This window comes from Alkalicoccus luteus, assembly GCF_012034335.1.
Taxonomy (GTDB): Bacteria; Bacillota; Bacilli; order Bacillales; family Salisediminibacteriaceae; genus Alkalicoccus; species Alkalicoccus luteus_A.
The window spans coordinates 1-55695 of record NZ_JAATHJ010000021.1; the positions used below are offsets into that span (position 1 = coordinate 1).

Genomic DNA, 55695 nt, shown 5'->3' on the forward strand with positions numbered 1-55695 from the left:
TATATTCTGGCGATACATGATAGCTCAATCTATTCACGTCCTTCCCAGATTTTGAACTCCGTGATCGTGCGTTACCTTTGAGTCTACCTGTCACGCCTATCATCGTCCACTTTAGAGACTAACACCACCAGCGCCATTTATTTCTCCATATTTCTTAAGTTTATTTGACATTGAATATATAAAATAACTATCGAGTATTCCCTTTTTAGGTACAATCGATTGAAAACCTTGATTGGTTGAAGCGGGATCGGCCAAAATAGCTGTATTTCCTATCCCTGCTCTAGATGTGAATAAAACCGTTCCGACGGGCAAAAGTTTAGCTGAACTTTTTTCTAAGCCTATATTCGTTATCTTTTTACGGCTCGTTCTCACAAATCGTTGTTTTCCTATTTCAGCAGGTGAAAACCAATTAACATCACCATTCCAATATTCATCTATAGTTGTATCAGGAGTGCCACCACCAACAATATCAGCAACATCCCCAAACATTAATAAAGCCCATTCCTCACTAAACCCATCAAACCGAACCTCCGGCACACGTTCGCCATCCTTCGGAAACATCTTCTGCAAAAAGCCTTGTTTGGTTTCTTTTAATAATGTGATGTGTTGTTGCTGAAGGGCGATTCGGTCGTCCAGGTTCTTGAAGAATTCGCCTATTTTTTTTTGTTCTTGTATTTTCGGCATAAATACTTTAACTTCCTTTAGATCTGAATTGTGTAAATGAACAACAGATTTTCCTTGAGCTCTTTTCATTAATTCTTTCTGTTCAGTGCCATTTGAAATCGTTAATGCTAAAAAAACAGGTGATAATAAATTTTGATCGGTTCTAATTACATTTAAATCCCCACCCAATATTACACCATCTAAATATACGACTGATGCTCTCGATATTTCTTCTGAATTTTCTCCTGAACTAGGTACTATTACATCTCCACATTGACTAACAACTGAATTATCAACACTTTCGACATAAGTTTCAACTTCAGAAATGACTGTTTGGTAATTCGTATATAACTGTCCATATAGAATTATTTTTGAACCATTCTCCGTTAAATCTTTTTTTGTATAACCTCGTCCCTTCGAAAACTCCGCGATTGAACTGAGCTTATATATTTCCCATTCACCATCTAACCCATTAAAACGAATCTCCGGCATCAGCTTATTTGTCATAACCAAATACCTCTACCGCACCCTGAATCCACTCCGCATCTTCCTCGCTGTAATGAAGGGATGAAATATCCTCAAACAAACTTTTTTGCAGTGTCTGCTTTTTCTCTTGAATCTCTTTCATTTCACACCCAACAGCTTTCATATCGACAGGTACTTCTTCTTCAAACGTATCGACGTATCGTGGGATATTGAGGTTGTAATCGTTTTCTTTAATCTCTTCAAACGTCGCAATATGCGCGTACTTCTCAATGGATTGCCGCTTGTTATACGTATCCACGATCTTCTCAATATTCTCTTTGGATAGCTTATTCTGGTTCTTGCCTTTAATAAACTCACGGCTCGCATCAATAAATAGAACATCACGGATGCTTCGATTCTTTTTTAGTATCAATACCGTTGTCGGAATCGATGTTCCAAAGAACAGGTTTGGTGGCATGCCGATCACCGCATAAATGCTGCCGTCTTCCAACAACTTCTGCCGGATCGTGCCTTCCGCAGCTCCTCTGAAGAGAATCCCGTGTGGCAATACAATTGCCATGGTTCCAGTCTCTTTTAAGTGATAGTAGCCATGCAGTACAAAGGCAAAATCTGCTTTCGATTTCGGAGCAAGCTTGCCGTAGCGGTTAAACCGTGAATCATCGAGAAACGTATCATCCGCCGACCACTTCGCTGAGTATGGTGGGTTCATGACAACTGAATCGAACGTATACGGTTCATCTGTTGGCCAGTCCTTATTGAGCGTATCCCCATTTCGCACACGCATTTCTTCCGGATCAACGCCATGGAGGATGAGGTTCATCTTCGCCAGGTTGAACGTCGTTGTGTTGAGTTCCTGGCCATGGTACTTCATCTTATCCGGGTGGTTGAGATAGTTCCGCACATTTAACATCAACGACCCTGATCCCATCGTCGGGTCAAAGACACTGAACCACTTCTTGTCTTCCTGTCCAATCGCCACAATTTGCGACATCATATCCGATACCATATGTGGCGTATAGAACTCCCCCGCTTTCTTGCCGGCTTCAGAAGCAAACTGACCAATCAGATACTCATATGCATCCCCAATGACGTCACCCTCATAGCCAATGAGATCAACATCATTTAGCTTTTTAATCACATCGGTCACGGTGACATTTCGTTGTTGATCATCTGACCCTAGTTTCTTCGACTGCAGATCCACGTCATCAAACAACCCACTGAACGCATCATACTTCGTTGAAAGCTGGATAAACGCTTTGTTCAAGTCGTTTAATTGAAAGACATTCTTTTTTGCTTGCTCTGCAAGTACGTTGAACAAGTAGCGAGGTTCGATATCGTACCCTAGCGTATCTACTACTGTCGCCACCAAATCTTCGCGCGTATCGTCATCCGTTAATAGCTCTTGATATAATTCCGTTTGTTTTTCAGGTGTATCATATGTATCCAGTGATTCATCTGCCAGTTCGACTACTTTTAACAAAAGTTTGTCGGATAAGTACTTGTAAAAGATCAGTCCCAATAAATAGTTTTTGTACTCTGATGCATCCATTTTACTGCGAAGATTATCCGCAGCACTGAACAGCTTTGAATTTAACTCTGCTCCCATTTCTAAACACTCCTTCAATGAATTCACACAACTATTTTAACACGTTTACGTAAATGAATTGCTACTCATAGGCATTTTGAAATACGATTCGATTTTAAATCCTTCTACTATTTAAATCATCGAATCATGGTTACTATTAACTGCCTTTGTTAAGCCTAACCGTTGAAGTGACGGATAAAACAACTCACTGATCATATGAAACATGGTAAGTTCAAATTTCGCTAATGTTAATATAAACGAGATAGTTATTGTCTCCGATAAAAATGAAAAAGCAGCATGCCGAGTCGACATGCTGCTTTATTCATATATGATTTGCTATAAGCGCTGATGCACCAAAACCGAGCTATACCGGCTGCTCGGCCTGTTCAAACTGCTTCAGCAGTGCCCGTACTTCATCTGTCGACTTCGTCTGCATCAGTTCGTTTCGAAGTGCACTGGCGCCTCGAAATCCTTTTACATATATCTTGAAAAATCGGTGCAGCTTCGTGATCGGGCGCGGCACTTGCTCTGCGTAATAGTCTTGAAGATCAAGCTGCAGCTTCAGCAGATCCAGATACTCCTGGCTGCTGTGCTCTCTTTTTTCTTTTTCGAAAGCGAACGGGTTTTTGAATATCCCTCTCCCGATCATAATGCCGTCTACTCCGTATTTGTCAGCAAGCTCAAGACCGACCTGCCGATCGGGAATATCTCCGTTGATGGTAAGCAAGGTCTCCGGTGCGATGTCATCCCGCAGCTTGGTTATTTCCGGAATCAGCTCCCAGTGGGCATCCACTGCGCTCATTTCCTGCCTCGTGCGGAGATGAATAGACAGGTTTGCCACATTTTGCTTGAGAATGTGCGTAAGCCATCCCTTCCACTCCTCCACTTCAGAAAAGCCGAGACGGGTTTTCACGCTTACCGGCAACCCGCCGGCTTTTGCGGCCTGAACGAGCGCTGCTGCGACATCCGGCCGGCGGATCAGCCCGCTGCCTTTTCCGCTTGATGCCACGTTCGGCACGGGACAGCCCATATTAATGTCGATTCCCTTAAAGCCCATTTCCGCCATCCCTACGCTCATTTGCCGGAAATAATCGGGCTTGTCTCCCCAGATATGCGCCACCATCGGCTGCTCATCTTCAGTGAATAACAGACGCCCGCGCACGCTGTCTCTGCCCTCTGTATGGCAGTAGCTGTCTGAATTCGTGAACTCAGTAAAAAAGACGTCGGGACGCGCAGCTTTACTGACGACGTGCCGAAACACGACATCCGTCACATCTTCCATCGGTGCTAATACAAAAAACGGCCGCGGCAGGTCGCGCCAAAAATTCTCTTTCACAATCAATCAACTCCACTTACTATAAATATCAAAAAGAAATTCGACTTTTTTTCATTTTATCAAGCTAGCTGAACGTTAACAATGCAACGCACTCCACATGTGTCGTATGCGGAAACATATCAACCGGCTGGACTTCTTTTGTTTCGTACCCTTTTTCTGCGAGGATGCTCAGATCACGCGCGAGGGTCGCCGGGTTGCAGGAGACGTAGACGATTCGCTCCGGTGCGAGCTTTGCCATCGTAGTGAGAAGCGATTCGTCGCAGCCTTTTCGAGGCGGGTCGACGACGATAACGTCGGCACGGATTCCCTGCGCCTGCCACCAGGGCATGATGCTTTCTGCTTCCCCGACGAAGAAATCAGCGTTCTCAATATGGTTAATTTCTGCGTTTCGTTTCGCGTCATCGACGGCATCAGGAACGATTTCCACCCCGTATACGCGTCGCGCTCTGCCTGCAAGAAACAAGCTGATCGTGCCGATGCCGCAGTAGGCGTCCATCACCGTTTCTGTGCCGGTTAAAGCTGCATACTCCAGCGCCTTTCCGTAGAGCACATCGGTCTGCTCCGGGTTTACCTGGTAAAACGAGCGGGCGGAAATGGCAAAGCGAACTCCGTTGATTTCATCGTATATGACGCTCTCTCCCCAGACGATGTTTGTTTCCTCGCCAAAAATAACGTTCGTGCGTTTCGGATTTACGTTGTGCATGATCGATTTTAAATTCGGGAAGGTTTCGCACAGCTTTTCGGCCAGCTGTTTTTTATTTGGAAGCCCCTTATCTTTTGTGATCAGCACGATCATCAGTTCATCCGTCGTTTTGGCGTGCCGGATGACGACGTGGCGAAGCTGTCCTTTGTGCTTTTGCGGATCATAGGCGCGAATGCCAAGTTCCGACGCTGCTGCTTTTACGAGATTCATCGCCCGGTCTGCGTCCGAATGCTGAATCAGACACTCGTCGGTATCGACAATGTCTTTGCTCCGCTCGGCATAAAAGCCACTGACGATCTTCCCCTTTTGCTCGCCGATTGGAATTTGCGATTTATTCCGGTAGCGCCACGGATCTGTCATGCCGAGTGTTTCATGCACTGGAACGTCTGTTAACCCGCCGATTCGGGCAAGTGCCTCTTTTACGACGTTCTGTTTATAAGCAAGCTGTCCGCTATACGTGAGGTGCTGCAGCTGACAGCCTCCACACCTCTGAAACACCGGGCACGGCGGATCGGTCCGGTTTTCGCTCGTTTCATGCAGCGTCAGAAGTCTGCCAAAAGCGAAGTTCTTTTTCGTCTGCACGATTTTAATGTCGGCTTCTTCCCGGAGAAGCGCGCCTTTAATGAATACCGGGAAACCGTCTATTTTTGCTACCCCGGCCCCGTCGTGCGTTAAATCCTCGACTAACACCCGGTACTGTTCGTTTTTTTTCACTGGTGCCTGCTGTTTCATGTACGTACGTCCTTTCTCTTTTCAGCTTACCCGATTGTAACACATTCCGGCTGTTTGAAAACGACCTGGAAGCTGTTATGATAGGTTAGGACAATGACGCAAACAGAAAATCAGAGGTGGAATCATGGCAACGTTAAAACGAAACGATCCCTGCCCGTGCGGAAGCGGGAAAAAATACAAAAAATGCTGCTTAAAAAAGCTTGAAACGAAGTCTAAATTTGATATGGCCGATATGCGTGCTTTCAACGAACTGCTGCCAAAGCTTTTTGATTTCAGCAAGAAGTTTGATGAGCAGATAAAAGCCGAGTACGACAGAAAAACAGCTGCGTTTGAATCATTGGCTGTGCCGGATGCACGTGCCTTCTCCCAGCTCCTCTTTCACTGGATGCTGTTTAACTGGAAGCTCGAGGAGAAAACAATTCTGGAGCGGTTTGTCGATGAGCATCACGACGGCTATACGCCCGCATTCCAGGAATTTCTTGAAACGTGGCAAAAGCTTGAGCCGAGCTTTTTTGAAGTCGTCCATGCAGACAGTGAATACATCGCGCTGAAAAACTGCTGGTCGGAAAAGTCGCAGACGATTCAGAAGACGCCTTCCTCCCAGACGATCGAGAGCGGCTCCTATGTCATCGGCTATTTGTATCCGACGCCGGACGGCCCTGCTCTCGGCAGCGATGCGGTTGAGCTGCCGGCTCAGCTTGCCGAGGCGTTTCTCACAGAGTGCCGCCGAATTGATATTTCGAAGCAGAAGCATTTTACGAAGCAGTTTGATCAGCTGCTGCAGCTGCTCGGTGCTGTTCTCGAAACCGGGCCTGTCTTCGATAAACAGGAGGCTTACGAAACGATTCTGTCAGAGCTGTCTGCCAGAAAGCGTGTCCGAGCAGCCTCTGCATCTATACTGCGCCGCTTTCTTTATCAGAAGGCGCCCCGTATTACGAAACCTGCAGCCTATGCAGCGTCCCTGCACTATTGGGCAGCAAGAGAGCTCCCGGATGAAGAAGCTGTTTCCCAGCAGACCTGTGCGGAGCAGTACGGCGTTTCAAAAAGCACGATCTCTGCAAAGGTTAAGCAGCTGTCTGCCTTTGAGCAATCTTAATGGAAGACGAAAAACCATATTGAATCAGCAAAGCCGGCGATCTGTAGCAGATCGCCGGCTTTCCAGGCTGTTGAAAAAATCTTTCAATTTACATGTTTATTGGTTTGATGGTATTTCCCCTCTGCTTACCGAGCCTGCCGTGGGCTAGCCTTCAGCTATTTCTCAGGGGGACCCCTGAGAAAGGATCTTCAGGCTGCGCGGCTTCCACGGGCACGCCGGACACATCGGGGAAACGGCTCTGCTTCTTGGAAAACAACTTCCCACTAGGCAGACTCGACTGTTTTTTTACGTTTATCATGAATTCGATGAAGGACTGGCATCCCTATTTAACATCAAAACGTTTTATTGGGAAGGTTCTATCTGTATGGAAGCCGATCGTGAAGTCCTAACCAGGCACTTGAAACGGACTGCCAGCTGCCAAATCGGAGGACCTCGACTCCAGGAGGATCAGAACGAGGCGAAGATCCATCGCTTCCGACAGCAGGTGGAAGCGGTTAGCTGAGCCCGTTCCCTCCGGAAAGCGAGTGTCCGCAGATACAGGCAGATGCAATCTTATTCAACTAAAATGACTTTATCAACACTCTGCTGTTAAACATCGTTAGACTATGCTTTCTTTCATGAGCCTATTCTTCTCAAGCGCTCGTCTCCTGCTTCTGCTTCCAGGCAAGCAATGCTTCTGCCGTAAACAGGTCGGTAATGAGCACGTTGCAGTAGCCTCCCTGAAGCGATCCGATGATGGCATCGAGCTTCTGAAGTCCGCCTGCTGCCAGGATGGCATATTCCTTTTCTTTCAAATCCTCCAGCTCAATCCCGATCGTGCGATTGTTTAAATCCTCGTCGCAGAGGTTGCCGTTAATATCAAACATACGCGAGCAGATATCTCCTACAGCCTGCTTTTCCTTCAGCACCTTCATATCGTCATCTGTCAGGTAATCTGCTTTATAAAGTGCAGAGTCCTCATAGCGCATTCCCACCGTAAAGACTGCAATATTCGCTTTTTGGCCGAGTTCAAGCACGTGGCGGATGTGACGGTCGGATACAATGGCCTGCTTTACAACAATATGGTCCACAATCGCCGGAAGTGGCAGAAAATATGGAGATGTGTGAAACGCCCGACCGAGATAGTGAATGATTTCTGACGCATACGTGTTTGCCTCTGAGTAGCTCACTCCGCCATTCAGCTGGGTCACAACGACATCGTGCACGCTTTTTTGCTGCAGCTGTCTGGCAACTTCGTACATGGTCGAGCCCCACGTCGTACCGATGATGTCATGGTCCTTTACGATTTGCTGTAAATAAGAGGCCGTCTGTCTGCCGATCTCTTCTTTAATAATATAATCATCGTGCACCGGAGCATCAACGACAATACAGTCCTTGAGACCGAAATGTTCCTCTATCACCGCACCGATTTGCTGCAAATCCTGATAAGGATCCACGATGCGGATCTGAACGATGCCTTGTTCCTTCGCCTCACGCAGCAGCCTCGACACGGAGGGCCTGGATATACCGAGCTCTTCAGCCACTGCCTGCTGGCTGTAATCCAGCTGATAATACATTTTGGCCGCTTTTACGACCCGGGATAATTTATCTTTTGCCATGCTGCTTCCCCCTGCACCCAAACTAACGTTATTCCATCTATGAACATTATTTCACGCAATTTCGTAAAATGCAATCGCTTTCTAACAGAATGCGGCTAATTCTTTCTTCGCATTTTAAGCAGAAAGAAGGCCCCGGAATGAACGTCATTCCAAGGCCTTCTGCTTTGTCTGTCTAGTAATCAGATTCGCTCTTTTCGCCTTTTACAATCGCGACTCCGGCACTGGCACCGATCCGCGTTGCGCCTGCTTCAATCATCGCTTTCGCATCTTCGAGAGAGCGGACACCGCCGGATGCTTTTACCCCTGCGCTCTCACCAACGGTTCTGCGCATCAGGGCGACGTCTGCCACCGTGGCAGAGCCAGTGGAAAAACCGGTGGACGTCTTTACAAAATCAAGCCCGACCTTCACTGCAATTTTGCATGCTGCTGTTTTCTCTTCATCTGTTAACAGGCAGGTTTCTAAAATTACTTTCGTCAGTGCCTTGCCTTCTGCTGCTTCCTGGACAGCACGCATGTCGCGTTCCACAAGCTCCAGGTTGCCCTGCTTGAGTGCACCGATATTGAGAACCATATCAATTTCATCTGCTCCGTTTTCGATTGCATTTGTCGTTTCAAATGCTTTCACTTCCGGCGTGTTGGCGCCGAGCGGGAAACCGACAACCGTGCACACCTTTGCTTCTGCATTCTTCAATAGCTCCGCCGCTTTCTCCACCCATACAGGCTGCACGCAGACAGAAGCAAATTTGTACTCATCTGCCTCCTGGCAAAGTGTAACGATTTGGTCTTCTACTGTTTCCGGCTTTAATAGCGTGTGGTCGATCATCGATGCAACTGATTTAGTCATGATACATTACCCCTTTTTATAGTAGATTGGTTTAAAAGAACATACCTGCAATCGATGCGTTCAGGAGAGAAGCGAGCATCCCTGCAAAAATAGCTTTGACACCGAGCTGAGCAATGTCACCGCGCCGGCTTGGTGCAAGCTTTCCGAGACCGCCGAGCAGAATACCGAGAGACGATACGTTTGCGAATCCGCAAAGCGCAAAGCTGATAACGAGCACGGTTTTCGGATCGAGATTTTCGATTTCCGGTGCAAAGGAAGCGTAGGCAACAAATTCGTTCAGAACGAGCTTCTGTCCGATAAAGTTACCGGCCTGGAACGCTTCAGCCCATGGAACGCCGATCGCAAAGGCGAGCGGTGCAAAGATCACACCGAAAATGTTTTCAAGTGTTAACCCTTCCAGCTGGAACGTTGTAAAGAAATCAAGCACCCAGTTAATACCAACCTGTACAACGCCGAGACCTCCGTTGACGAGGGCCACAAGCGCAATAAACGCGAGCAGCATCGCAGCAATATTCAAGGCGAGCTGCAGACCTGTGCTTGCCCCTCTTGCGGCCGCATCGATGACGTTATACGATTCCTTATCATCTTCCATATCGATTTCCTGCTTATCAGAGGCCTTTTCCGGTTCGGTTTCCGGCATAATGATCTTCGCGAGAACAAGTCCGGAAGGTGCTGCCATGAAGCTTGCTGCAAGAAGGTATTCAAGCGGTACACCAAGCTGTGAATACCCGATCAGCACAGAACCGGCTACAGATGCGAGTCCACCGGTCATGACAGCAAAAAGCTCGGAGCGCGTCATCTGCGGCAGGAACGGTTTAACGACGAGCGGTGCTTCTGTCTGGCCGACAAAGATGTTAGCAGAAGCAGACAGCGATTCTGTCCGGCTTGTTCCCAAAAGCCATGCGAGGGCACCGCCGATAATCTTGATAACAAACTGCATGATTCCCAGGTAGTAAAGGATGGAAATCAGTGAAGAAAAGAAAATAATGATCGTAAGTACTTCAAACGCAAAAATCATGCCGACGCCTTCAGCCTCAAACAATCCGCCGAAAAGGAAATCAATTCCCTCGCCTGTAAAACCGACGATCGCGTTGACTACTTCCGTAAAAGCAAACAGCGCCTGCTGTCCGACTGTGGAATAGAGCACAATAAAAGCAAATAAGATCTGGATGGCTAATCCGCCGAAAATGGTCCGCGGATTAATCGCTTTCCGGTTGGATGACAGCAGCAGTGCAATACCAAGCACCGTTGCAATTCCGGCAATTCCCCACAAAATGTTCATCTGTGAATCCCCCGTTATGTTAGCGTTTTCTTCTGACTTTGCCACTATACCACTAATCTTGAACATATGTAAATATTACTTTAATCACAAGTTCATTTTCACTGATCGTGATGTACCCCACCGATCGCCCTTTTTTCTGCCTGTTGTTTACATATGGCGCATACAGGGAATAAAAACAGCAGTCCGTATTCAATCATCAGATGCAGCAGAGGAGGGTTGACTAGATGCCGCTTTCGAAGGAGCAGGAAAAACGAAAAGTCCCGTCCAAAACCCGCGGGGACGAGAAGCGCCAGGAAGAGAATCAGCGGTTTGAACAGCTGCTGGACAAGCTTGAGGACATTACGACGAACGGCCGTTTAAAAGACATGGCGTATCATTTTACGGATACGAAACAGGTCATTAAAACGAACCTGATTGCAGGTGTAGCACGGGGCGTCGGCCTTACCGTCGGTACCGCGATCTTTATCGGTTTACTGATTTTAATTTTATCTCAGCTCGTTTCAGCTCCGCTTGTCGGCGAATATATTGCAAACCTGCTTGATATTGTCGAAGCAAATCGGGATAATGAATAGTAAGAAGTTCAAATTTTTTGAAATGAGGTGCTACATATGGATTGGTTAGGCATTGGAGTTCTCGTATTAGCAATTGCATTTTTTGTCGCCGTACTGTTCCTGCGTCCGGTGCTCAACAATCTGGCCGCCACGCTATCAAACACGGCCGATACGGTGTCAACACTGAACAAAAGTCTCGGGGAAATCACGAGTGAAACGACGCTGATTCTTTATAACACGAACGAAACACTCGTGGATGTTAACGAAAAAATCGGCAAGCTGAACCCGCTGTTTGATATCATTCACGACACCGGCGAAGCTGCTCATCACCTGACAGGCACGCTCGCAAGCTATACGTCCGTAAAGCACGACCGTGCAACAGCCGGCATTAACTACATTGATAAAAAGCACCTTGAAGGTATTCTTCGCGGCGCTGCGTTCGTGTATTACCTGCGCCAGATTAAGAAAGAATCGAACAAAGTAGCGGAAGACGTCACATCAGCTTCCTGATCGAAATGATGCTACAGAGCGGCCCGGTGAAACTGCCGGACCGCTCTTTATTTTTGGTTGCACAAAAAAGCTGTCGCAGGCCAATAGGGCTGGACAGCTCTCTCGCTATTCTATTTCCACCTGTGCTTCATTATCCGCTTGTAAACACGTGTGAATTCTGTCAGGCACCATCATGTTCACGTGACGATAAAGGTTGATAAAGCGCTCCTGCAGCGCGCCGCCATGCTCGCCGTCCAGGTTCAGCTCCAGTTTATCTTCCGATATAATTTCAATATCCCCGGCCTGTACATAGAGCACCCGGTCATCTTTTAAATGCTCGCCGCGCATAGCCGCTCCGGTCAGACGAACCACATCTGCCAGATTCGTTTTTTTCACGATAATCAAGTCGAATTTGCCGTCGTCCAGATGCGCCTCAGGCGCCAGCTTTTCAAAGCCTCCGACAGAATTCGTATTAGAGACGAGAAAGAGCATAATTTCTCCTTCGAACGTTTCTCCATCATAGTGAATCGTAACCTGTGTCGGCTTAATTCGAGGCAGCTTCTCAAACCCTTTTACGTAGTACGCCATTTGCCCCATCATCGTTTTCAGGCGGCTTGGTACTTCATATGTAAGTTCCGTGAGCGTCCCTGCGCCTGCGATATTAATAAAATATTTGTCTCCGACTCGGCCGACGTCAATGGCTCGTTCTTTCCCGGAAACGAGCGTTTCACACGCTTCCTCTATGTTTTTTGGAATATGAAGCGCTCGTGCAAAATCGTTCGTGGTACCACCCGGCAGCAGTCCGAGCTTAGGCCGGTAGTCTTTCTCGGCAATACCGTTGACGACCTCATGAATGGTGCCGTCACCGCCTGCTGCAATGACAAAGTCAAATTCCCGTTCACAGGCGAGCGCCGCAGCTCGGCGGGCGCAGCCTTCCCCGGTCGTGGCATGAGCGGATGCTTCGTACCCTGCCTTTTCAAGCGTTTCTAAAATAAACGGCAGATGACGCTTTACTTGTTCCCTGCCGGAAGTTGGATTATAAATCAGCCTGGCTCGTTTCGTCATGGTACCGTCCCCCGTCATCCCCAGTTTTCCCAGTCAGTATACCATAATATGGACGCTTAAAGCATACAAAAAGCAGGCCTTTGTCAACAGCATCGTTTTTGACAAAGGCCTGCTCATGTTCGTATGTCGCTATTCATCCTGTTTTGCAATCCCTCCTTCACGTATGGAAATCAGTGCTGTGGCTGGATCGATCGCAAAACCCCTTTCCTATGGATATCACAGCTCCTTGCTGTGTAGAGTTTATTTTATCCGATAAACTTTTTATTGTAAATATTCAGAATTATTAATTTAATAGAGGAAATCGCCGTCATTCTTATTTTTATTCCCGTTTGCTTTATGTTTCTCTCTTTTTCGTTTTTTTAAGTTACTGGCTTTTGTCCTCCCTAGGCACCGTTTCCCTTAACGTCAGGAGACGCTGCATCTAAAAAACTGCCAATCGGCTAAGGGGCTCGCGATCTAACGCCATTAACGATTCGCCCATAACCAAAGGCAGACTCTTTTGGGATACCGATACTGCTGAATAATGCGCCGCCCCCAGTCACAGAAGCGGCGCTTTAATTATGTCATGTACCGGTGTTCCCGCAGCCGGTGCAGACTTTCGATATCCTGCTTCAGCTTTTCCCCGTTGTTCGTCTCCCGCACCTTTTTCCGTACGAGCTCCTCATTGACTAAGCGCTTCACCGAGAGAACGTCGGTTTCCTTCGTCAGCACGTCCTCTTTTGAGTTGAAATGCTGATGGGCGACGAGCTGCATGCCGTACGAATTGTACAGAAGCGTGTATCCCGCAATTCCCGTCGTCGACTGGTACGCCTTCGAGAAGCCGCCGTCGATTACGATCATTTTCCCCTCGGCCTTAATCGGATCCTCCCCGTCGATTTCCTTCACCGGGGTGTGGCCGTTAATAATGCGCCCCTGCTCCGGGTCCAGATCAAACTCCTCCAGCATGCGCCGGCACATCCCCTCATCCTCCCGCAGCGAATAATACGGATTCTTCCGCTCTTTATGCGTCGCCTTATCCTGAATGAAATAGCGCTCAAATGTCGTCATTTCCCGCTTGCCAAACAGGGATGAATTTTCCCCTGTCCACAAATACCAGATCATGTCCGTCGCGAAATCATCGGTCTCTTCCGGGCGGGCAAACGAGTCGCGCACGTACCGTTCAAACACGTCGAGCAGTTCACGCCCGGCATACGACGTGCCTTCAATATCCATTTCTTTCATGCTGCCGTCCTCTTCCAACGGAATGCAGCCATGAATCAGCAGATTGCCGTTATACTTCAAGTAAAGACTGCCCTTTTTCATCAGGAATTTCATATGGCGCGTCAGCTTTTCAGAGTGCTGAACAGAGAAAAGCAGCTTGTCAATCACCTGCTGCTCCTCGTCCAGAAGCGCTGTCGGATCGTCCGGATCCACGGTGGCAAAGCAGCCGTTTTCGATCGGATACGTTTTCCCGTGAATCGTTACTTCGTTGTTACCGTAGTCGACGCGCTCCAGCAGCAGCCGGTCCTCCATACGCAGGCACGGGCGCCGCTTAATGATTGGACTTTCAAGCTTGAACTGGATGATGGCGATCGCCTGATGGATTTTCGTAATCTGCAGCTGCTCCTGCCCGGTCAGCTGATCGTCGTCAGTCCGCTTCGGGCGGAACGGCGGGTTGTCCCCGTAGTATTTTTCAGCGAGGTTCAGCAGCGGCCGCAGGTTAATACCGTAAGCGTCTTCAATGATGTCCAGGTTGTTGTAGCGTGCGCAGATGCGGATGATATTGGCCAGACACACTTTAGAGCCGGCATAGGCGCCGATCCAGAGCACGTCGTGATTCCCCCACTGGATGTCGAGCGAATGGTAGTGAATGAGCGTATCCATGATTTTATGCGGGTCCGGTCCCCTGTCGTAAATGTCACCGACAACGTGCAGGTGGTCGACGACGAGCCGCTGCGTCGTGTAAGCGAGGCCGATGATCAGCTTATCCGCCTGCCCGAAAGCTATTGTACGCTCGAGTATCTTCTCGTAATACTCCTTTTTGTCCTCAACCTCATCCTTTTTGTACAGCAGCTCTTCGACGATGTAGACAAACTGCTGCGGCAGCGCTTTGCGAATCTTGGACCGCGTATACTTCGAGGAAGAACGTGAAATCAGCCGCAGCATGCGTGCGATCGTTTTCTCATACCACTCCCTGAGCTCCTCCTTGCTCGTGAAGGTGCTTTTCACAAGCTTTATCTTCTCCTCCGGATAGTAGATGAGCGTCGCAAACTCGTTCATCTCCGCTTCGCTCAGCTCACCCTTGAATACATCGGCAATCTTCATTTTCACATTGCCCGAGCCGTTCCGCAGCACGTGCTGAAACGCCTGGTATTCGCCGTGAAGGTCACTTACAAAATGCTCTGTTCCCTTCGGCAAATCCAGAATTGATTCCAGGTGAATAATCTCCGTAGCAACTTCCTCTTCACTGTCGTACTTTTTTGCCAGCAGATCCAGATATTTTACATCCATCCCGAATACCCCCTTCGACCTCCTGCAGGGCAGTTCCCACAGCAGCCCTTTTTCTTCGTGACAGGCACCTCCCCATCATGGTGAGAAGGTTTCAACGTATCTCCAGTTTATAGCAGTCACGCCAGGAGAACCAGTGGAAAAAGGAAAATTTTTCAGAATGGAGAGGCTGCTCGCACAACGCAGAGGACATTCGCGCAGCGGCGGAATAATGCAGCTTCTCTCGCATTAATGCTTGTTGAGGACCTGACGATTCCAACTCTGCCTGCAACCTTGTTCATCCACCGGCAGCAATTCCGCGCTGCTCTCCGCAGTTTAGTTATAAAACACTTGTTCATTGTCGTGCAGAAGCGGCGGCCGCAGGGTTTTTCTTCAGCCAGTAAGAAGACAATGTTTTTGCGTTAAACTGGTTAACCAACTAAAAACCGCTCTTTCTCCACAAAAATGAAGAAAAAGCGGTTTTTAAAGGCGCTATCAGATCGGAAACGCAAATTGCTGGAATATCAGTGGTTTCTTTATAGGACGGGTAGATGCTTTTTATGATTGTTCAGCTGTGATCCGCACCCGCGGCTGTTTTAAATGGCGGACCTGCTTCACGATGCCTGCGTACAGCAGCCTCGCTCCAGCTGCGATAGCCGTAATGACAACGGCAAGCCCGAGCGTGGAAAATGTGATACCAGTCAGTGAACTGCTGACCGTCGCCAGATAGCCTGCAAAAAAACCAAGTTGAACAGCAGAAACAGCATAAGGGAACATGATTCTACGGATTCGCCGCTGAACCCGGATAAGCTTCAGCCAGTCGATGATCTGAACCGGAATGACCCAAAGTACGACCGCGGCTGAAAATACCGCGAGCGACGTCCAGGAACTGATCAGCACCTCACTGCCAAGCGCCAGGGACGCAAGCTGCACAATCATTGCGGTGCCGCCTGTTACAATCAGGAGCATCGCAGCCGTTCGTATAAAGAAATGAAGCATCTGCTTCGTCATCACTCGAAAAACACCTTTCGTTTGTCAGTTTTTTTCACGAATGCTTATGAGTATAACGAAGAAAACGAGCCTTTGACAAGCTGTCTCAGCCCGTCTGCCGCAGAGTCTGCGCGTGCCGGCTGCGATCATACCACCTTCAACCACACCTAGCTCCGTATATCTTCAAAAGGTAACGCTTTCACGCATACCTTCATCTTTTAGGGGAACTATTTTGTGTCTTCTGAAACATATTTACCTGGGAGCCGAAGGTAAGGTCAACGCAGACTGGTTCAGCGAAGCCTGACTATATGAACATGAATCAGTATTTGAGCGGGTGATTTTTCCGAAAGCAAAAGCCGTCCGGCGTAACATGCGGACGGCTTGCTCCTTATCGTTTGTCGATTTCTTCTTTTAACAGCTCATTTACAAGCTGCGGGTTGGCTTTTCCTTTAGAGGCTTTCATCACCTGTCCGACGAGAAAGCCGATTGCTTTGCCTTTTCCGTTTTTGTAATCTTCAACGGACTGCTCGTTCTGATCCAGTGCGTCATTGACCATGCTGCGCACGGCACCTTCGTCACTTATCTGCACAAGCCCTTTTTCTTCGACGATGGCTTCTGCCTCTCCGCCATTCTCGATCAGCTCTTTAAACACTTGTTTTGCGATCTTGGACGAAATTGTTCCCTTTTCAATAAGAGCGATCATATCAACGAGCGCCTTTGGCGTAAGCGGCACGTCCTGAATGTCTTTGTCATGCTGATTCAGATAAGCATTCACTTCTCCCATCAGCCAGTTGGACAAAGGCTTCGCCGGCCCGCCCAGAGCCAGTCCCTGCTCGAAAAAGTCGCTCATCGCCTTCTGCTGTGTCAGCACGCCGGCATCATAAGCAGGCAGATCATACTTTTTCATGTAGCGGTCTTTCCGTGCATCAGGAAGCTCCGGAATCGTTGCTTCTACACGTTCTTTCCACTCTTTATCAATATAGAGATTGACGAGATCTGGGTCCGGGAAGTAGCGGTAGTCGTCTGATCCTTCCTTTACCCGCATTAGAATCGTCTTTTTCGCCTGTTCATCCCAGCGGCGTGTTTCCTGCAGAATTTCTCCGCCGTTCTCTACTTCTTCACGTTGACGAGTTTCTTCGTACTCAAGCCCTTTCTGCACGTGAGTGAAAGAGTTGAGGTTTTTAAGCTCCGCTTTTGTGCCGAACTTCTCCTGCCCGACAGGCCGGATTGAAATATTGGCGTCACAGCGCAGAGAACCTTCCTCCATTTTACAGTCGGAAACTTCCGTATACTGCATAATTGCTTTCAGCTTCTCCAGGTAGGCATATGCTTCTTCCGGAGTGCGGATGTCCGGTTCGGATACAATTTCCACAAGCGGTGTGCCGACACGGTTATAGTCGACAAGCGAGTGGCCTTCCCCTTCCAGATGCGTCAGCTTTCCGGCATCCTCTTCCAGGTGCAGACGCGTGATGCCGATTCGCTTTTTTTCCCCGTTCACTTCAATGTCAATCCAGCCGTTCTCACCGATCGGTTCGTCAAACTGGGAAATCTGATACGCTTTCGGGTTGTCCGGGTAAAAGTAGTTTTTCCGGTCAAACTTAGTCCGTTCTGCAATGTCACAGTTCAGTGCCATTGATGCTTTCATCGCAAAATCGACGGCCTGTCTGTTTAACACAGGAAGCACTCCCGGATGACCAAGGCAGATCGGGCACGTGTGCGTATTTGCAGGTGCCCCGAACTCTGTCGAGCAGCTGCAGAAGATTTTTGAATTTGTTTTCAGCTCTACGTGAACTTCGAGGCCGATTATCGTTTCATAGCTCATGCCTGGGCCCCTCCTTTAAACTGCGGTCTGGCATTGTGGGACGCCGCTTTCTCGTAAGCGTGGGCCACTTTGTATACCGTTGCTTCATCGAAATGACGTCCGATAATCTGCAGTCCGACCGGCATATCCTCTGACAGACCGCATGGGATGCTGATAGCCGGAACACCGGCAAGGTTCATCGGAATCGTCAGAATATCATTGGCATACATCGTCATCGGATCGTCGACGGCTTCCCCAATTTTGAAAGCAGTCGTTGGGGAAGTTGGTCCGATCACGACATCATACTGAAGAAACAAATCTTCAAAATCCTCTTTTATCAGCGTGCGGACGCGCTGTGCTTTTTTGTAATACGCATCATAGTAGCCGGAGCTGAGCGCAAATGTCCCGAGCATGATTCTTCGTTTCACTTCGTCTCCGAATCCGTCGCTGCGGGATTTTTTATACGTATCGAGAAGGTTGTCCTCGGTTTTGCGAACGCCGTAACGAATGCCGTCGAAGCGCGCCAGGTTTGCGGATGCTTCTGAAGACGCAAGCACGTAGTAGGCAGCAAGGGCATATTTGGAGTGCGGCAGCGATACTTCTTCGTATTCCGCTCCCAGTTCCTTCAGCAGCTGAAGCGCCTCCTGTACTTTTTCACGTACCCCTTTGTCCACCCCTTCACCGAGGTATTCTTTCGGAACAGCAATTTTCATTCCTTTAATATCCCCGGTCAGACCGGCGAGAAAATCCGGTACGTCCATATCTGCACTAGTGGAATCGCGCTCGTCAAATCCTGCGATATGCTGCATGACCAAAGCGTTATCTTCAACGGATCGCGTGATCGGTCCGATTTGATCAAGAGAAGAGGCAAACGCCACCAGTCCGAAACGCGACACCCGTCCGTATGTCGGCTTCATACCAACGACACCGCAGTAAGCTGCTGGTTCCCGTATAGAGCCTCCAGTATCAGACCCCAGTGAAAACGGAACTTCCCCTGCAGCTACTGCAGCTGCGGAACCGCCGCTTGAACCTCCCGGAACGTGATCCAGGTTCCACGGATTCCGGCAGAGCTTGTAGCCGGAGTTCTCATTGGAAGAGCCCATTGCAAATTCGTCCATATTCAGTTTGCCGACCGTAACCGTGCCTGCATCGCGCAGTTTTTCCACTACGGTCGCGTCATGAACCGGCTCGAAGTTCTTCAGCATTTGGCTTGCACACGTTGTCACGAGTCCCTTAGTAACGATATTGTCCTTCACGCCGACCGGCAGGCCGAACAAGGCATCCTGCGCGGAAATCTCATCCTGCTTCAGCTGGCGGTCCAGTTCTCGTGCACGCTCTACTGCACGCTCTTTATCTAAACGCAAAAAAGCGCCGACTTGATCATCGACTTCTTCAATTCGGGAAAACGACAAATTCACCAGATTTTCTACAGTCGTCTCCCCGCTATGTAGCTGCTGCTGCAGTTCTTTTAACGAATACTCAAATGCTTCCATTCAGCTGGTCCACCTCTCTATTCCAAAATTGACGGCACACGGATCTGGCCATCCTGTTGATCCGGTGCATTTTTCAGTGCTTCTTCTCTCGGCAGGGACGGTTTTACTTCATCGTCGCGAAGCACATTTCGGACATCCAGAACGTGAGATGTCGGTGCTATGTTTTCTGTATCCAGTTCATTCAGCTGCTGGGCAGCATCAATGATTTTATCCAGCTGCTCACCGAAATGGCGGATTTCCTCATCTTTCAGCTCCAGTCTCGCAAGCTCTGCAACATGGCGAATTTGTTCTTCTGTAATTCGTTCCATTCTGCTTCCTCCTCTCCAAACTCTACAATAGTATGATGATATCAAAGAAGCGACCCCCAGGCAATCGTCAGCGGTCGCCGCTGCCGGAAAACTCGCACTTTTTCACTGCAGGATACCCACATTTACTAAATGGGCTTCAAAAAGAGCACCAGGGATCCCCTGGTGCTTTTTGTCGTGCTATACGGATCAGCGGTACACGTGCATGAACGGGTCTTCGTCCGGATACTGGATGACAACGGCTTCTCTGCCTTCGACTGAATCGATATAAATATATACCGGTGCCTGCATTTGAAACGCTTGTCCGACACGGCTGCTGATGAACTGCGTCAGTGCGATAATCTCGGCTTTTCCGTGGGACTGAAGGTTAATCTCTATTTTAAATTCATCAAGAGACTGATCTTTATACCGGCCCTTTCCTACGATACCGAGCGGCATATCGAAAAAGTCTTCCAGATCGTCACGGAAAGATAAAAAGTTCTCGGACAGCTGCGGCTGCTGTTCGCGCGCTTCGCTCGACGGGAAGACCAGATTCGTCTCACTGATTGCCTCCCAGCCCCCGATCTCTGTTTCTCCTTCACCCACAGAAGCCATCTGCCGGAATTCACCAGGTACAATAGAGCCTCGCGGTTCTTCTCGGAAAACAGCGAATGTTACAGGCACATCTGCAAGCTCTTCCTGGTTGCGGAGCCGCGTGAGAATTTCCTGAGCCTGCTCTTCGGCATACTCCAGTGCAAATTCTTCATCCACCGGTTCTTCGTGGTTAAATATACCGCCTTCGTCGTTTTCCGTACGGAAGTAATACACGGAGCGGATGGAAATACCAATGACCATTCCACCGAGCCGGACTCCTTCATCCTCACTGCCAACGTAGTAGTTTTGCTCTTTAATGTTGGACAAAACGAGCGGGTTGCTCCGCATGCGTTCTTCCATCACTTCCCAGTCTTCCAGATCTTCGGCGTTGTCCACATCGCCCTCATCTGCCAGCGGCGGGTTCAGGCCTGCCATTTTGTCGATCTCCACAGCTTCTTCCGCTGCTTCTTCGTCTTCAACATCTCCATCTTCGTCGGCCTCTTCATCTGACTGCTCCGGCTCGAACCGGCGGAGCCAGCTGTTAATCAGATCGCTGGAAAGGTGGGTACCTTCCTGAAAATAGTAGTTTTCCTGATCGTATATTCCGCTCGCTATTTCCATAAGTCCAAGCTCAAAGTGCTCAATATCGACACGGTTGTTCATCGCATCTGCTACGCTGCCGCGAGCTTCGCTGCGCTGATATGTACCGTCTTCAAGGACGTTCCGGTAATAGCTGTCCGGTGAGTCAATCGTAGGGGTGATCACATATTCCTGTTCTTCTTCCTCTTCTGTCTCCTCTACGACAATGACCTCCTCTTCCGTCTGGTTAAGGGAAGGCATACATCCGGCGAGCAGGAAAAGAGAGGCCGTACCGGTTAAAAGCAGCTTTTTTTTCATGTTTACTGTTCCACTCCTTGAAGCACAAAGTTTCCTCTAAGCATTTTCTCACAAAGAAGCGCTCTTAGCCAGCCTGCATCCGCTTCCTTGCTGAAAAGAGGGCTTCCGGCTCATACGGGCTGCAGTCTGATACGATTCGGTCAGCTTTGATCCAGGACCTGTATAAACGCTTCTTCGTCCAGCACTTCGATTCCAAGTTCTTCTGCCTTCGTCAGTTTGGAACCGGCTTTCTCACCGGCGACAAGCATATCGGTCTTCTTCGTGACACTCGACGTCACTTTGCCGCCCAGCTTTTCAATTTCCGCTTTTGCTTCAGACCTCGTCATCTTCTCCATCGACCCCGTAAGCACTACCGTCTTGCCTGCAAACGGTGAATCGATGTCGGACGTTTCCTGCAGCTTAGGCCCTTTATATGTCATGTTGATGCCAAGCGATGCAAGCTCCCGGATCAGCTCCTGCACTTCCTCGTGCTCGAAGTAGGTTACAATGGCATCGGCCATTTTACTGCCGATCTCGTCAACAGCGGTCAGTTCTTCCACATCTGCCTGCTGCAGACGCTCCATCGTTTCAAAATGCATGGCGAGCGTGGCCGCTGCTTTTGAACCGACAAACCGGATGCCGAGCCCGAACAACAGCTTCTCAAGCGAATTGTCCTTTGATGCTTCGATGGCGCTCAGCAGATTATCCGCTGATTTTTCCCCCATTCGCTCCAGTTCGAGAAGCTGCTCCCGCTTTAAACGGTAGATATCAGCTACATCGGAAACGAGCTCGTGGCGGAACAGCTGGGCAATCACTTTTTCTCCAAGGCCGTCAATATTCATCGCATTACGGGAAACAAAGTGAATCAATCCTTCCCGGATCTGTGCGGGGCATTTCGGATTCACGCAGCGAAGGGCTACTTCTCCTTCAAGACGAACGAGTTCACTTTCACACTCAGGACAGTGTGTCGGCATATGAAACTCCTCTTCATCTCCGTTTCGTTCGTCTGTCAGGACGCGGACTACCTTCGGAATGATGTCTCCGGCTTTTTTAATGACAACCTTATCCCCGATTTTGACGTCCTGCTCTCGAATCAGGTCTTCATTATGAAGGGAAGCTCGCTGAACGGTCGTGCCCGCAACGGAAACAGGATCGAGGATAGCCGTCGGCGTCACAACGCCTGTACGTCCGACGCTCAGCTCAATCGTTCTCAGCGTCGTGACGACTTCTTCAGCTGGAAATTTGTACGCCGTTGCCCAGCGAGGGCTTTTAGCGGTAAATCCAAGCTGCTGCTGATCCTCTATCGCGTCGACTTTTACAACGATGCCGTCAATTTCATAAGGGAGATCGGCCCGCTTGTCGACCCATTTTTCACAGTAGTCGATTACCTCGTCGATCGACTCCAGCCTCGCCGCTTCCCGGTTCGTTTTAAAGCCGAGATTCCTGACATAGTTGAGTGCTTCGTGATGGGAGTCGAAATCTTTATCCGGCGAACTTCCGATGCCGTAGATGAAAATATCTAAGTGGCGGTCCGCTGCGATTTTTGGATCCAGCTGACGCAGAGAGCCGGCAGCTGCGTTTCGCGGATTGGCAAACAGCGCTTCCTCTCGTTCGGCTTTTGCTTTATTCAGCCGCTCAAACGATTTTTTCGGCATGAACGCTTCTCCGCGTACTTCGAGCGTCACCGGCTCCTTCAGCTTCAGGGGAATCGAGCCAATTGTACGGAGATTATGGGTAATATCTTCTCCCGTCTGACCGTCTCCTCTGGTTGCTCCGAGAACGAAAGATCCTTTCTCGTACTTAAGCGTCACGGCCAGACCATCGATTTTCAGCTCGCAGCTGTAAACCGGTGTGCCGCTGATCCCATCGCGCACCCGTCTGTCAAAATCACGGAGCTCGTCTGCATTAAACGCATTGGACAGGGACATCATCGGAACATCATGCCGGACTTTTCTAAACTGATCGAGCGGCTCCCCGCCAATCCGTCCGGTTGGTGAATCTTCATGCCGGTGCTCCGGGAAACGTGCTTCCAGCTCCTCCAGCTCTCTCAGCAGCCGGTCGTATTCTTCATCCGGCACTTTGGGCTGATCGAGAACGTAATAATGGTACGCATAGTCTTTCAGGATGTGCGTACGTTCATCGATTTCTTTTTTGGACATGCTCTGCCACCTCCGCGAAAAATCCTCTATGTTTCAGAAGAGGGCGGCATGAACGGAACTATCCGCCTTACCGCCTCCTGAAGCTTATTCCTTTGTAATTGGTGCAAATTTAGCAAACAGACGCTTTACACCGACCTGCGGGAACGCGATGTCGAGCTCAACGTCCTCTCCGCTTCCTTTCAAGCTGACGACGGTGCCTGTGCCCCACTTTTTATGGGAAGCTTTGTCACCGACGTTCCAGCTGAAGGAAGACCCTCCGGTAGCTGCAGGCTGAGGCCGTGCAGGCTTTCTCGGATTCGCTGCCGGCCGGCGGCTCATACCCGAAGCCGGTCTCGCAGACGATCCACTTCCGCTCCATGGCACTTCCGGAGCCGCTCCTTCCCGGCGCAAGAGCTCCTGAGGCAGTTCCTGCAGGAAGCGGGACGGCGGGTTCATATTGGTTCGTCCGTACAGCTTCCGCATTTTTGCCCGGCTGATATAAAGGCGCTCTTCCGCACGCGTGATGCCGACGTAAGCAAGACGGCGTTCTTCCTCCATCTCCACTTCTTCCATCAGAGACCGGCTGTGCGGGAATACTCCTTCCTCAAGACCGATGAGAAAGACGACCGGAAATTCAAGGCCTTTCGCTGAGTGCAGCGTCATCAGCAGCGATTTGTCCTCCGCCTTCTCCTCTTCGTTATCAACTTGATCAATGTCAGCAATCAGCGCAAGATCGGTTAAAAAGGCTGTCAACGTTTTATCATCGCTCGCCTCTTCAAATTCCTTGGCAACGGTTAAAAATTCATCAATGTTTTCCAGCCGCGCTTCCGATTCCAGGCTCTTATCCTGCTTCAGCATATCGCGGTAGCCTGTTTTCTCAAGCATTTCTTCGACAAGCTCCATCACTGGCAGATATTCCTGCATTTCCACCCAGCCGCGCAGCTGTGCGGCAAATTCCCGGAGAGTTTTTACCGCGCGGGCACTGAGACCTGCCTGATCTACTTCCTGTACGGCCTGGTACAGCGACAGGTCATGGTAAGCGGCATAACCGGCAAGCTTATCGACCGACGCCGCACCTACTCCCCGCTTCGGCACGTTTACAATTCGGCGGAAGCTGATGTCATCATCCGGATTGGAAATCAGACGCAGGTAGGCAAGCAGATCTTTAATTTCCTTTCTGTCGTAGAACTTCGTGCCTCCTACAATCGTATAGGACATGCTTGATTTCACAAGCAGTTCCTCCATCACCCGGGACTGAGCGTTTGTGCGGTAAAGCACGGCAATCTCAGACGGCTTGTATTTGCCGGAATCAATATAGTCCTTCATCAGACCGACAACGTAGCGCGCCTCTGCATGCTCATTATCGGCTTCATAAAGCGTGATTTTTTCTCCGTCGACGTTTTCAGTCCACAAATTTTTCTTTTTTCTGTTTGGGTTCCGTTCGATCACGGCATTAGCGGCATTGAGAATCCGCTTCGTCGAGCGGTAATTCTGCTCCAGCATCACAACTTTGGCGTCGTCATAATCTTTTTCAAAGGAAAGAATGTTTTGGATATCCGCACCTCTCCAGCGGTAGATGGACTGGTCGGAATCTCCCACGACACAAAGGTTTTTATGGCGGTCTGCGATCAGCTGCACAAGCTTATACTGGGCACGGTTCGTATCCTGATACTCATCGACCATCACATAACGAAAGCGGCGCTGATAGTATTCCAGCACCTCCGGCACCTGCTCGAACAAGCGGATCGTCACCATAATCAAGTCGTCAAAATCAAGCGACTGATTTTTTTTCAATTCCTTCTCATACCGCTTGTATACTTCATAAACGGTTTCTTCATAAAAACCATTTGCCTGCTTTCCGAACTGCTCAGCTGTCTTCAACTCGTTCTTGGCACTGCTGATCGAGCCGAGCATTGCGCGATGATCGAACTTTTTCGGATCCAGATTTAATTCCTTGATGATCCGCTTCAGCACCGTCTGCTGATCCCCGGAATCGAGAATCGTAAAGTTGCGGTTATAGCCGATGCGGTCGATATCTCTGCGTAAAATTCGGACACACATCGAGTGGAAGGTGGAAATCCACATTTCCTCTGCACCGCCGCCAATAATCGATGCGACCCGGTCCTTCATTTCCCTCGCTGCTTTGTTCGTGAAAGTAATCGCCAGAATCGACCAGTTCGGTACGCATTTCTCGCTGATCAAATAAGCGATGCGGTGCGTCAGCACCCTCGTTTTTCCACTTCCCGCTCCTGCCATAATCAGCAGCGGTCCTTCGTGATGCCGGACAGCCTCCTGCTGTTCCGGGTTTAATCCTGTCAGTAATGCGTGTTCCATGCTGCCACCACCCAAACGTTTGTTCTAGTTTGTATCATACGCTATGTGTTCCGTTTTGTATATGCTTTGACTGCGGCGACGGTTTTCAGCGCTGCTTTGAAATCGTCGTAGATGACGTTGCCGACGATCACAACGTCGGCTAAAGCAGCCATTTCAGAGGCCTGCTCCGGAGAAGCAATGCCTCCCCCATAGAACAGCCTGGCGTTTTCCAGCACGTTTGCAGCCCGGCGGACGAGTTCGGGATCGCCGTACGCACCGCTGTATTCCATGTAAAAAACCGGCATCCGGAAAAGCTGATCCGTTAAGCGAGCATATGCCACTACGTCATCAGCGTCCAGCATCGTATCGGCATCGGTACGGTACGCCACTTTGGCTTCAGGATTCAACACACAGTAGCCTTCTGCGATCAGCTCCTCCTCCCCGATCAAATGCCCAAATTCTTTCAGGGCACGGTGATGCAATCCGGTCACCCACGTCACAGAGCGGGCATTCAGGACAGACGGGACGAGATAATAATCAAATCCCGGCACGAGGCTTTCCACGCCGCTCACCTCCAGCACACATGAGACGCTGAAGCGCCGGATCCGCATCAGCAAATCCAGGGTATTGTCCTCTGTCACCGAATCGGTTCCGCCTACGATTACGGCGTCCGTCCCTGATTCACAAAGCTGTTCCAGCTGTTCATCGCTGATTTCCTTCGCCGGATCCAGCTTAAAGACGTGCTCCCATTCTTCTAATTGTTTCATAATAATCGATGCTCCTACGTATAAATTGATCTGCTACTCAGACCGTCTGTTATGTAGTATATCAAAAATATGCGCGAGCCTCGATTAATAATCCGCAGGCTGCTTGTTACGCTCCTGGCGAATACTGCGAAGCATCGGCATCACCGTTCCTGTAAGAGAAATCGCACAGGGAAGGTACAATCAATTTGAACAAGCATTTGTCAATAATAATGGAGCGATCTACCTCTTCTGCCAGCTGCCGAAATTGGAGAGCCTCGACTCCGGGAAAATCAGAACGAGGCGAAAATCCGGTTGCCAGCAGGAGGAAGCACCTAGCAATGCCCGTTCCCTCCGGAAAGCGAGTGCCCGAAGCTACGGGCAGATGCAAAACGATTCACCTGAACCGACTGTTTGACACTCCTGGAGGCTTTCGAGGAGAACATCGAAAGCCTCCTCGTTTTATGTTGTCAAAACACTTTTTCCGCTTCAGAATAGTGCCACTCCATTGCAAAGCCGCCCCGGACATCTGCCCGGGGCGGCTCTTTTTTATATAGTTGTCAGACGTTATCCGCGTTCGTGCTGTCCTTCAGGAGCGTGCACCCGGTCCAGTGTGAACTTATAGCCGTCATTTCCATAATTGATGCATCGCTTCACTCTGGAGATTGTTGCTGTGCTGGCACCTGTCTGATGCTCGATCCGCTGATACGTATCTCCGTCCATAAGCATTCGGGCTACTTCCAGACGCTGAGCGAGGGACTGAATTTCGTTCATGGTGCATAAATCATCAAAAAACTGATAGCACTCTTCCCGGTCTTTCAAGCTTAAAATAGCGTCAAACAGCTGATCCAGCTCTTTTCCGCGCAGTTTATCGATCTGCATAGTGACCGCTCACCTCTTTCTCGTAATTCCAGGCAGCCAGGGAAAATCTTTCCTTTATAAGCAAAAGAGCTCCTTCGTCTATAGCTCCCGGTTCCTGATTGAGAAGGGAATGACGTACCCTTGTACTTTACTAGTTTACCGCATAAGAGCGGGAAAGAGTACCCTTTTCTTCTTTACATCCACAATTCCCTTTTGGGTGATGCGTACAAACGGCAAATGTGTAGCAGAAAAAAATAACAGACTGTAGACAGGGTCGCCGAATCGATAACCGTGTTCTGCCAGTTTCTCGCGCAAATTCTGCTCCTGAGCAAGCAGCCCATCTTCCATTCTCAGGCCCGAGAACATGCCCCCGATCGGCAGGTCAACCGCGGCGCTTACCGAGCCGTCCCGTTCCAGCAGTACAATGCCGCCTTTTCGCCGCTTCAATTCCGCAAAAGCTGCGCGCATGCCCTGCTTGCTCCGCCCAATCAGCATAATATCACCCGTGGTGGAAAAGCTGCTCGCAAAGCCGTAAATACTGTCAGCAAACCCTTTGATGACGGTGCATACATTCCATTTCCCATGGCGATCCAGCATCACCATAAACAATTCGTCGCTGTCGTCAGGAAGCTCTTCTTCTGTGAGATCATGCGCGATTTGATAAGGCTTCATGATTACTTCATTTTCCATTTTCATCCCGAGCGGCATAGAAAAGTGAAAGTCAACCTCCTTCAGCTCCCAGTTCAGTTCCAGCGGTTTGAACCCGAAAGACTCCCAGTCCACTTTTGTTTCAGGAAAACAAGCTTTGCCGTGACGACGGACCCATTTTCCTTTTGCGAGTACATCTTCCGGAAACGGCTCCTCAGTAGAAGGAAGCAGATTGATGTTCGCTAACCGTCCGGGAGCGAGAACGCCGGTCACGTCATCCATGTAAAAGTGACGCGCTACGTTCCAGGACGCCATGTGAACAGCGTCGATAAATGGAACTCCTCCCTCCACCGCAAGTGAAATCAGGTGCTCCATCACACCATGCTGCATGAAGTGCGGAGGCGATCCGTCGGTTGTCATCATCAGCGAATCATAGCAGCTCAGTTCCTGCTCATGCAGTTCCCGGAGCAGATTCGGCAGGTCCGGTCTAATGGATGAATACCGAAGTGACGCATTCAATCCGGCATTCAATCGTTTAAATACGTCTTCTGCCGTCATCGATTCATGATCGCCGTCTACGCCGAGAAGCGCCATCTGCGTCAGCGTCTTTTCTCCAGCTCCAGGCAGATGACCTTCAATCGGCTTTCGCATATCTTTTGTCTCCAGCATGCTGTGCAGCAGCTGTGCATCGCCTTGAAGCACTTTCGGCCAGTCGGTCAGTTCGCCTCCCTGTACGACGTACGGATGATCGAGCCAGCGGCGTATATTAGCATAGGAGAACGTGTCGTCACCGTTTGCAAGCTCCGTCTGTGCATCATAGCGTGCGCTCCAGAGCAGGCAGGCGGGGCTTTTCTGAAGCTCATCGAGAAGCTCCAGTCCCTTCTCCGGCGGAAGGTGCATGAAAAAGGGCAGGTTATCCCCGATCATTGTTGTGGTGCCCCGAACCGCCGCAAATTCTGCCAGCGTCAGCGGATTATACAGCTGAAACGGATGCGAATGATGCTCGATATAGCCCGGCACTGCCGCCTTTCCTTCTGCTTCAATCACTTCTGTCTCGTCAGACGGGTCCGGCATATCGTCACCGATGTAAACAATTCTGTCGTGCATGATCCATATATTGGCCTTCAGCCAGACACGCCTGAAACTGTTTAAATAGGTCACATCTTTTAAGACCATCGTAGGCGCCAGTTCCCCGCGCACGACCTTCAGCTGTTTTTTTATTTGTTTTTTCGTCCAGTAGTGGGAAAATCCTTTTGACATCGAAATCACCTGCACATTCGGATGATTGTTTTCTTTTTCACAAGCACGCAGAAAAAAGAAAAACGGCCTGATAAGCCGCTCTTTCTTCCCTGCAAAACCCTTGTCAGAAAAGAAAAGAAAACGTTTTCATAATTGTAACACAGGCACGCGGTAAAGCGCACGTGACAATTTTATGACGTTACTGCATCAACCGGATTAAAAAGCTGCGTTTTTTCCATTTTTCTGTCGGGTTCCTTTCAGAAAATTCGTGTTTTTTGTGCTGAAAGTGGTATGATAAAGGGTATAAGATATATCAGTCTGAATAAAGGGGGAGTCAGCATTATGAGGCGTATTGCCGTATACTGCGGTTCGAGTACTGGACGTTCTGACATCTACGAACAGGAATCGACGAAGCTTGGAAAAGCGCTAGCCGAGCGGGGAATCGAGCTGATTTACGGCGGCGGTGCTGTCGGCATGATGGGCGTCACAGCCAACGCTTCACTTTCAGCAGGCGGAAAAGTAACCGGCATTATGCCCCGCATGCTGCAGGAGCGCGAAATTGCCCATCCGATGCTGACAGATCTTATCGTCGTTGATTCCATGCATGAGCGAAAATCGCGCATGGCGGACATGGCCGATGGCTTTCTAATCCTTCCCGGCGGTGCCGGTACGATGGAAGAGTTTTTTGAAGTGTTTACATGGGCCCAGCTCGGGATTCATAAAAAACCGATCGGTATTTTGAACGCCGATAATTATTATGAGCCGCTGCTGACGATGTTTGATCATATGATCCGGGAAGGGTTTCTTCATGAGAGCTATCTATCCATGCTAACGATCGGCCGGGATTCCGGAAGGTTAATTGATATGATGGAGCAGTATGATCCCCCAACGATGCAGCGTTATGTGAATGACTAGACGATAAGCCTTAAAGCCGGACCGGGCAGCTGCCTGATCCGGCTTTTGTATATGCCCTTCATCAGACTTGTTATCCGTGTTATGAACCGGCCTGATAGCCGAAGATGGATAAATAGCCTAAATAATATGAAACAGCGAAGGTAATGAGCAGGGCACCGTTCACCATCCCAAAAAACGACCAGTCTTTTGCTGTAATCTGCATATGATGATAATGGGTGCGCTCATAGGAGCCGGTAAAGCCCTTTGATTCCATTGCATTCGCCGTTCTCTCAGCACGGCGGATCGCATTGGCCATCAGCGGCACCGCATAGCGCCGGAACTGCAGAATCTTTGCTTTTATCCCCTTTGCCCGACCGGCACCGCGAACTCGCTGTGCCTGGCGCAGCAGCTGAAATTCATGGCGGAACAGCGGCAGAAACCGGTAGCCGGCCAGCACTCCGTACGTAATCGAAGGAGGAAGCTTAAACTGCTGCATCAGACTCAGCATAAACTTGGTCGAGTCGGTTGTTAAAATGAAAAGCAGCGACAGGGCGCCAAAGCAGAGGGAGCGAAGCGCAAGGCTGATCCCGACTGCTACCGATCCGGTCGTTACGTCAAAGCGCCAGACCGTGAACAGCGTTCGCCCTTCCGCAAATGATCCTGATGCATACAGCATGCTCATCCAGGCAAAACCGGCAGCTAAAATCATAAACGGCAGGAAAAACATGAGCCACTTTTTCAACGGTACCCCGCTGAAAAAAATCGTATAGCCGATAATGAACAAGAGGAACACGAGCGGTGTGAAGATATCAAAACTAAAGCTGAGAAGGATACCGGGAATCAGAACGGTTACTGCTTTCAGCGCCGGGTTCAGGGAAGCTGTCATCCTGTCACCGCCTCCTCTTCCGGCTGCATCAGACTGCAGGAATGAAGCAGGTCCCGCTGCTTCCACAACTCTCCCGGTTCTCCGTCGAATGCCGCCTCTCCGTCTTTCATCACGAGCACCCGGTGGCAGTAGCGGTCGACGAGCATCATATCATGGGTGATCATGACGATGGCCGTTCCTTCTTTACGAAGTTCATCAATCATGTTCATTAAGTCATCCGATGATGCTGCATCCTGGCCAAACGTCGGTTCATCCAGAAAAAGCACGTCAGACACCTCCCCTAACATGACAGCTGCACTGAGGCGCCGCTTCTGTCCTCCGGATAGCATAAAGGGGTTATGATGGCGGTGATTATTGAGCCGGAAACGCTCCAGCAGCTTCTCCATCCACTGCCCTGCATCTTTCCGCCCTGCAAGCTCCGGTCCGAATAACAGCTCCTCCTCGACTGTATCGGTAATAAACTGGTGCTCCGGATTTTGAAACACAAAGCCGGTACGCTGGCGGAACTCCTGTTCTCCCATTTGCTCAAGCGTTTTGTCCTTTAGCATAATTTGACCTGTCTTGAGCGGAACTAACCCTGCTGCTGCCTGGAGCAGTGTCGTTTTTCCGGAGCCGTTCTCCCCTGCGATCGCCAGCATTTCCCCGCGATGCAGCGAAAAGGACAGATGCTGGATGATTGTTTTTGTTCGTTTGGAAACTGTCAGCTCCCGAACGTCAAAGATGACTTCTTCACCGTGAGGATCCGGCTTTCTCGGCGGGACTGGGTCGTACCTGAAAGGAAGATGGATGCCTTCCTGCTTCAGCAGAGCTCGTTTCGTCTGGTACAGCGTATCCGGACAGCCGTCGAGCATGACTTTACCAGCTGCAAGAAACACCGCACGGTCCAGCAGAGGAAGCCACCTGTCTGCCTGGTGTTCAATAATCAGTACCGTGCAGCCGCGGGTGCGCCGGATGCGGCCTATCAGCTGCACCAGCTCCTGACCGGAAGCCGGATCCAGATTCGCTGCCGGCTCGTCCACGATCAGCACTTCCGGATCAAGCAAAAGCACCGAAGCGAGCGCAATTTTCTGCTTCTGTCCGCCGGAAAGCTCATGAATCGCCCGGTGGCGAAAATCCGACATGCCTGTCTCCTGGAGGACGCCTGCTATCTTATTATCCATTTCTTCACGGGGAACCGCTATATTTTCAAGCACGAATGCAAGCTCGTCCTCTACTTTGATCATGCAAAACTGACTCTCCGGATCCTGAAACAGGACGCCAATATGCTGCGCTGCTTCTCCTTTATCGTAGCTCGACAAGGGGCGTCCGTGCAGCCGGACTTCCCCCTTCATCGTGCCCTCGACTGCTTCCGGATACAGGCCGTTCATGATCAGGGCAAGTGTGCTTTTACCGCTTCCGCTCGCCCCTCCAATCAGACAGCATTCACCGGCGTCAAACCGGAGGCTGATATCGTGAAGCAGCGGTGCTTCTTCTTCATAGGAAAAACTGACGTGCTTCAGCTCAATGACAGGCGGTTTATGATGCTTTGCGGATACGTCCATTCTGTTTCACCTTCCCTAGTGCGTAACCTCGGAGCACCCCCGTTTTAGCCAGCTGATCGCTGATCCACTTGCCTAGGACACCGGCAAGGAGCGCTCCACTTGCCAGTCTGACAAGCAGTGTGGCAATGATCAGTCCGGCCGGCAGTGCCGCAAGCCCGGATTGGAACCATCCCCAAGCGTAGCTGAACAGCGCGGCGGACATGCCTGCTGCTACCAGCACCCAGAGAGAATAGTTTTTCCACTTCGTCGCTGCAAATGCGGCTTCGGCACCAAGCCCCTGAATCGCCGCAGAAATAATCAATTGCGGTCCGGCCGGGCTGCCGACAAGCACTTGTACCGTACCTGCTATCAGCTCGGACCAGAAGGCCGCTCCTTTTTTACGAATAATATAGGCAGCTACGATGGAGACGATAAACCAGATGCCGAAGATCAGCTCATAGCCAAAAGGAGCAAGCCCGAATGGCATCAGTGCGTTTCGCAGCCCCTGCCCGAAGAAGTAGAAGCCTAAATAAATAAAGGCAAATACAACCCCGAGAATGGACATCAGGACAATTTCTTTCAGCTTCCATTCTCTTAGCAGCATCAGTCGTTCCTCTTATTATCTTTCTGCGACGGACTGTTCGCAGAAACGGTCGCTGTCATCGTGACGTGCCCATGCGAGCTCGACTGCGCAGTATCGACGAAAATCTCCTCGAGCGTACCGAATACATCGTTCGCCGAGCCGTCCAGTCTGGAGGCGTAGTGGACCCCCTTCGTGAACGTACTGTGCTCTTTCGCTGTTTCCACCTGATCGGCAATCACCTGCATATAGTCCGGGTTGTTCATCGGATAGAGCGCAAAATGAGTGGACGCTTCCACCTCGGTCTGGGAAGAGGCTTCTTTATTAAGCCGAACCCCGTCTTCTGACATATACGTGTCTCCTTCACTGTCGCCAGGGCATCCGATCGAAAACGTTCCGTTAAAGACCGTGTGCGTTCCGTTTTTAGCAGCCTGAACAAACACAGCTTCTGCTACGTCAAAGACGTGTTCGCTGCGTCCGCGGACACACGTTGTAATATCATCTGTCTGCATCCATACCTTCGACGTATCCACCTGCTTCAACGCCGATTTGATGATGTCCGCAAATTGATCTGACATTGGATATACTGCAAAGCGGACTCCAACGATTCTGCTCGTTCCACAACTTACCTGATTCATTGATACATTCCTCCAGCCGGCGTATGACGCCAGATTTTTTACGATTCGACCGAAAAAAAGGCAGTCCCCCTGCGGGACTGCCTTGCATGCTGAAAATTCATCTGTTCTGACAGGCGGCGCCGAAAAAAAGAGCATCTTCATGATTAATCTCAGAAGATGCAGGTAACCGGCAAAAAGCCGCCTGCACTTCCCCACGCTGGTATTATCCAGTTCGGGTTCAAAGGGTTAACGGGAAGACCCGTCTCTCAGCATTGGTGCACCCCCAGTGCGTTCCGTATCGAATTGTATGTCTATTGTACCTTTACGAACGGGGTTCTGTAAAGTCCCCCATCAGGACGCTGGTTCTTCCCCTACTTCAGGCTGTACAGGTGCAGCTGTGCGCTCCATGACGCGCAGCAGTTTGTCGCGGAGCTCGCCCAGTCTTTTCCGGTCAGCTGCGGACGGAAGTGCACCAGGCTCCCCGGGCAGGTACAATCGTCTGTTCAGCTCGAGCTGCACCCACGGTATTTCTGTACGCGGACCGTGCAGCTGCGTAATATAGCCGCCTTTAAACGGGGCATTTACCATAACAAGCGGAACTCCTTCGACAGCTTCATCCGCAAATTCCTGTTCCAGCTCCTGCTTCAGAAGCTGCATAAATTCCGGAGGTGCCGTGATCGTTTCTGATTCTTTCCCTCCACCTGCACTGCCGCGGTTGCTGATGCAGATTAACGGCCGCTGCTCCCAGGCTGTACCGCTCTTCGACGGACCGATATCAAGCATCGTATGGCAGTCAAGCGCAAAGTGCAGCCCCTCTTCACCGGAAGCGTGCATCAGCTGCTGATGATACGGAGCGTGAATCGATTCGATCAGCTCGTTTGTCTCCTCGTCGCTTAATTCACGGCTCCACACCTGCTCTCCAGCCACGGTAAGCGTTTTGACGATGCCGTCCGGGTTTGCGGGAGGGCGGTCCGTCGGATCCCGATTCAAATCGATTACCACTCTCGCTGTATCGGCCGTAATAAACGTCTGAACCCGACCGCGAAAATCGAACAGATCTTTAGTCCACGTATCGCCGTCCAGTGCCACTTCCACATCTGTCAACAGCAGTCTTTCGGCTAAATGTTCCGGAATGACTGAGCCCCCGTGCGGGACGGAGATCAGCACCGGGAGAAGCGGGTTGTTCATGTGGGTTCCTCCTGCAAGTATAACGCTAATAACACAGCTCGCTGAACAAGTTCACTTCGATGCATCGCCTCGTCCGGCGTATAGAGTCTTCTGCTTGCCGGCGCAAATCCGCAAATACACGGCGTCCCGTCCGGAACAGCTCCCGATGCCGTCGCCAGCAGGCTCGACTCTGTTCCGAATGGCAGCTGATAGGCTTTTGCCCAATGCTCGAGCCGTTCCAGGATAGGATGACTTTTCTTCTGCCTGAGCGGCGGTCTCGCCGTAATCTGTTCAATATACGTTTTCATGCCGGTACGGCCGGGCCTGAATAATTTTTTCATCTGCTCCTCTGCCTGTTCGGCTAGCTTATCGTCCAGGTACGTGACGGCGATCGTAGCCGTTACGCGGTGCGGCATCAGGACGCTGTATCGTTCTGACTGAATATCCTGAACCGAGACGGCGATCTTCTTTCTACGGCTGCTAAGCTCCCGCAGACTCGCTGTCTGATCAAGAAACCAGGTCAGCACGTCGAGCGGCTCGCTCTTTCTTCCGACCCGCTCCGGATCGCCTTCTGCAATAATATGATATTCGCGCGACCCGCGGCGCTGATCCACCACTTTTCCTTCTACGAATCCAGGCTGCATCACGATGACATCTGCCGCCTCTGATGCGGCCTTTTCCAGCATGGCAGACGAATACCTCATGCCGCGGCCTTCATCCGCATAAAAGAAGACGCCTGTTTTCGTACCGGCAAGCTTCTTGTCGTCCTTCAGTGCTTTTAATGCTGCGAGCGCCGTCGTGATGCCGGCTCTGCTCGAGGCGACCCCTTCCCCGTAAATCCACTCCTGCTCCTTTCGGAAAGAGAGCGGATAGCCGGTTCGTTTCCCCGGCACATCAATCGGAACGACGAGAAGCGTGCCGCCTTTAAGGCCTGCCTTCGTTTCCCAAGTCCAGGCAGATCTGCCGTTCGTCAGCTTCGGTACTTCCTTCAGCGAGAGCTTTGCCAGTCTTTCCTCCAGCCGTTTCCGCACACTGCTTAGTCCTACAGCGTCTTCCGTTCTTGAAGAAAGGTTGGTCCAGCTTTTCAGCTCGTCCTCCAGTCTGCCGCGCGTCGTCGTTAAGCGCTTAAACAGCTTATCTGCTGTCGTATTCATCTCGTGCGATTCCTGATCAAAGAAATCCTTTCCGAAATAGCGTTCACACGTGACGTCGATAAGCCGGTTGACGAGAGCTGCGTAATCCATGCCGAGCTTATCCGCTGCAAACACGAGTGATCCATCCGCTCCGAGGCTTGCCATCGAGTTCACTTCCAGAATATACGGATTCCCGTCCCGGTCAATGCGGAAATCGACTCTGGCACTGTCATGACAGTGAAGGGCGTTGAACGTTTGAACGGCAAGCTCCTTCACACGTTCTGTTTCTTCATCTGAAAGAGGTGCGGGACACACTTTTTCAACGGTGCGCCCGCTCTGGTTTTTCTTATCTTCAAACGTGTAAATTTGAGGCCCTTCTCCAAACACGAGTTCAACCGGCGGGAGCGCCTCCACAGGGTTATTTCCGATCAAGGCTACGTTCACTTCGCGGCCTTCAATATACTCTTCCACAAGCGTCGGCTCATTGTACGTTTCATAAATGACCTTCACACCTTCGCGAAGCTCGTCTTCGTTGTGTACGATTTTCAAACCGAATGAAACGGCTTCATCTTTCGGTTTCACAATCAGAGGATACGTCAGGTTTTCCCGAAGCGGACTGTCCGGCTTATCGAGAACGGCAAATTTAGGTGTAGGCAGTCCCTGCTGCATGAGCAGTATTTTCGTGACAACTTTATCAAGCGCCAGTGCATGGGTTTCCGGACCGGAACCTACGTACGGAATACCGAGCATTTCCAGCATACCGGGAACGTGCATATACCTGCCGCGTCCTTGAATACCGTAGCTTAAGTTGAAGACGAGTCCGGGACGCTCCCCTGAAATAACAGAGGGCATAAAGTCCTCCAGGTTCTGGATCAGGTTTTTGTCTCCCTCAAACGTTTTTACTTCGTGCCCGCCCTTTTTCAACCCTTCCCGGATAAGGCGGATCGTCTCAAGTCCGTACTTTTCCCGGTTCTGTGTTCCAAACAAGTTAATGACCGCCTGACTTTCCCTGTTATACACAACTGCAATTTTCACGCGAACACACCTTTCTTTGTTTAATGGTCATCAATGCGCCTGTTCCGGTCCTGCTGCAGTTCCGTCGCGGCGCGGATCCGCCACTCCCTGATACTTTTCCCAGAAACGGACCGGCAGCTGCACGCCCTGTACGCACCCGGTATAAAAGCTGTAGGCATCTTTTCGCTGCAGTTTGAAGCTAGCAAGCTGCAATGCTTCATACACCTGCTTTGGAAAGCGGTCTTTCTCAATCATCAGCTCTCCCTGGTCGGAAGCATGAAAGCGCGGCGCTGCAATCGCCTCTTCCAGCGATTCACCTTGATCAACGAGCCGGACAATCACCTGGGCAAGCGTCGTGGAAATGCGCGCACTCCCGGGGCTGCCGAGAAGATACTGAATTTTGCCCCGTTTTTTTAATAAGACAGGTGCAACGCTGCTCCACGGCACGCCGCCTGGGAGCAGAAAATAAGGATGCGTCTTGTCTTTATATTCAAATGCACTCATATAATTGTTATAAAAAAAGCCGAGTCCTTTAGCCATTCGTTTACTGCCGAAAACAAGCTCCACCGACTGCGTAATCCCGACGGTATTGCCGTCTTTGTCTGTTACAGACAGGTGCGTCGTTTCGCCTGAAACCGGCGGAGCTGCAAAGGTGTCCTGCAGAGCGAGCTTGTGGATATCGCGTATCCGCTTCGTAATTTCAGAGGCATATCCTTTATCCACCATCATCTGAGAGACGGACTGCAGATAATGATCCGGTGATACCGGCATCCGCTGCCGGTAGTTTAACGCGAACCGGAAAGCAAGAGCGAGAATGACGGCACCTGCCGGGGTGTCCGGATCAAGCTCCTCTGGCTCGAAGCCTTCCAGTGTATTTAAAATCTGCACCAGCACTCTGCCGGCGCCCGGCGGTGGATACGTCATGATGTCCATCCCGCGGTAGCTGCTCTCAAGCACTTCTCGTTCCACCGGCATCGGAATCTGCTGCAAATCCACTTCCGTGATTAAGCCGCCTCTCTCCTGCATATCCTGTAAAATCTTATCTCCTATACTGCCGGTGTAAAAATCGCGCCAGCCTTCTGCCGCCATCGTTCGAAACGTCGCCGCCAGCTCCGGCTGCTTTAAAAGACTTCCAGCCTGAAGAGGTTTTCCTTTAGTAAAATATCGCTTAAGCACAAGCGGATCCTTTCGCAGCTGCTCTGCTTCCTTCACAATTTTACTGTGAATTAGCGGGGTCACTTCCACCCCTTCTTCGGCTGCACGAATAGATGGCTCAAGCACTTCGGCAAGCGAGAGGCTGCCGTAGTTTTCGTGTAAGTAACCTAAAGCGGCCGGCGTAGAAGGTACTGTGCTTGATTTCAATCCAAGCTTAATCGCCTTCGACGGGTTTTTATGCGGGGACAACACGTAAGGAGCGCGCGAGGAACCATCCAGCGCGAATGTTTTTTCTTCATCTTCCAAGTGAACAAGCGCCATGGACTGGCCCCCGATCCCGGAAGCCTGCGGCTCTGACACACCAATACAGAATGCTGCAGCTACTGCTGCATCCACCGCGTTGCCACCTTTACGAAGCATCTCAACGCTCGCCTCCGTCGCCGCGGGGGAAGCAGTTGAAACCATCCCCTCGCCGGATACTGCATGCGATACGGCTCTTGATTCCTTCATGACCATCCCTGCCTCTCCACAACATACATAATATTCCAGTCAAACGTAAAAAAAGAGGGTCTGCCTTCCATTGTGCAGACGTCTATCTCTTATTATAGAAGGAAAAACTCTCCTATACAAACTTCAGAGAGTTTCTCCGTCTGTTAAGTCGTTCTTTCTGTCGATTACGTCTCATTTATCGAAATATCGTACTTCTTTATTTTGGCATACATCGTGTTTCGCGCCAATCCAAGTGATTCTGCTGCTTTTGACACGTTGCCATCTGAATCTTTAAGCGCCCTGGCTACCGCCTCTGTTTCTATATCTTCCAGCGTCCCGCTCAATTGACCATCGCTTCGTTCATATTCATCTTCAAACTGAATATGTTTCTCTTCAATGCTGTTCTGGCCTGCCAAAAAGACGCCCTGCATTAACACACTCTGCAGTTCACGGATATTGCCGGGCCAAGCGTACCTTTCCAGCTTTCTCCGGGCTCCGTCGCTCAAAGTGCTTCCTGCAGCAAGCTGTTCCAGCAGCACCTCTGCTACTTCCAGCACGTCTTGGCGCTCTCGAAGCGGCGGCATCGTCAAGTGAATCCCTTTCAGGCGATAGTACAAGTCTTCGCGAAAGCGGCCTTCCCTGACTTCCTGCTTCAAGTTTTTATTCGTAGCAGACAGGACACGGACGTCAATTGGTACCTGCGTGACGCTCCCTATTCTGGTGACAGCTCTTTCCTGGAGAACGCGCAGAAGCGACCCCTGCGCCTTCAGCGATAAATCGCCTACTTCATCCAGAAAGATCGTGCCTTTATCAGCTGATTCAAACTTACCCGCCTGTCCACGGTGACTCGCTCCGGTAAAGGCCCCTTTTTCATAGCCGAATAACTCACTCTCAATTAACGTTTCCGGGATGGCGCTGCAGTTCAGGGCGACGAATGGCCCGGTGCTTCTGCAGCCTTCGGTGTGCATCGATTGAGCCATCAGCTCTTTACCTGTTCCGCTCTCTCCATATATAATCACCGGATAATCGGAGTCCGCTGCTTTTTTACCGAGCTCTTTCAGCTGCACGATGCTCGGGCACGAACCGGCAATATCATCAAATTGATGAAGGGGGTGAGCGGCAGCTTCACGCAAAGCCACTACTGTCGTATCATTGCCGACCGGGGTGCTTCTGCCGGTTGGCGTGCGGGTAATTTCCTGACCGACGATTTGCGACCCCAGCTTTGATCTCGCCAGTCCGTTGGCTCGCACAACCTTTCCTTTTTTGACGGTGATCATCGGAATTCCTGCGAGCCGTGACGTAACCGCCAGTTCTTCTTCGAGCATCAGCTCTTCTTCCCTGGAGCGGTCCAGCTTCATCGCCGCTGCCGCTGCTTCTGCAATCGTTTCAGTAAGACTTAACAACATCGGATGATAGTTTTCTTTTGCCGTACTGATGTTCACAGCTCCCCTGAAGCGTTGATCTGCATCGTAGAGGGGACTTGCAGCACACGTGAGGGAATGGTGCTCTTTATAATAGTGGTGCTCGCCGTGGATGACCGCTGGACGCCTGTCGAAAAGCACAATTCCCATCGCGTTGGTTCCCATGGCGCTCTCTGACCAGTTCGTCCCGACCTCCATAAACCGGTCTTTTTCTGCTGCTCCGAGACTGCCACAGCGAGTCAGTACGTACCCCTCTCTGTTTACAAAAACAGCTGTGTAGGCTTTCGATTCAAACGCATGTTCAAGCTGACGGAACAGCTGCTTCATATGATTCAACAACACTTCATCCTGCTTCAGCATCATACGGAGCTTTCCGGCGTTCACCCGTTTTGGCTCAACAGGGCTGTCTGGCAGAATCCCGTAGCCTTCACAACGTTTCCGTGATGCTCCAATCAGTGACAGCTCCATTAATGGCCCTCCTCTCAAATTGGTTCTACCTGAATCATACTAAATATTCAGAAATTTTGTGCTAATATGAGACATCTTTGTTCATTTTTTGCACATTTTACCGAATTAACGGAAATGAAAGCGCTTTTATTAAGCATTTTACATGCTGGCATCCTTTTTGCATAATAAATATACTGCAAGTCATTTTCATCAAAAAAAGGAGGAACTCTTTATGGGTGGAAACAGAGCTGTTGCTTATATGGGGGCAGGCAAAGTTGAAGTGCAGGACATTGATTATCCGGAGCTCATTTTACGGGATGGACCGGGCGTAAATCCGCTTAACGTCGGACGGAAATGTGAGCACGGGGTCATTCTTAAGGTTGTCACGACGAATATTTGCGGAAGTGACCAGCATATGGTTCGCGGACGGACGACCGCTCCTGAAGGATTGATTCTTGGGCACGAAATCACTGGAGAAGTAATCGAGTGCGGACGTGATGTTGAATTTATGAAGGTCGGTGATCTTGTATCCGTTCCATTTAACATTGCATGCGGCCGCTGTCGTGCATGTAAAGAACGGGATACACATATCTGCCTGAACGTAAATCCGGATCGTCCAGGCTCTGCCTACGGGTACGTCGATATGGGCGGATGGGTCGGCGGCCAGTCCGAATACGTCATGGTTCCGTATGCTGATTTCCAGCTGCTTCGCTTTCCGGATAAAGATAAAGCAATGGAAAAAATACGCGATTTAACCATGCTCTCCGATATTTTCCCGACCGGCTTCCATGGCGCATACAGTGCCGGTGTTTCACCAGGAAAAACCGTTTATGTAGCCGGAGCAGGCCCTGTCGGACTAGCTGCTGCTCATTCTGCCCAGCTTCTTGGAGCTTCTGTCGTCATCGTAGGCGATATGATCCAGGAGCGGCTTGATCAGGCGAAGAGCTTTGGCTGTGAAACGATCAACCTCCGCGACCATGATGATATTGGCGAACAGATCGAACAAATTCTCGGCACGAGTGAAGTAGACTGCGCGGTTGACGCTGTCGGCTTCGAAGCTTCTGCCCACGGGGCAAACGCCACAGAAGCACCGGCGACTGTACTGAACTCGATCATGCAGCTGACCCGCGCCGGCGGGAAACTCGGAATACCTGGTCTTTATGTAACAGGTGATCCGGGCGGTGTTGATGAAGATGCAAAAGAAGGAACGCTGAAGATTCGCTTAGGACTCGGCTGGGCAAAAGCGCATACGTTCGTAACCGGTCAGACACCAGTGATGCGCTACCACCGGGAGCTGATGAATTCGATCTTAAGCGGCAAAGCCCAGATTGCCAAAGCCGTAAACGCAACCGTGATCTCGCTGGATCAGGCACCGGACGGCTACAAAGAATTTGACGGCGGCGCTTCCAAGAAATTTGTCATCGATCCGCACAGCATGCTGAAATAACAATATAGAAAAGCAGGAAACCGCCCGGAAGAATCCGGGCGGTTTTCAGAGTGTTGGTAAAGTAATTTCAGGTGAATAACCTTGCATCTGCCTGCATCTGCGGACACTCGCTTTCCGGAGGGAACGGCCTCAGCTAACCGCTTCTTCCTTTCGTCAGAAGCGCTGGATCTTCGCCTCGTTCTGATTCCCCGGAGTCGAGTTCCTCCGATTTGGCAGCTGGCAGTCCGGTTGAAACGCCTGGTGAGGCTTCACACGAGCTTGTTCTATAAGGATGGAACCTTTCGTTAGGCAACGCTTCGATGTCGAATAGGGATTACCTGTGCTTCAACGTATATACCATAAAATAGTCGTATCTACCGATCGGAATGTTTTTCTCCAACAAACAAATCCATTTTCCCGTCGTGTCCGGCGTGCCCGTGGAAGCCGCGCCATCCTACGTGCCTTTCTTCCCTTCATACAGGGGTCCCCCTGAGAAATAGCCGAAGGCAAGCCCACAGCAGGCTCGGTAAACAGAGGGGAAATACAATCAACCGAATAATCATGTAAGCTGATTGACTTTGTCAACGGCCTGGAAACCGTCCGGAAGAATCCGGGCGGTTTCCATTCGTTCATTGAGATTTGTTTTCTGAGCGGTTGATGACGCGGTGGCCGATATCGCGGCGATAAAACAGCCCCGGCCATTCTTTTTGTCCGAGCACGTCATACGTCAGGCTGAACGCTTCTTCCAGAGTGGGCGCCTGAGTGGAAAGTAGGAAAACGCGTCCTCCTGCCGTTTTCCAGCCTACCTGCTCGCTGTTCACTACTGAGCCAGCATGAAAAAACTGCTGTGTTTCGTTGGATCGGGTCATCGGCATCGTAAAAGGCTGGCCCTTTTCGTAACTGCCGGGGTACCCCTCTGAAGCAACGACAACCGCCGCGCATGCACAATCGCTCCACTCCGGAGTTGTCTCACGCTCATCAAGGACATCAAGCAGAAGCTGCACGAGATCGCTTTTCAAGCGCGGCAGCACGACCTGCGCTTCCGGATCCCCGAAACGAGCGTTGAACTCGATCACTTTTGGTCCATTTTCTGTAATCATCAGGCCGGCATAAAGAACACCTGTAAATGGCACGCCTTCCTGCATCATTGCTTCCGCTGCGGGACGGAGAATGCTTTCTTCTGCCTCCTGCAGCCATTTGCCGTCCAGATGCGGAACCGGAGAATAGGCACCCATACCGCCTGTGTTTGGACCGATGTCTCCTTCATAAGCCCGCTTATGATCCTGCGCTGTTACCATCGGAATCACTGTACTTCCGTGAACAAACGCCATGAATGAAAGCTCTTCTCCGCTTAAGTATTCCTCAATTACCACGGATGACCCTGCATCGCCAAAAGCGTTGTCATCAAGGATATCGTGTACAGCGCGGATAGCTTCATCTACCGTTTCAGCGACAATAACGCCTTTTCCTGCTGCAAGTCCGTCTGCCTTTACAACAATCGGGGCTCCGTGAGAACGGATATAGCTGATCGCCGGTTCCGCTTCTGTGAACTGCTTGAAGTCAGCTGTCGGAATGCCGTATTTTTTCATGAGCTCTTTAGCAAAGGTTTTGCTGCTCTCCAGCTGGGCAGCTGCCTTCGTCGGGCCGAAGACGCGAACTCCTTCTGCCTGCAGGACGTCGGTCAGTCCTGCTGCAAGCGGCGCTTCCGGTCCGATTACAGCAAGCTCAATGTCGTACTGTTCAACTAGACGCTTCATGCCTGCATGGTCGTCTTCTTTCACGTCCTCAATCGTACACTCCAGAATCTGCCCTATAGCATCGCTTCCTGGTGCTACTACAATCTCATCTGCCAGATCTGAATCCGCGAGCTTCCAAGCGAGGGCATGCTCACGTCCTCCGCTGCCAACGAGTAATATATTCATAGCTTCCTCCTGTCTGCCGATCAGTGCTTAAAGTGACGCACGCCTGTAAAGACCATTGCAAGACCGTGCTTGTTGCAGGCATCGATCGATTCCTGATCACGCTTCGAGCCGCCCGGCTGGATAATCGCACGGATTCCCGCTTCTGCGGCTGCTTCCACTGTGTCTGCCATTGGGAAAAAGGCGTCAGAAGCCATAACCGATCCATCTGCCCGTTCGCCTGCCTGTTTAATTGCGATTTCAGCAGCACCGATCCGGTTCATCTGTCCGGCTCCGATTCCGATCGTACGGTCTTCTTTTGCAAGCACAATCGCATTGGACTTCACATGTTTGACTACCTTCCAGGCCATCGCAATCTGCTCGAGCTCCCGGTCAGACGGCTTGCGGTCTGTTGGAATAGTCACTTCGATATCCTCATACGAGAGGGTATCAGTTTCCTGAATCAGCGCACCGCCAGATACTGTCGTTACACGGCTTTCTCCAGCATAGTGGCTCTCCATATCAATTTCAAGCAGACGGATGTTTTTCTTTTTCTGAAGAATCGCTAGTGCTTCTGCTGAGAAAGACGGAGCCAGAATGATTTCAAGGAAGATGTCTTTCATCATGTCAGCCGTTTCCGCATCGACTTCCCGGTTGCAGGCGACAATTCCACCAAAAATGGAGACAGGGTCTGCTTCATAGGCTTTGCTGTAGGCTTGAGCGATGTCTCCGCCAACACCGACTCCGCATGGATTCATGTGCTTTACCGCTGCGGCTGCAGGTTCATTAAAATCCCGGATGACTGCAATTGCGGCATCTGCATCATTGATGTTGTTGTAGGAAAGCTCTTTCCCGTGCAGCTGCTTAGCCCGTGCAATCGTAGCTGATCCTGCAAGCGGCCGCTCGTAGAAGCTGGCCATCTGATGCGGATTTTCACCGTAGCGAAGCGTCTGCTTCAAGTTATACGTTTTCGTCAGTTTTTCCGGTGCGCCTTCTCCGACGTGCTTCGTCATGTATTCTGCGATGAGCGCATCGTAGGCAGCAGTATGACGGAATGCTTTAGCAGCAAGCTTTTGACGATGTTCGTAGCTTAGCTCGCCGTGCTGCTCCAGTTCATGAATCACCTTTTCATAGTCGTCGCTGTCGACAATAACTGCCACATCTTCATGGTTTTTGGCAGCAGAACGAATCATCGACGGGCCGCCGATGTCGATGTTTTCGACAGCATCCTGAAACGTGGAATCCGGGTTTTCAATTGTCTGTTGAAATGGATACAGGTTAACGACGACAAAATCAATCAGCTCGATGTTTTCTGAACGGAGCGCCTGCATATGGGACTGATTTTCCCTTACGCCGAGCAGACCGCCGTGAATTGCCGGATGCAGCGTCTTCACCCGTCCATCCATCATTTCAGGAAATCCGGTCACTTCTTCAATTCCAATCACGTCAATACCTGCTTCTTCCAACGTTCGCTTCGTTCCGCCTGTAGAAATAATCTCGATCCCTTGTTCGACAAGGTTTTGAATAAACGGAACTATACCTGATTTATCCGATACGCTTACGAGTGCTCGTTTTGCCACGTGCTCTCACGCTCCTCTGCAGTTTTTCGCCAAGCTTCAATCGTTTCTGGATACAGTGAATGCTCAATACGGTGTATTTTAGCCGCGGTCGTTTCGTATGTATCCTCCGGTTCTATTGTAACAGGTTTCTGGGCAAGAATCGGACCTGTGTCCATTCCCTCGTCAACGAGATGAACCGTAACACCTGTCACTTTTACTCCCGCGTCGACGGCCTGTTCGACTGCCCGTAGTCCGGGAAAGGACGGCAGCAGTGATGGGTGAATGTTCATGATCCTGCCTTCGAAGGCCCCTAGTAAAACAGGTCCAATCAGACGCATGTAGCCGGCAAGAACGATTAAATCTACCTGTTGTTCTTTTAACAGCGCAACCAGCTCTGTCTCAAACGCTTTTTTAGATTCATAATCGGATGGAGAAAAGGAAAAGAGCGGCACTCCGGCCCGCTCTGCTCTCGTTTCCACATAAGCACCAGGCTTATCACAGACGACCTGGCACACTTCTCCTTTAATGATTCCCGAAACACATGCCTCCAGCACTGCCTGAAAGTTGCTTCCGCTCCCCGAAGCAAACACGGCAATCCGCATCATAATGGGAGCTCCCCTTTCCAGTTAAGCTGCCCGGATTCCGTTACGCGTCCAAGCAGGAACGGCACTTCTCCTGTTTCTCTTAACAGGTCTATCACGGTGTCCGTATTTTCTTCTGAAACAGCAAGCACCATGCCGGTTCCAGTATTGAACGTGGTGAGCATGTCTGTTTCGGTCAGGCTCCCTTTCTCACGAAGCCACGAAAAAACAGGCAGCTGCGGCTGTGCATCCAGCTGTATATCCGCTCCCGCACCATCAGCGAGCATGCGTGGAATATTTTCCGTCAGACCGCCCCCGGTGATGTGCGCCGCTGCACGGACCAATCCTTTATTATAAAGCGGCTTCAACGATTCGATATAGATTCTTGTCGGCTCGAGAAACACATCGGCATAGCTGCTCCCTGCAGCGAATGACGCCTCGTCTTCCCAGTTAGCTCCGCTATCTGCAATAATTTTGCGAACGAGCGAAAAGCCGTTGCTGTGAACGCCGGATGAAGGGAGTCCGATCAGGACGTCTCCGGCTTCTGCCTTTTGCCAGAGCGCTGATTTTTCGGCAGCCCCTACGGTGAAACCGGCGATGTCATATTCCGATGCACTGTACAGGTCCGGCATTTCTGCTGTCTCTCCGCCGATCAGCGCACACCCTGCCTGGCGGCAGCCTTCGGCTACGCCAGCTACGATTTGTTCGACGAGATCCGGATCGTTTTTCCCAAGAGCGAGGTAATCGAGAAAAAAGAGCGGTTCTGCTCCCTGAGCGGCAATATCGTTCACACACATGGCTACTGCATCAATGCCGATCGTGTCATGGCGGTTCACGGTCTGCGCAATCAGCAGCTTCGTCCCGACGCCGTCTGTGCCGGAAATCAGCACTGGTTCTTTCAGTCCGAGCTTACTCATATCAAACATCGCTCCGAATCCGCCGAGTCCGTCCATCACTTCCGGACGCATGGTGGAGCGGGCATGAGGTCCGATCCGTTTGACGCCTTCATAGCCCGCCTCGATATCGACTCCCGCTTTTTTGTACGCTTCCCCCATGCTATTTGCCTCCTAATACTTTATCGTAAGGATGATCTGCTTCCGGAAAAATTTCAGTCGGATACTCTCCGGTAAAGCAAGCCAGACACTGCCCGCAGTTCGGCATATTATCCGGTCTGCCAATCCCGTCCTTCAAGCCGTCTACGCTTAAATAAGCGAGTGAGTCCGCGCCCATTTCTTCACGAATATCTTCTACTGTCTTCGTAGAGGCAATTAATTCCCCTTTGGTCGACGTATCAATACCGTAATAGCAAGGATTGATAATCGGAGGCGAGCTGATACGTACATGTACCTCCGCTGCCCCTGCTTCCTTCAGCAGGCGGACGATTCTCCGGGCAGTTGTTCCCCGGACAATCGAGTCATCCACCATGACGACCCGCTTTCCTTCAACGACACCGCGAACGGCTGACAGCTTCATTTTCACACCTTGCTCGCGCAAAGCCTGAGATGGCTGAATAAAGGTTCTTCCGACGTATCGGTTTTTAATCAGTCCGAGCTCGTATGGAATCCCGCTCGTTTCGGCATAGCCGATTGCAGCTGAGATGCTGGAATCAGGAACTCCGGTGACGACATCTGCCTCAACCGGCGCCTCATCGGCCAGCTTTCTGCCGAGATTCTTTCGCGCCATGTGGATGTTAATCCCGTCTACGCTAGAGTCCGGACGTGCAAAATAGACGTACTCCATGGAACAGATCGACCGGTTCGTTGCGAGGGAAAAACGGTCAACGTGCATCCCTTCATCATTGATTGTAATCAGTTCTCCCGGCTGCACGTCGCGAACGTGCTCGGCACCGATGATATCAAATGCACACGTTTCGGACGATACAACGTACGCGTCGCCGAGCTTTCCGATGGCGAGCGGACGAAGACCGTTCGGGTCAAGTGCTACGATCATCGCATCTTCAACGAGACATGCGAGCGCATAGGCTCCTTTCACCATTGTCAGCGCATTTTTAATCGAATCCTGCAAATTCGGGTAGCCGCTTCGCTTTATCAGATGGGCAATGACTTCGGTATCCGACGTCGTCTGAAAAATACTGCCCTGATGTTCAAGCTGGTGCTTCAACGCTGTTGCATTGACGATATTTCCATTATGGGCAAGCGCCAGACTCGACGTCTGCGAGTTAAACAGCAGCGGCTGGCAGTTAATAAAATCACTGCCTCCTGCCGTTGTATAGCGAACGTGGCCGATCGCTCCATGGCCTTTCAGGTGCTCCAGGCTGTCTGTATTGAACACGTCGTTGACGAGTCCCATTCCTTTATGAATATTCAATTTATCTCCGTCTGTCACGACAATTCCGGCGCCTTCCTGGCCGCGGTGCTGCAGGCTGTGAAGTCCGTAATACGTGATGCTCGCAGCGTCTACGTGTCCCCAGACACCGAAAACACCGCACTCTTCATTCAGCCCTTTGATTTCAGCGCGCATGCGATCGCTCCTCTCCACTTCTCCTCCAGATTACGGATCTCAGTGGAAATGATCGTTTCTCCACTGCGGTTTCTGAGCGTCAGCTGCTGGTCGTCTGTAATCGTGCCAATTTCCTCCGCATCCGGCAAATAAGCAGCGAACTGCTCCTTCTGCTCAGCCGATACGGTAAATAAATAGCCTGTTCCTTCCTCAAACAATGCCGCTGTAACAGGCCCATCCGGAAGCGTCAGCTCCGCACCGAATGCTGTGCCGAAAAGCTTCTCTGCTGCTGCACATGCCATGCCGCCTTCACTGATATCATGAGCGGAATTCACGGCACCTGCCTGAATCGCTTTTAACACTTGCTGCTGCTGTTCTTTTTCTTCCCGCAGATCAATTGGAACAACGCGGCCGCTGTAGCTGCCCTGCAGCAGTTTTTGCAGCTCAGAACCTGAGAGCTCGCCGTGCACTTGTCCGAGAAAATAAACAGCATCGCCGGCAGCTTTCGCCTGCTGCGTCGTCACGTGATCCAGATCATGGATCAGGCCGACCATGCCGATGACCGGTGTCGGGTAGACGGCACCGTTTGCCGTTTCATTATACAGCGACACGTTTCCTCCAACGACCGGCGTTTGCAGCTCTCGGCACGCTTCACTCAATCCATCCGTCGAACGCTCCAGCTGCCAGAAAATCTCCGGCTTATCCGGGCTTCCGTAGTTGAGACAGTCTGTCACACCGAGAGGCTCGCCTCCGGAAACAACAATGTTCCGCGCTGCTTCCGTAACGGCACGCTTTCCGCCTTCGTACGGATCCAGAAACAGATAGCGGGAATTGCAGTCTGTCGTCATCGCGAGCGCTTTTTTCGTACCGCGGATGCGAACGACCGCTGCATCTGAGCCAGGGCTCACGACCGTGCTTGTCCGCACCATGTAATCATACTGCCCGTAAACCCACTCTTTACTTGCAATCGTCGGCTGTTCCAGCAGACGCTCGAGTGTTTTGGCTGTATCTACTTCCGGCAGAAATGGCTTCTGGGCCTGAAAAGCACGGAACGATTCCGGCTCTGTAGACGGCTTGTGATAAACCGGCGCCTCTTCTGCAAGCGCGTCAACCGGCACATCTGCTGCTGTTTCTCCTGCATGAATCAGCTCAAGGCGCTTCGTATCGGTTACTTCCCCGACTTCGACCGCATGAAGCCCCCACTTTTCAAACATCTCAATGAACTCCTGCTCGCTGCCCTTCTCCACTACAAGCAGCATACGTTCCTGAGATTCTGAGAGCATCATTTCGTACGGCGTCATGTTCCTTTCACGCTGCGGCACCAAATCCAGATTCATACGGATGCCGGATCCGGCTTTGCTCGCCATTTCAGCAGATGAAGATGTCAGTCCTGCGGCACCCATATCCTGAATTCCGACAAGCTTTGGATGCTTCGTCGCTTCCAGACATGCTTCTACGAGAAGTTTTTCCATGAACGGGTCGCCAACTTGCACAGCAGGACGTTTTGCCTCGGAATCCTCGCTTAATTCTTCCGACGCAAACGTCGCTCCATGAATCCCGTCCCGTCCGGTGGAAGCCCCGACGTACAGCACCGGATTTCCGATTCCTTTCGCCTGGCCTTTCTGAATATCTTTATGATCGATCAAACCTACGCACATAGCGTTCACGAGAGGATTGCCTTCGTAACCGTCATCAAACTGAATTTCACCGCCGACAGTCGGAATGCCAATACAGTTTCCGTAGCCGGCAATACCTGCTACGACGCCTTCAAACAAGTAGCGGACGCGCGGATTTTTCAGCTCTCCAAACCGAAGTGAGTTCAGCAGAGCAACCGGCCGTGCTCCCATGGAAAACACGTCGCGGATAATGCCCCCGACGCCGGTCGCAGCTCCTTCATACGGTTCTACGGCAGAAGGGTGGTTATGGCTTTCAATTTTAAACACGACTGCCTGCTCATCATCGATATCAATGATGCCGGCGCCTTCTCCGGGACCCTGCAGCACGCGCGGTCCTTCGACAGGGAACTTTTTCAGCAGCACTTTGGAGTTTTTGTAGCTGCAGTGCTCCGACCACATGACAGAGAACAGTCCGAGCTCCGTGTAGTTCGGCTTTCTGCCGAGCTCTTTCACAGCAAGCTGATACTCGTCAGCTGTCATTCCCATTTCTTCATAAAGACGCTGTTCTTCAATCATTTCCGCGGATGGTTCACGAAGTAACTGCATGCTTTTCCCTCCATTGCCTTACGATAGATTCAAACAAACGGCGGCCGTCCTCTGAGCCGGTCAGGGCTTCTACAGCACGCTCCGGGTGCGGCATCATGCCAAGAACGTTGCCTGCTTCGTTTACGATACCTGCAATATCAGCGACAGACCCGTTCAGAGCTGCCCCGTACGTAAATACAATTTGATCGTTCTGTTTTAGTTCCTCAAGCTGTGTCTCGCTGCAGTAATAGTTCCCTTCTCCGTGTGCAACCGGAATTTGCAGCGTTTCACCTGCTTCGTAAGCGCTCGTGAACATCGTGTCTGCTTTTTTCACCTGAAGCGGTACGGTGCGGCAAATAAAATGAAGGTCCTCATTGCGGCGCATCGCTCCTGGAAGCAGACCGCTCTCAAGTAAGATCTGAAAGCCGTTGCATACGCCGAGCACAGGCTTTCCTTCGGCAGCTGCCTGTTTGACTGATTCCATCACTGGAGAGAAGCGGGCAATGGCCCCGGCCCGGAGATAGTCTCCATAGGAAAACCCTCCCGGGAGCAGAATGCCGTCAAAACGGTCCAAATCGGTCTCTGTATGCCAGACGTACTCTGCCTGTTCTCCTACGGCATCGGTTACAGCGTGATACATGTCGAGATCGCAGTTCGATCCCGGAAACACGATTACAGCGAACTTCATGTGGAGACGACCTCCTCCACCTCAAAGCGGTAGTCTTCAATCACCGGATTGGCGAGAAGCTTTTCACACATTTCGGTAACTTTCGATTCAACTTCTTCCGGTGCTGCCTCCAGCCGAAGCTGAAGCATGCGGGAGATGCTGACAGATTCTACTTCCCCGTATCCGAGTTTATGAAGAGATTCGGTTACTGCCGTACCCTGCGGATCGAGTACGCCTTCCTTCCACGTTACGTAAACTGTCACATCATATGTCATGCTTCATGACCTCCTAGTCGGGATAAAATCGTTTCATAGCCTGTCTGTAAATCACCTTGACCAAATCGGAACAAATCTTTATCAAAGGAAGCGCCGGTTTCTTTATCCCACAGCCGGCATGTATCCGGTGAAATTTCGTCTGCCAGCAGGATCTCGCCGCTGCGGCGGCCAAATTCCAGCTTAAAGTCCACGAGCGTAATACCGGCACGGTCAAACAGCTTTGAGAGCACGTCGTATACGCGGAGTGCCAGCTGTTTCATCGTATCAAGCTCTGCAGGCTTTGCCAGCTGCAGCAGACGGATGTGCTCATCATTGAGAAGCGGATCTCCTAGTGCATCGTCTTTGTAGTAGCATTCCACGACCGGCGGGTCCATGATCGTTCCACGCTCCAGGCCTGTCCGTTTTACAATGCTTCCTGCAGCGATGCGTCGGACGACCACTTCAAGCGGCACGATTTCTACCGGATGCACCAGCTGTTCTGTGTCAGACAGGCGGCGGATGAAGTGGCTTGCAATTCCTTCTTCCTGCAGCCGCTCAAATATAAGCGAGCTGATCTCATTGTTGAGACGTCCTTTACCGGTAAGCACTTCTTTTTTCTCCCCGTTAAAGGCAGTTGCATCATCCTTATAGGCAATACGCAGAACGTCCGGATCTTCTGTTTCAAAAATACGCTTCGCTTTCCCTTCATACAGACAAGCAGTTCCCATTACGGCATCCTCCTTCAAGGCGCTGTGGATTATCCTTCAAGACCGAGTCTGGCAAAAATCATATCAACTTGCTTTAAATGGTGGCGGTAGTCAAAGCAGTCATCCAGCTCAGCTGCACTGAGCTTTTCGGTAATCGATGCGTCGGCTTCGATCAGTTCCCGGAACTGGCGTCCTTCCTCCCATGCCTGCATCGCTTTAGGCTGTACCAGATCATACGCTTCCTCCCGGCTCATGCCTTTATCAATCAGCGTCAGCAGGACTCGCTGGGAGAAAATAAGCCCGTACGTACGCGACATGTTTCGTTTCATGTTCTCAGGGAAGACTGTCAGGTTCTTCACGATCCCGGCAAACCGGTTCAGCATATAATTTAAGGCGGTCGTAGCGTCCGGCAGCATAATCCGTTCCGCTGACGAATGGGAAATATCGCGCTCATGCCAGAGAGCTACGTTTTCATATGCTGTAACAACATGGCCTCGTAAAATCCGTGCGAGTCCTGTCATATTCTCTGATCCGATCGGATTTCGCTTGTGCGGCATGGCCGAGGATCCTTTTTGTCCTTTTGCGAAAAACTCTTCCACCTCACGCGTTTCGCTCTTTTGCAGCCCGCGAATTTCAACGGCCATCTTTTCTATCGATGCACCAATCAGTGCAAGCGTGGAAATATAGTGTGCGTGGCGGTCACGCTGAAGCGTCTGCGTAGAAATGGGAGACGGCTCCAGTCCGAGGCCGCGGCAGACAAACTGCTCCACGAACGGATCGATATTGGCATACGTGCCAACTGCACCGGAAAGCTTGCCGACGCGAAGCGTTTCTTTTGCCTGCCGGAAGCGCTCCAGATTTCGCTTCATTTCCTCATACCATAAAGCGAGCTTCAGACCGAACGTCGTCGGCTCGGCGTGAACGCCGTGCGTACGTCCCATCATAACCGTATGCTTATGTTCCTGAGCTTTATTTTTTAAAATATCAATGAAGCGGATAATGTCCTGTTCAATGATTTCGTTCGCCTGAAGCAGCATGTACGACAATGCAGTGTCCACCACATCCGTTGACGTCAGGCCATAGTGAACCCATTTTTTCTCTTCTCCAAGCGTTTCGGAAACAGCGCGAGTGAACGCAACGACATCGTGACGCGTTTCTTCTTCAATTTCTAAAATGCGGTCTACGTTAAAGGAAGCGCTGCGACGAATTTCCGCTGCATCCTCTTTCGGAATATCCCCGAGCTCCGCCCAGGCTTCGCAAGCGAGAATTTCAACCTCGAGCCATGCCTGATAACGGTTTTCTTCATTCCAAATCTGCTTCATTTCCGGTCGCGTATAGCGTTCAATCATCGTTTTGTGCCCCCTGTAGCTGCTTCTTTCCATACTGGACTTTCATCGAGCTCGTGTAACAGAGCTTCCGGATCGTCTGTCAGGAAGGTAATATGTCCCATTTTACGATTGTGCTTTGCTTCTTTTTTTCCATATACGTGCAGATGACCTGCCGGCAGCTGATCCAGTTCATCCAGACAGGGCTGCAGGTGCTGGCCCAGTAAATTAACCATGACAGCCGGCTTCAGTAAGTCTGTGCTGCCGAGCGGCAGGCCGCAGACAGCCCTGATATGCTGTTCGAACTGCGACGTCTCGCAGGCATTGATGGAAAAATGTCCTGAATTATGCGGTCTTGGTGCAATTTCATTGACGTAAAGCTGCTCCCCTTCGGCAAACATCTCTACTGCAAGCGTACCGGTCAATTCCAGTGATTCTGCCAGACGGCGGGCAAGCATATCCGCTTTTTCTGCCAGATTGTCGCTGATTCTTGCGGGCACGATCGTACGGTGGAGTATACCATTGCGGTGCTCGTTTTCCGCTATCGGAAAAATGGCCATCTCACCGGACGTGCTTCTCGTCATAATGACGGAGAGCTCCAGGTCGAATGCAATTTTCTTTTCGAGCACGAGTGGCGCTGCTTCCTTTAATTCTTCCCACGCGGTGTGAAGATCCGACTCCGATTGAATCACCGCCTGACCTTTCCCATCGTAGCCGCCCCGGGTTGTTTTGAACACCGCCGGCAGGCCGATGGATGCGACTGCGTCCTTTAACCCGGCATACGTGTAGACAGCTTCCCACGGCGCTGCCGGAATACCGAATGACTGAACCGCTTCTTTTTCCTTTAAGCGGTCCTGGCTGATCTTTAAAAGTTCACTTCCCTGTGGAAGATACATATGTTCTTCGAGGTACGCTGCGGTTTCAGCGGTAATATTCTCAAATTCATATGTAAGTACATCGCAGACTTTTGCAAGTTCAGCTGCACCTTGCTGATCATCATAACCGGAAACAATTTCATCGTCAGCGATCATCCCGCACGGAGAATCGGCAGCAGGTTCCATGACCGCAATGCGGTAGCCCATTTCACGAGCGGACAAGGCCATCATGCGGCCGAGCTGTCCACCGCCCAGAATACCGATTTTTGCCGGTGGCAGCAGTCTTTTTACGTCTTTCATACGAGATCCCCCGTTTCCAGAACTTCCTTTTCCTTTGCATCCCGGCGGGCCTGAAGCGCTTCACGTAAAGCAGGATCATGGACAGCAAGCTGCTGTGCCGCGAGAAGACCTGCGTTAATCGCACCGGCTTTTCCGATTGCAACGGTCGCTACCGGAACTCCCGCAGGCATCTGTACGATCGACAATAGAGAATCCATGCCGCTGAGCGCCTTGGACTGCACCGGTACACCAATTACAGGAAGCAGCGTTTTGGCAGCTACCATTCCCGGAAGATGCGCTGCTCCTCCTGCTCCGGCAATCAGCACGTGCAGACCGCGGTCTGCTGCTGCTTCTGCATAGCGGAACATTTCGTCCGGTGTACGATGAGCCGATACAACCTTCGCTTCAACCGGCACGTTCAGCTCCTTCAACGTCTCCACCGTATGTTCCATCGTTTCCCAGTCCGAAGTGGACCCCATAATAACGCCGACTTTTGCTCCCATAACTTCCTCCTTCAGCAGTAAACAGTCATAAAAAAAGTCTTACCATCCACCTGCTAGACGGCGAGAGACGGTAAGACACAGAACTGTCAGATAATTGGACATGCTTTCTGCCGCATGGCAGCACATCCCGGTCTGATCCAGCCGGGTATCTCGTCCCTCATAGTCCGCTGATTTACGGTCAGCAGGTAGAAACTCTCAGGCCCTATCCCTGATATTATATGAGGTTTCGTATGAATCTACGCTAATCATATCAATTTTCGACAAACAGAGTCAACTATTTTCGAACATTAAACAGATGTTAATTCTCCATCGTTCGTATTTTCACGTTTGCTGTAAAAAGCGCCTTCAGAGCGTTTTTTCAATTTGTGCACTGGTTCAGATGTGGATCGGCATCCTCGAGCTTTCCCTACCTTAAAAAGAAGATTTCGGCCGGACGCCGAAAGGCAACCGCAGTCAAGTCCAGCTTTTGGTGTAAAATCCTGTACTCTGTTCTTAAGACATCGGAGACTGTGGTGCAGAAGAATCGACTGGAGGAGGAGTACTTGCTTCGGCCTTGAAAAGTAATTTAAGTCAGACGGAAAGCAACTTAACGCGACGTGAAACGAACATAACGACTGACAAAAGGAACACAGCAGTAAGCGTCAAAGAAACCGTGTCCGAACAGTGTGAAGATCGAGCAGGAGAACATCAAAAAACGGGCAGCCGCGGGGATCTTCCCGGGGCTGCCCGTTTTGGGCTTACGGCGAAACAGGGCGTCGACC

44 protein-coding genes and 2 riboswitches are annotated in these 55695 nt (G+C 50.7%); of the genes, 5 read left to right on the plus strand and 39 right to left on the minus strand.

Translation table 11 applies throughout. From position 1 onward, the window contains the following. Positions 1 to 111 precede the first annotated feature (111 nt). From HCN83_RS12410 to rlmD, 4 genes are all read right to left on the minus strand, one after another. A complete protein-coding gene (locus tag HCN83_RS12410) occupies positions 112 to 1170 on the minus strand; it encodes a restriction endonuclease subunit S (RefSeq protein WP_168007781.1) in 1059 nt (352 codons plus the stop codon). Beyond that, positions 1160 to 2755: a type I restriction-modification system subunit M gene (locus HCN83_RS12415; RefSeq protein ID WP_168007783.1), complete on the minus strand. Its 1596-nt coding sequence runs from the start codon at positions 2753 to 2755 to the stop codon at positions 1160 to 1162. The genes HCN83_RS12410 and HCN83_RS12415 overlap by 11 nt, the downstream gene beginning before the upstream one ends. A gap of 343 nt (positions 2756 to 3098) precedes the next feature. Next, on the minus strand, positions 3099 to 4070 hold the full coding sequence (locus tag HCN83_RS12420; RefSeq protein ID WP_168007785.1) for a tRNA-dihydrouridine synthase: 972 nt from the start codon (positions 4068 to 4070) through the stop codon (positions 3099 to 3101). A gap of 64 nt (positions 4071 to 4134) precedes the next feature. Further along, complete coding sequence (gene rlmD / locus HCN83_RS12425; RefSeq protein WP_168007787.1) at positions 4135 to 5505, minus strand: 23S rRNA (uracil(1939)-C(5))-methyltransferase RlmD; 1371 nt, start codon at positions 5503 to 5505, stop codon at positions 4135 to 4137. A gap of 124 nt (positions 5506 to 5629) precedes the next feature. Here rlmD and HCN83_RS12430 point away from each other — a divergent pair, with 124 nt between their 5' ends. Continuing rightward, positions 5630 to 6601 carry an SEC-C metal-binding domain-containing protein gene (locus HCN83_RS12430; RefSeq protein ID WP_168007789.1) on the plus strand — a complete coding sequence of 324 codons (972 nt, stop codon included), beginning with the start codon at positions 5630 to 5632 and terminating at the stop codon, positions 6599 to 6601. 632 nt (positions 6602 to 7233) lie between these two features. Here the strand turns inward: HCN83_RS12430 and HCN83_RS12435 are convergent. The 3 genes from HCN83_RS12435 to HCN83_RS12445 form a co-directional block, all read right to left on the minus strand. After that, complete coding sequence (locus HCN83_RS12435; RefSeq protein ID WP_168007791.1) at positions 7234 to 8199, minus strand: sugar-binding transcriptional regulator; 966 nt, start codon at positions 8197 to 8199, stop codon at positions 7234 to 7236. A 172-nt stretch (positions 8200 to 8371) separates the two neighbouring features. Beyond that, entirely contained in the window at positions 8372 to 9043 is a 672-nt protein-coding gene (gene deoC / locus HCN83_RS12440; RefSeq protein WP_168007793.1) for a deoxyribose-phosphate aldolase, read from the minus strand. Between the two features lie 31 nt (positions 9044 to 9074). Beyond that, the gene (locus tag HCN83_RS12445) at positions 9075 to 10325 is read right to left on the minus strand and encodes a NupC/NupG family nucleoside CNT transporter (RefSeq protein ID WP_168007795.1); all 1251 of its coding nucleotides are present in this window, start codon (positions 10323 to 10325) and stop codon (positions 9075 to 9077) included. A 224-nt stretch (positions 10326 to 10549) separates the two neighbouring features. Between HCN83_RS12445 and HCN83_RS12450 the strand changes: the two genes are divergently transcribed. After that, complete coding sequence (locus tag HCN83_RS12450) at positions 10550 to 10897, plus strand: DUF5665 domain-containing protein (RefSeq protein WP_168007797.1); 348 nt, start codon at positions 10550 to 10552, stop codon at positions 10895 to 10897. A 36-nt stretch (positions 10898 to 10933) separates the two neighbouring features. Then, entirely contained in the window at positions 10934 to 11386 is a 453-nt protein-coding gene (locus HCN83_RS12455) for a DUF948 domain-containing protein (RefSeq protein ID WP_168007799.1), read from the plus strand. A gap of 105 nt (positions 11387 to 11491) precedes the next feature. Here HCN83_RS12455 and HCN83_RS12460 read toward each other — a convergent pair whose 3' ends face one another. The 12 genes from HCN83_RS12460 to HCN83_RS12515 form a co-directional block, all read right to left on the minus strand. Next, positions 11492 to 12430, minus strand: a complete 939-nt coding sequence (locus HCN83_RS12460) for a diacylglycerol kinase (RefSeq protein ID WP_168007801.1) — start codon at positions 12428 to 12430, stop codon at positions 11492 to 11494. 558 nt (positions 12431 to 12988) lie between these two features. Beyond that, positions 12989 to 14920 carry a fructose-1,6-bisphosphatase gene (locus HCN83_RS12465; RefSeq protein WP_168007803.1) on the minus strand — a complete coding sequence of 644 codons (1932 nt, stop codon included), beginning with the start codon at positions 14918 to 14920 and terminating at the stop codon, positions 12989 to 12991. A gap of 534 nt (positions 14921 to 15454) precedes the next feature. Beyond that, entirely contained in the window at positions 15455 to 15910 is a 456-nt protein-coding gene (locus HCN83_RS12470) for a hypothetical protein (RefSeq protein ID WP_168007805.1), read from the minus strand. Positions 15911 to 16274: 364 nt separating this feature from the next. Further along, positions 16275 to 17708 (minus strand): Asp-tRNA(Asn)/Glu-tRNA(Gln) amidotransferase subunit GatB, encoded by a 1434-nt coding sequence (gene gatB / locus HCN83_RS12475; RefSeq protein WP_168007807.1) that lies wholly within the window; start codon positions 17706 to 17708, stop codon positions 16275 to 16277. Next, positions 17705 to 19180 (minus strand): Asp-tRNA(Asn)/Glu-tRNA(Gln) amidotransferase subunit GatA, encoded by a 1476-nt coding sequence (gene gatA, locus HCN83_RS12480; RefSeq protein ID WP_168007809.1) that lies wholly within the window; start codon positions 19178 to 19180, stop codon positions 17705 to 17707. The genes gatB and gatA overlap by 4 nt, the downstream gene beginning before the upstream one ends. A gap of 17 nt (positions 19181 to 19197) precedes the next feature. After that, positions 19198 to 19488 (minus strand): Asp-tRNA(Asn)/Glu-tRNA(Gln) amidotransferase subunit GatC, encoded by a 291-nt coding sequence (gene gatC, locus HCN83_RS12485; RefSeq protein ID WP_168007811.1) that lies wholly within the window; start codon positions 19486 to 19488, stop codon positions 19198 to 19200. Between the two features lie 186 nt (positions 19489 to 19674). After that, positions 19675 to 20955, minus strand: a complete 1281-nt coding sequence (locus HCN83_RS12490) for a CamS family sex pheromone protein (RefSeq protein ID WP_168007813.1) — start codon at positions 20953 to 20955, stop codon at positions 19675 to 19677. 140 nt (positions 20956 to 21095) lie between these two features. Next, the gene (ligA, locus tag HCN83_RS12495) at positions 21096 to 23093 is read right to left on the minus strand and encodes an NAD-dependent DNA ligase LigA (protein ID WP_168007815.1); all 1998 of its coding nucleotides are present in this window, start codon (positions 23091 to 23093) and stop codon (positions 21096 to 21098) included. A gap of 84 nt (positions 23094 to 23177) precedes the next feature. Next, positions 23178 to 25406, minus strand: a complete 2229-nt coding sequence (gene pcrA, locus HCN83_RS12500; RefSeq protein ID WP_168007817.1) for a DNA helicase PcrA — start codon at positions 25404 to 25406, stop codon at positions 23178 to 23180. Positions 25407 to 25447: 41 nt separating this feature from the next. Then, positions 25448 to 26152 carry a heptaprenylglyceryl phosphate synthase gene (locus HCN83_RS12505; RefSeq protein ID WP_168007819.1) on the minus strand — a complete coding sequence of 235 codons (705 nt, stop codon included), beginning with the start codon at positions 26150 to 26152 and terminating at the stop codon, positions 25448 to 25450. Between the two features lie 543 nt (positions 26153 to 26695). Then, entirely contained in the window at positions 26696 to 27010 is a 315-nt protein-coding gene (locus tag HCN83_RS12510) for a YerC/YecD family TrpR-related protein (RefSeq protein WP_168007821.1), read from the minus strand. Positions 27011 to 27145: 135 nt separating this feature from the next. Continuing rightward, complete coding sequence (locus HCN83_RS12515) at positions 27146 to 28897, minus strand: adenine deaminase C-terminal domain-containing protein (RefSeq protein ID WP_168007823.1); 1752 nt, start codon at positions 28895 to 28897, stop codon at positions 27146 to 27148. A 321-nt stretch (positions 28898 to 29218) separates the two neighbouring features. On the opposite strand from HCN83_RS12515, the gene HCN83_RS12520 reads away from it, so the two are divergent. Further along, the gene (locus HCN83_RS12520) at positions 29219 to 29791 is read left to right on the plus strand and encodes a TIGR00730 family Rossman fold protein (RefSeq protein WP_168007825.1); all 573 of its coding nucleotides are present in this window, start codon (positions 29219 to 29221) and stop codon (positions 29789 to 29791) included. Positions 29792 to 29870: 79 nt separating this feature from the next. On the opposite strand, the gene HCN83_RS12525 is transcribed toward HCN83_RS12520, so the two are convergent. The 8 genes from HCN83_RS12525 to HCN83_RS12560 form a co-directional block, all read right to left on the minus strand. Beyond that, positions 29871 to 30656 carry an energy-coupling factor transporter transmembrane component T family protein gene (locus HCN83_RS12525; protein WP_168007827.1) on the minus strand — a complete coding sequence of 262 codons (786 nt, stop codon included), beginning with the start codon at positions 30654 to 30656 and terminating at the stop codon, positions 29871 to 29873. Then, positions 30653 to 32197 carry an ABC transporter ATP-binding protein gene (locus HCN83_RS12530; protein ID WP_168007829.1) on the minus strand — a complete coding sequence of 515 codons (1545 nt, stop codon included), beginning with the start codon at positions 32195 to 32197 and terminating at the stop codon, positions 30653 to 30655. Before HCN83_RS12530 ends, HCN83_RS12525 begins: the two co-directional genes overlap by 4 nt. After that, positions 32172 to 32777, minus strand: a complete 606-nt coding sequence (locus tag HCN83_RS12535) for an ECF transporter S component (RefSeq protein ID WP_168007867.1) — start codon at positions 32775 to 32777, stop codon at positions 32172 to 32174. The genes HCN83_RS12530 and HCN83_RS12535 overlap by 26 nt, the downstream gene beginning before the upstream one ends. A 2-nt stretch (positions 32778 to 32779) precedes the next feature. Continuing rightward, entirely contained in the window at positions 32780 to 33394 is a 615-nt protein-coding gene (locus HCN83_RS12540) for a YkoF family thiamine/hydroxymethylpyrimidine-binding protein (protein WP_168007831.1), read from the minus strand. 171 nt (positions 33395 to 33565) lie between these two features. Then, positions 33566 to 33668: riboswitch (TPP riboswitch) on the minus strand. Positions 33669 to 33724: 56 nt separating this feature from the next. Continuing rightward, positions 33725 to 34561 carry an N-formylglutamate amidohydrolase gene (locus HCN83_RS12545; RefSeq protein WP_168007833.1) on the minus strand — a complete coding sequence of 279 codons (837 nt, stop codon included), beginning with the start codon at positions 34559 to 34561 and terminating at the stop codon, positions 33725 to 33727. After that, positions 34558 to 36708: a M20/M25/M40 family metallo-hydrolase gene (locus HCN83_RS12550; RefSeq protein ID WP_168007835.1), complete on the minus strand. Its 2151-nt coding sequence runs from the start codon at positions 36706 to 36708 to the stop codon at positions 34558 to 34560. Before HCN83_RS12550 ends, HCN83_RS12545 begins: the two co-directional genes overlap by 4 nt. Before the next feature lie 30 nt (positions 36709 to 36738). Then, positions 36739 to 38352, minus strand: a complete 1614-nt coding sequence (locus HCN83_RS12555; RefSeq protein ID WP_168007837.1) for a gamma-glutamyltransferase family protein — start codon at positions 38350 to 38352, stop codon at positions 36739 to 36741. A gap of 164 nt (positions 38353 to 38516) precedes the next feature. Beyond that, complete coding sequence (locus HCN83_RS12560) at positions 38517 to 40220, minus strand: sigma-54-dependent Fis family transcriptional regulator (RefSeq protein ID WP_168007839.1); 1704 nt, start codon at positions 40218 to 40220, stop codon at positions 38517 to 38519. A 211-nt stretch (positions 40221 to 40431) separates the two neighbouring features. Between HCN83_RS12560 and fdhA the strand changes: the two genes are divergently transcribed. Beyond that, on the plus strand, positions 40432 to 41646 hold the full coding sequence (gene fdhA / locus HCN83_RS12565) for a formaldehyde dehydrogenase, glutathione-independent (RefSeq protein ID WP_168007841.1): 1215 nt from the start codon (positions 40432 to 40434) through the stop codon (positions 41644 to 41646). Positions 41647 to 42254: 608 nt separating this feature from the next. Here the strand turns inward: fdhA and purD are convergent. Genes purD through purE form a run of 12 tightly spaced genes read right to left on the minus strand, consistent with a single transcriptional unit; the run spans position 42255 to position 54934 of the window. Beyond that, positions 42255 to 43547 carry a phosphoribosylamine--glycine ligase gene (gene purD, locus HCN83_RS12570; RefSeq protein ID WP_168007843.1) on the minus strand — a complete coding sequence of 431 codons (1293 nt, stop codon included), beginning with the start codon at positions 43545 to 43547 and terminating at the stop codon, positions 42255 to 42257. A 20-nt stretch (positions 43548 to 43567) separates the two neighbouring features. Next, positions 43568 to 45103 carry a bifunctional phosphoribosylaminoimidazolecarboxamide formyltransferase/IMP cyclohydrolase gene (gene purH, locus HCN83_RS12575; RefSeq protein WP_168007845.1) on the minus strand — a complete coding sequence of 512 codons (1536 nt, stop codon included), beginning with the start codon at positions 45101 to 45103 and terminating at the stop codon, positions 43568 to 43570. Further along, positions 45082 to 45687, minus strand: a complete 606-nt coding sequence (purN, locus tag HCN83_RS12580; protein WP_168007847.1) for a phosphoribosylglycinamide formyltransferase — start codon at positions 45685 to 45687, stop codon at positions 45082 to 45084. Before purN ends, purH begins: the two co-directional genes overlap by 22 nt. Beyond that, complete coding sequence (gene purM, locus HCN83_RS12585; RefSeq protein WP_168007849.1) at positions 45684 to 46718, minus strand: phosphoribosylformylglycinamidine cyclo-ligase; 1035 nt, start codon at positions 46716 to 46718, stop codon at positions 45684 to 45686. The genes purN and purM overlap by 4 nt, the downstream gene beginning before the upstream one ends. Before the next feature lies 1 nt (position 46719). Then, on the minus strand, positions 46720 to 48144 hold the full coding sequence (gene purF / locus HCN83_RS12590) for an amidophosphoribosyltransferase (RefSeq protein WP_168007851.1): 1425 nt from the start codon (positions 48142 to 48144) through the stop codon (positions 46720 to 46722). Next, positions 48120 to 50345: a phosphoribosylformylglycinamidine synthase subunit PurL gene (gene purL, locus HCN83_RS12595; protein ID WP_168007853.1), complete on the minus strand. Its 2226-nt coding sequence runs from the start codon at positions 50343 to 50345 to the stop codon at positions 48120 to 48122. Before purL ends, purF begins: the two co-directional genes overlap by 25 nt. Continuing rightward, on the minus strand, positions 50329 to 51012 hold the full coding sequence (gene purQ / locus HCN83_RS12600; protein ID WP_168007855.1) for a phosphoribosylformylglycinamidine synthase subunit PurQ: 684 nt from the start codon (positions 51010 to 51012) through the stop codon (positions 50329 to 50331). The genes purL and purQ overlap by 17 nt, the downstream gene beginning before the upstream one ends. Next, a complete protein-coding gene (purS, locus tag HCN83_RS12605) occupies positions 51009 to 51266 on the minus strand; it encodes a phosphoribosylformylglycinamidine synthase subunit PurS (protein WP_168007857.1) in 258 nt (85 codons plus the stop codon). The genes purQ and purS overlap by 4 nt, the downstream gene beginning before the upstream one ends. Beyond that, a complete protein-coding gene (gene purC / locus HCN83_RS12610) occupies positions 51263 to 51973 on the minus strand; it encodes a phosphoribosylaminoimidazolesuccinocarboxamide synthase (RefSeq protein ID WP_168007859.1) in 711 nt (236 codons plus the stop codon). The genes purS and purC overlap by 4 nt, the downstream gene beginning before the upstream one ends. Before the next feature lie 29 nt (positions 51974 to 52002). Beyond that, complete coding sequence (gene purB, locus HCN83_RS12615; RefSeq protein WP_168007861.1) at positions 52003 to 53301, minus strand: adenylosuccinate lyase; 1299 nt, start codon at positions 53299 to 53301, stop codon at positions 52003 to 52005. Next, positions 53298 to 54452, minus strand: a complete 1155-nt coding sequence (gene purK, locus HCN83_RS12620) for a 5-(carboxyamino)imidazole ribonucleotide synthase (RefSeq protein WP_168007863.1) — start codon at positions 54450 to 54452, stop codon at positions 53298 to 53300. The genes purB and purK overlap by 4 nt, the downstream gene beginning before the upstream one ends. Then, the gene (gene purE / locus HCN83_RS12625) at positions 54449 to 54934 is read right to left on the minus strand and encodes a 5-(carboxyamino)imidazole ribonucleotide mutase (RefSeq protein ID WP_168007865.1); all 486 of its coding nucleotides are present in this window, start codon (positions 54932 to 54934) and stop codon (positions 54449 to 54451) included. Before purE ends, purK begins: the two co-directional genes overlap by 4 nt. A gap of 140 nt (positions 54935 to 55074) precedes the next feature. Beyond that, positions 55075 to 55176, minus strand: a riboswitch (purine riboswitch). Between the last annotated feature and the right edge of the window lie 519 nt (positions 55177 to 55695).

Excerpts from the sequence above, each read along its gene's own strand:
- HCN83_RS12410 (WP_168007781.1), bottom strand. The coding sequence starts at position 1,170 with ATGACAAATAAGCTGATGCCGGAGATTCGTTTTAATGGGTTAGATGGT.
- HCN83_RS12415 (WP_168007783.1), bottom strand. The coding sequence starts at position 2,755 with ATGGGAGCAGAGTTAAATTCAAAGCTGTTCAGTGCTGCGGATAATCTT.
- rlmD (WP_168007787.1), bottom strand. The coding sequence starts at position 5,505 with ATGAAACAGCAGGCACCAGTGAAAAAAAACGAACAGTACCGGGTGTTA.
- HCN83_RS12430 (WP_168007789.1), top strand. The coding sequence starts at position 5,630 with ATGGCAACGTTAAAACGAAACGATCCCTGCCCGTGCGGAAGCGGGAAA.
- HCN83_RS12435 (WP_168007791.1), bottom strand. The coding sequence starts at position 8,199 with ATGGCAAAAGATAAATTATCCCGGGTCGTAAAAGCGGCCAAAATGTAT.
- deoC (WP_168007793.1), bottom strand. The coding sequence starts at position 9,043 with ATGACTAAATCAGTTGCATCGATGATCGACCACACGCTATTAAAGCCG.
- HCN83_RS12445 (WP_168007795.1), bottom strand. The coding sequence starts at position 10,325 with ATGAACATTTTGTGGGGAATTGCCGGAATTGCAACGGTGCTTGGTATT.
- HCN83_RS12450 (WP_168007797.1), top strand. The coding sequence starts at position 10,550 with ATGCCGCTTTCGAAGGAGCAGGAAAAACGAAAAGTCCCGTCCAAAACC.
- HCN83_RS12455 (WP_168007799.1), top strand. The coding sequence starts at position 10,934 with ATGGATTGGTTAGGCATTGGAGTTCTCGTATTAGCAATTGCATTTTTT.
- HCN83_RS12460 (WP_168007801.1), bottom strand. The coding sequence starts at position 12,430 with ATGACGAAACGAGCCAGGCTGATTTATAATCCAACTTCCGGCAGGGAA.
- HCN83_RS12465 (WP_168007803.1), bottom strand. The coding sequence starts at position 14,920 with ATGGATGTAAAATATCTGGATCTGCTGGCAAAAAAGTACGACAGTGAA.
- gatB (WP_168007807.1), bottom strand. The coding sequence starts at position 17,708 with ATGAGCTATGAAACGATAATCGGCCTCGAAGTTCACGTAGAGCTGAAA.
- gatA (WP_168007809.1), bottom strand. The coding sequence starts at position 19,180 with ATGGAAGCATTTGAGTATTCGTTAAAAGAACTGCAGCAGCAGCTACAT.
- gatC (WP_168007811.1), bottom strand. The coding sequence starts at position 19,488 with ATGGAACGAATTACAGAAGAACAAATTCGCCATGTTGCAGAGCTTGCG.
- HCN83_RS12490 (WP_168007813.1), bottom strand. The coding sequence starts at position 20,955 with ATGAAAAAAAAGCTGCTTTTAACCGGTACGGCCTCTCTTTTCCTGCTC.
- ligA (WP_168007815.1), bottom strand. The coding sequence starts at position 23,093 with ATGTCCAAAAAAGAAATCGATGAACGTACGCACATCCTGAAAGACTAT.
- pcrA (WP_168007817.1), bottom strand. The coding sequence starts at position 25,406 with ATGGAACACGCATTACTGACAGGATTAAACCCGGAACAGCAGGAGGCT.
- HCN83_RS12505 (WP_168007819.1), bottom strand. The coding sequence starts at position 26,152 with ATGAAACAATTAGAAGAATGGGAGCACGTCTTTAAGCTGGATCCGGCG.
- HCN83_RS12510 (WP_168007821.1), bottom strand. The coding sequence starts at position 27,010 with ATGCAGATCGATAAACTGCGCGGAAAAGAGCTGGATCAGCTGTTTGAC.
- HCN83_RS12515 (WP_168007823.1), bottom strand. The coding sequence starts at position 28,897 with ATGTCAAAAGGATTTTCCCACTACTGGACGAAAAAACAAATAAAAAAA.
- HCN83_RS12520 (WP_168007825.1), top strand. The coding sequence starts at position 29,219 with ATGAGGCGTATTGCCGTATACTGCGGTTCGAGTACTGGACGTTCTGAC.
- HCN83_RS12525 (WP_168007827.1), bottom strand. The coding sequence starts at position 30,656 with ATGACAGCTTCCCTGAACCCGGCGCTGAAAGCAGTAACCGTTCTGATT.
- HCN83_RS12530 (WP_168007829.1), bottom strand. The coding sequence starts at position 32,197 with ATGGACGTATCCGCAAAGCATCATAAACCGCCTGTCATTGAGCTGAAG.
- HCN83_RS12540 (WP_168007831.1), bottom strand. The coding sequence starts at position 33,394 with ATGAATCAGGTAAGTTGTGGAACGAGCAGAATCGTTGGAGTCCGCTTT.
- HCN83_RS12545 (WP_168007833.1), bottom strand. The coding sequence starts at position 34,561 with ATGAACAACCCGCTTCTCCCGGTGCTGATCTCCGTCCCGCACGGGGGC.
- HCN83_RS12555 (WP_168007837.1), bottom strand. The coding sequence starts at position 38,352 with ATGAAGGAATCAAGAGCCGTATCGCATGCAGTATCCGGCGAGGGGATG.
- HCN83_RS12560 (WP_168007839.1), bottom strand. The coding sequence starts at position 40,220 with ATGGAGCTGTCACTGATTGGAGCATCACGGAAACGTTGTGAAGGCTAC.
- fdhA (WP_168007841.1), top strand. The coding sequence starts at position 40,432 with ATGGGTGGAAACAGAGCTGTTGCTTATATGGGGGCAGGCAAAGTTGAA.
- purD (WP_168007843.1), bottom strand. The coding sequence starts at position 43,547 with ATGAATATATTACTCGTTGGCAGCGGAGGACGTGAGCATGCCCTCGCT.
- purN (WP_168007847.1), bottom strand. The coding sequence starts at position 45,687 with ATGATGCGGATTGCCGTGTTTGCTTCGGGGAGCGGAAGCAACTTTCAG.
- purM (WP_168007849.1), bottom strand. The coding sequence starts at position 46,718 with ATGGGGGAAGCGTACAAAAAAGCGGGAGTCGATATCGAGGCGGGCTAT.
- purF (WP_168007851.1), bottom strand. The coding sequence starts at position 48,144 with ATGCGCGCTGAAATCAAAGGGCTGAATGAAGAGTGCGGTGTTTTCGGT.
- purL (WP_168007853.1), bottom strand. The coding sequence starts at position 50,345 with ATGCAGTTACTTCGTGAACCATCCGCGGAAATGATTGAAGAACAGCGT.
- purQ (WP_168007855.1), bottom strand. The coding sequence starts at position 51,012 with ATGAAGTTCGCTGTAATCGTGTTTCCGGGATCGAACTGCGATCTCGAC.
- purS (WP_168007857.1), bottom strand. The coding sequence starts at position 51,266 with ATGACATATGATGTGACAGTTTACGTAACGTGGAAGGAAGGCGTACTC.
- purC (WP_168007859.1), bottom strand. The coding sequence starts at position 51,973 with ATGGGAACTGCTTGTCTGTATGAAGGGAAAGCGAAGCGTATTTTTGAA.
- purB (WP_168007861.1), bottom strand. The coding sequence starts at position 53,301 with ATGATTGAACGCTATACGCGACCGGAAATGAAGCAGATTTGGAATGAA.
- purK (WP_168007863.1), bottom strand. The coding sequence starts at position 54,452 with ATGAAAGACGTAAAAAGACTGCTGCCACCGGCAAAAATCGGTATTCTG.
- purE (WP_168007865.1), bottom strand. The coding sequence starts at position 54,934 with ATGGGAGCAAAAGTCGGCGTTATTATGGGGTCCACTTCGGACTGGGAA.